The 57,671-nt window shown below is 32.5% G+C and carries 52 protein-coding genes (1 of these 52 running past the window's edge); 27 read left to right on the top strand and 25 right to left on the bottom strand.

The genetic code is table 11. From position 1 onward, the window contains the following. The 3 genes from NLJ00_RS15525 to nadC form a co-directional block, all read right to left on the bottom strand. On the bottom strand, positions 1–37 hold the 5' end (the start) of the coding sequence (locus NLJ00_RS15525) for a DUF2147 domain-containing protein (RefSeq protein WP_256634465.1). 392 nt of this gene lie to the left of the window's left edge; the window shows 37 of its 429 coding nt (coding positions 1–37); the start codon lies at positions 35–37; its stop codon lies off the left edge, out of view. A gap of 1 nt (position 38) precedes the next feature. Further along, positions 39–962, bottom strand: coding sequence for a YihY/virulence factor BrkB family protein (locus NLJ00_RS15520; RefSeq protein ID WP_053473465.1), 924 nt, complete (start codon positions 960–962; stop codon positions 39–41). Between the two features lie 81 nt (positions 963–1,043). Next, a complete protein-coding gene (nadC, locus tag NLJ00_RS15515) occupies positions 1,044–1,901 on the bottom strand; it encodes a carboxylating nicotinate-nucleotide diphosphorylase (RefSeq protein WP_256634464.1) in 858 nt (285 codons plus the stop codon). A 239-nt stretch (positions 1,902–2,140) separates the two neighbouring features. On the opposite strand from nadC, the gene NLJ00_RS15510 reads away from it, so the two are divergent. The 7 genes from NLJ00_RS15510 (at position 2,141) to rlmH (ending at position 8,087) form a co-directional block, all read left to right on the top strand. After that, entirely contained in the window at positions 2,141–3,241 is a 1,101-nt protein-coding gene (locus tag NLJ00_RS15510) for a DNA alkylation repair protein (RefSeq protein ID WP_256634463.1), read from the top strand. A gap of 304 nt (positions 3,242–3,545) precedes the next feature. Then, a complete protein-coding gene (locus tag NLJ00_RS15505; RefSeq protein ID WP_053473468.1) occupies positions 3,546–4,427 on the top strand; it encodes a pirin family protein in 882 nt (293 codons plus the stop codon). A gap of 3 nt (positions 4,428–4,430) precedes the next feature. Continuing rightward, a complete protein-coding gene (locus NLJ00_RS15500; RefSeq protein WP_053473469.1) occupies positions 4,431–4,826 on the top strand; it encodes an OsmC family protein in 396 nt (131 codons plus the stop codon). A 2-nt stretch (positions 4,827–4,828) separates the two neighbouring features. Continuing rightward, positions 4,829–5,110, top strand: a complete 282-nt coding sequence (locus tag NLJ00_RS15495) for a GNAT family N-acetyltransferase (protein WP_180857679.1) — start codon at positions 4,829–4,831, stop codon at positions 5,108–5,110. 479 nt (positions 5,111–5,589) lie between these two features. After that, on the top strand, positions 5,590–7,005 hold the full coding sequence (locus tag NLJ00_RS15490; RefSeq protein WP_256634462.1) for an amidohydrolase family protein: 1,416 nt from the start codon (positions 5,590–5,592) through the stop codon (positions 7,003–7,005). A gap of 176 nt (positions 7,006–7,181) precedes the next feature. After that, entirely contained in the window at positions 7,182–7,484 is a 303-nt protein-coding gene (locus NLJ00_RS15485) for an antibiotic biosynthesis monooxygenase family protein (protein WP_256634461.1), read from the top strand. Positions 7,485–7,613: 129 nt separating this feature from the next. After that, positions 7,614–8,087: a 23S rRNA (pseudouridine(1915)-N(3))-methyltransferase RlmH gene (rlmH, locus tag NLJ00_RS15480; protein ID WP_053473473.1), complete on the top strand. Its 474-nt coding sequence runs from the start codon at positions 7,614–7,616 to the stop codon at positions 8,085–8,087. Positions 8,088–8,126: 39 nt separating this feature from the next. Here rlmH and NLJ00_RS15475 read toward each other — a convergent pair whose 3' ends face one another. Both NLJ00_RS15475 and folP read right to left on the bottom strand, forming a co-directional pair. Continuing rightward, complete coding sequence (locus NLJ00_RS15475; RefSeq protein WP_256634460.1) at positions 8,127–8,759, bottom strand: hypothetical protein; 633 nt, start codon at positions 8,757–8,759, stop codon at positions 8,127–8,129. Positions 8,760–8,906: 147 nt separating this feature from the next. Further along, a complete protein-coding gene (gene folP / locus NLJ00_RS15470; protein WP_256634459.1) occupies positions 8,907–9,740 on the bottom strand; it encodes a dihydropteroate synthase in 834 nt (277 codons plus the stop codon). A 227-nt stretch (positions 9,741–9,967) separates the two neighbouring features. On the opposite strand from folP, the gene NLJ00_RS15465 reads away from it, so the two are divergent. From NLJ00_RS15465 to NLJ00_RS15370, 20 genes are all read left to right on the top strand, one after another. Further along, positions 9,968–10,510 (top strand): DUF1599 domain-containing protein, encoded by a 543-nt coding sequence (locus tag NLJ00_RS15465; protein WP_056205972.1) that lies wholly within the window; start codon positions 9,968–9,970, stop codon positions 10,508–10,510. 93 nt (positions 10,511–10,603) lie between these two features. Then, positions 10,604–11,725 carry a BT_3928 family protein gene (locus NLJ00_RS15460; RefSeq protein WP_256634458.1) on the top strand — a complete coding sequence of 374 codons (1,122 nt, stop codon included), beginning with the start codon at positions 10,604–10,606 and terminating at the stop codon, positions 11,723–11,725. Between the two features lie 110 nt (positions 11,726–11,835). Next, complete coding sequence (locus NLJ00_RS15455; protein WP_256634457.1) at positions 11,836–12,852, top strand: hypothetical protein; 1,017 nt, start codon at positions 11,836–11,838, stop codon at positions 12,850–12,852. A 49-nt stretch (positions 12,853–12,901) separates the two neighbouring features. Beyond that, positions 12,902–13,363 (top strand): hypothetical protein, encoded by a 462-nt coding sequence (locus tag NLJ00_RS15450; protein WP_180857672.1) that lies wholly within the window; start codon positions 12,902–12,904, stop codon positions 13,361–13,363. 3 nt (positions 13,364–13,366) lie between these two features. Beyond that, the gene (locus NLJ00_RS15445; protein ID WP_256634456.1) at positions 13,367–14,020 is read left to right on the top strand and encodes an alpha/beta hydrolase; all 654 of its coding nucleotides are present in this window, start codon (positions 13,367–13,369) and stop codon (positions 14,018–14,020) included. Between the two features lie 306 nt (positions 14,021–14,326). Beyond that, a complete protein-coding gene (locus tag NLJ00_RS15440) occupies positions 14,327–14,827 on the top strand; it encodes a TlpA family protein disulfide reductase (RefSeq protein WP_256634455.1) in 501 nt (166 codons plus the stop codon). A gap of 57 nt (positions 14,828–14,884) precedes the next feature. Next, entirely contained in the window at positions 14,885–15,637 is a 753-nt protein-coding gene (gene tpiA, locus NLJ00_RS15435; RefSeq protein WP_256634454.1) for a triose-phosphate isomerase, read from the top strand. A gap of 271 nt (positions 15,638–15,908) precedes the next feature. Beyond that, on the top strand, positions 15,909–16,742 hold the full coding sequence (gene prmA, locus NLJ00_RS15430) for a 50S ribosomal protein L11 methyltransferase (RefSeq protein ID WP_256634453.1): 834 nt from the start codon (positions 15,909–15,911) through the stop codon (positions 16,740–16,742). 38 nt (positions 16,743–16,780) lie between these two features. After that, entirely contained in the window at positions 16,781–17,056 is a 276-nt protein-coding gene (locus tag NLJ00_RS15425; protein WP_053473484.1) for an ATP-dependent Clp protease adaptor ClpS, read from the top strand. Between the two features lie 65 nt (positions 17,057–17,121). Continuing rightward, positions 17,122–18,402, top strand: a complete 1,281-nt coding sequence (locus NLJ00_RS15420) for a sterol desaturase family protein (RefSeq protein WP_256634452.1) — start codon at positions 17,122–17,124, stop codon at positions 18,400–18,402. Next, the gene (locus NLJ00_RS15415; RefSeq protein ID WP_256634451.1) at positions 18,402–19,079 is read left to right on the top strand and encodes a lysoplasmalogenase; all 678 of its coding nucleotides are present in this window, start codon (positions 18,402–18,404) and stop codon (positions 19,077–19,079) included. Before NLJ00_RS15420 ends, NLJ00_RS15415 begins: the two co-directional genes overlap by 1 nt. Positions 19,080–19,200: 121 nt before the next feature. After that, entirely contained in the window at positions 19,201–19,653 is a 453-nt protein-coding gene (locus NLJ00_RS15410; RefSeq protein WP_053473487.1) for a hypothetical protein, read from the top strand. Between the two features lie 80 nt (positions 19,654–19,733). Continuing rightward, on the top strand, positions 19,734–19,883 hold the full coding sequence (locus tag NLJ00_RS15405) for a hypothetical protein (protein WP_256634450.1): 150 nt from the start codon (positions 19,734–19,736) through the stop codon (positions 19,881–19,883). Next, complete coding sequence (locus NLJ00_RS15400; RefSeq protein ID WP_256634449.1) at positions 19,867–20,361, top strand: DUF6169 family protein; 495 nt, start codon at positions 19,867–19,869, stop codon at positions 20,359–20,361. The genes NLJ00_RS15405 and NLJ00_RS15400 overlap by 17 nt, the downstream gene beginning before the upstream one ends. 163 nt (positions 20,362–20,524) lie before the next feature. After that, positions 20,525–21,313: an arylamine N-acetyltransferase family protein gene (locus tag NLJ00_RS15395; protein WP_256634448.1), complete on the top strand. Its 789-nt coding sequence runs from the start codon at positions 20,525–20,527 to the stop codon at positions 21,311–21,313. Positions 21,314–21,468: 155 nt separating this feature from the next. After that, positions 21,469–22,287 (top strand): 3-deoxy-8-phosphooctulonate synthase, encoded by an 819-nt coding sequence (gene kdsA / locus NLJ00_RS15390; RefSeq protein ID WP_053473490.1) that lies wholly within the window; start codon positions 21,469–21,471, stop codon positions 22,285–22,287. 19 nt (positions 22,288–22,306) lie between these two features. Further along, positions 22,307–23,215: a hypothetical protein gene (locus NLJ00_RS15385; protein ID WP_053473757.1), complete on the top strand. Its 909-nt coding sequence runs from the start codon at positions 22,307–22,309 to the stop codon at positions 23,213–23,215. 108 nt (positions 23,216–23,323) lie between these two features. Then, positions 23,324–24,004, top strand: a complete 681-nt coding sequence (locus tag NLJ00_RS15380) for a YiiX family permuted papain-like enzyme (protein ID WP_256634447.1) — start codon at positions 23,324–23,326, stop codon at positions 24,002–24,004. Positions 24,005–24,092: 88 nt separating this feature from the next. Then, positions 24,093–24,545, top strand: a complete 453-nt coding sequence (locus NLJ00_RS15375; protein ID WP_256634446.1) for a ubiquinone biosynthesis protein COQ4 — start codon at positions 24,093–24,095, stop codon at positions 24,543–24,545. A gap of 5 nt (positions 24,546–24,550) precedes the next feature. Then, positions 24,551–24,856, top strand: a complete 306-nt coding sequence (locus tag NLJ00_RS15370) for a hypothetical protein (RefSeq protein WP_256634445.1) — start codon at positions 24,551–24,553, stop codon at positions 24,854–24,856. Between the two features lie 75 nt (positions 24,857–24,931). Here the strand turns inward: NLJ00_RS15370 and NLJ00_RS15365 are convergent, their stop codons facing one another. From NLJ00_RS15365 to NLJ00_RS15270, 20 genes are all read right to left on the bottom strand, one after another. Continuing rightward, on the bottom strand, positions 24,932–26,326 hold the full coding sequence (locus NLJ00_RS15365; RefSeq protein ID WP_256634444.1) for a M20/M25/M40 family metallo-hydrolase: 1,395 nt from the start codon (positions 26,324–26,326) through the stop codon (positions 24,932–24,934). 169 nt (positions 26,327–26,495) lie between these two features. Continuing rightward, positions 26,496–28,406, bottom strand: a complete 1,911-nt coding sequence (locus NLJ00_RS15360) for a discoidin domain-containing protein (protein WP_256634443.1) — start codon at positions 28,404–28,406, stop codon at positions 26,496–26,498. A 58-nt stretch (positions 28,407–28,464) separates the two neighbouring features. After that, entirely contained in the window at positions 28,465–29,250 is a 786-nt protein-coding gene (locus NLJ00_RS15355) for a glycerophosphodiester phosphodiesterase family protein (protein WP_256634442.1), read from the bottom strand. 89 nt (positions 29,251–29,339) lie between these two features. Beyond that, positions 29,340–31,640 carry a beta-glucosidase BglX gene (gene bglX, locus NLJ00_RS15350; protein ID WP_256634441.1) on the bottom strand — a complete coding sequence of 767 codons (2,301 nt, stop codon included), beginning with the start codon at positions 31,638–31,640 and terminating at the stop codon, positions 29,340–29,342. Between the two features lie 10 nt (positions 31,641–31,650). Then, positions 31,651–32,364 (bottom strand): carboxylesterase family protein, encoded by a 714-nt coding sequence (locus tag NLJ00_RS15345; RefSeq protein ID WP_256634440.1) that lies wholly within the window; start codon positions 32,362–32,364, stop codon positions 31,651–31,653. A 13-nt stretch (positions 32,365–32,377) separates the two neighbouring features. Then, positions 32,378–33,751 carry a glucoamylase family protein gene (locus NLJ00_RS15340; RefSeq protein WP_256634439.1) on the bottom strand — a complete coding sequence of 458 codons (1,374 nt, stop codon included), beginning with the start codon at positions 33,749–33,751 and terminating at the stop codon, positions 32,378–32,380. Positions 33,752–33,819: 68 nt separating this feature from the next. Continuing rightward, complete coding sequence (locus tag NLJ00_RS15335; RefSeq protein ID WP_256634438.1) at positions 33,820–35,280, bottom strand: RagB/SusD family nutrient uptake outer membrane protein; 1,461 nt, start codon at positions 35,278–35,280, stop codon at positions 33,820–33,822. Between the two features lie 4 nt (positions 35,281–35,284). Next, entirely contained in the window at positions 35,285–38,293 is a 3,009-nt protein-coding gene (locus NLJ00_RS15330) for a SusC/RagA family TonB-linked outer membrane protein (RefSeq protein WP_256634437.1), read from the bottom strand. Between the two features lie 244 nt (positions 38,294–38,537). After that, complete coding sequence (locus NLJ00_RS15325; RefSeq protein ID WP_256634436.1) at positions 38,538–41,282, bottom strand: helix-turn-helix and ligand-binding sensor domain-containing protein; 2,745 nt, start codon at positions 41,280–41,282, stop codon at positions 38,538–38,540. A 101-nt stretch (positions 41,283–41,383) separates the two neighbouring features. Further along, positions 41,384–42,568, bottom strand: a complete 1,185-nt coding sequence (locus NLJ00_RS15320) for an acetate/propionate family kinase (RefSeq protein WP_256634435.1) — start codon at positions 42,566–42,568, stop codon at positions 41,384–41,386. A gap of 403 nt (positions 42,569–42,971) precedes the next feature. Next, positions 42,972–45,065 (bottom strand): phosphate acetyltransferase, encoded by a 2,094-nt coding sequence (gene pta / locus NLJ00_RS15315; protein WP_053473504.1) that lies wholly within the window; start codon positions 45,063–45,065, stop codon positions 42,972–42,974. A gap of 66 nt (positions 45,066–45,131) precedes the next feature. Next, entirely contained in the window at positions 45,132–46,205 is a 1,074-nt protein-coding gene (gene corA / locus NLJ00_RS15310; protein ID WP_053473505.1) for a magnesium/cobalt transporter CorA, read from the bottom strand. Positions 46,206–46,379: 174 nt separating this feature from the next. Further along, positions 46,380–46,943, bottom strand: a complete 564-nt coding sequence (locus tag NLJ00_RS15305) for a DUF6252 family protein (protein ID WP_053473506.1) — start codon at positions 46,941–46,943, stop codon at positions 46,380–46,382. A gap of 351 nt (positions 46,944–47,294) precedes the next feature. Next, entirely contained in the window at positions 47,295–48,308 is a 1,014-nt protein-coding gene (locus NLJ00_RS15300; RefSeq protein ID WP_256634434.1) for a 5'-methylthioadenosine/S-adenosylhomocysteine nucleosidase family protein, read from the bottom strand. Beyond that, positions 48,308–50,848, bottom strand: a complete 2,541-nt coding sequence (locus tag NLJ00_RS15295; protein WP_256634433.1) for a GAP1-N1 domain-containing protein — start codon at positions 50,846–50,848, stop codon at positions 48,308–48,310. The genes NLJ00_RS15300 and NLJ00_RS15295 overlap by 1 nt, the downstream gene beginning before the upstream one ends. Next, a complete protein-coding gene (locus NLJ00_RS15290) occupies positions 50,829–51,677 on the bottom strand; it encodes a TRAFAC clade GTPase domain-containing protein (protein ID WP_256634432.1) in 849 nt (282 codons plus the stop codon). Before NLJ00_RS15290 ends, NLJ00_RS15295 begins: the two co-directional genes overlap by 20 nt. A gap of 2 nt (positions 51,678–51,679) precedes the next feature. Next, complete coding sequence (locus NLJ00_RS15285; RefSeq protein WP_256634431.1) at positions 51,680–52,645, bottom strand: TRAFAC clade GTPase domain-containing protein; 966 nt, start codon at positions 52,643–52,645, stop codon at positions 51,680–51,682. A 1-nt stretch (position 52,646) separates the two neighbouring features. Next, a complete protein-coding gene (locus tag NLJ00_RS15280; protein ID WP_256634430.1) occupies positions 52,647–53,909 on the bottom strand; it encodes a GTPase-associated system all-helical protein GASH in 1,263 nt (420 codons plus the stop codon). A gap of 19 nt (positions 53,910–53,928) precedes the next feature. Continuing rightward, positions 53,929–56,289, bottom strand: coding sequence for a S8 family peptidase (locus tag NLJ00_RS15275; protein ID WP_256634429.1), 2,361 nt, complete (start codon positions 56,287–56,289; stop codon positions 53,929–53,931). 1 nt (position 56,290) lies between these two features. Then, positions 56,291–57,379, bottom strand: a complete 1,089-nt coding sequence (locus tag NLJ00_RS15270) for an AAA family ATPase (RefSeq protein ID WP_256634428.1) — start codon at positions 57,377–57,379, stop codon at positions 56,291–56,293. Between the last annotated feature and the right edge of the window lie 292 nt (positions 57,380–57,671).

The raw sequence follows: 57,671 nt of genomic DNA, 5'->3' as shown, positions 1-57,671 counted from the left end.
AGAAAAACACACCAATCGTTAACATCCAATTTTTCATATTATTTATTTTTTTTTTGTTTTAATTTTCTGATAGAAGCATTCAATTCGAACCCTAAAAGCAGAATCATACAGTTTATCCAAATATAAAACATTAGAATTAATAATGTTCCAATAGAACCATAAAGTTCGTTGTATTTTGAAAATTTTATAACCCAAATCCCAAAAAAGAACGAAGATATAACAATTAGTATCGTTGTAAAAACAGATCCAATGCTTATAAAAGGCACTTTATTGTACTGTTTTGTACCATAACGCAATAATATTGAAGATGTTATCAAAATCATTAAAACAACGAATAAATATCGTCCTAAAATAATCAGCGGAATACGATCACTCAATACATCCTGAATGATTGTTTTTTGAATAAAAACCTCAAAAACGACAATTGTAGCCACTGTTACAAACAATATAATGGTCATAACAAGCGAAATTGCCAATGCCACTAGATACTGACTAAAAAATCCGCGTTTGTCAAACACGTGTTTAGAAGATTCAAAACCGCTTAAAATTCCGTTAATACCGTTTGCCATCAAGAAAATAGAAAGCAAAAATCCCGAAGATAATAAGCCCGAATGACTATTATTTAAGATATCGCTGATAATTTTACTAATTGCATCATAGGTATTTGGAGGAACGCCTTGCTGCACAAACTGCAGAAAGTCATTTTGAAAATTATCTATAGGAATAAACGGAATTAAGTTTAGAATAAATAACGTAAAAGGAAACAAAGCCATAAAAAAGCTAAAAGAAACCGCGCTTGCATGATACGAAAAAGCTCCTTCAAGAATTCCTAAAGTGTACATTTCGAGTAAATCATACAAAGAAAATCCCTCTAACCAAGGGAGTTTTATTCTTTTAAAAAGTCGGGCCACATTGCGTATTATGGGCAATTTTTCAATCCGATCTTCTATCTCTTTCGACATATATTTGATTTTAGATTTTAGAGTTTTAATTTTAGATTTAAAACCAAACTCATAACTTATAACTCAAAACTCATAATTCGATTAAAAAGCTTTTAAGCTCAAATCCATATTGTAAACAGAATGCGTTAAAGCGCCAGATGAAATATAATTTACACCGCATAAAGCATATTCTCTAACTGTTTTTTCGCTGATATTTCCAGATGATTCTGTCTGGCATTTTGTACCAATCAAATTTACTGCCGTTTTTGTATCTTCATAATTAAAGTTATCAATCAGGATTCTGTGAACGCCGTCGCTCAGCAAAATTTCTCTAATTTCATCTAAATTACGGGCTTCAACAATGATTTTCAAATCCAGATTATTCTCTTTTAAATACTCTTTCGTTTTTGAAATAGCGCGTGTTATTCCGCCTGCAAAATCAATATGATTGTCTTTCAGCATAATCATATCATAAAGGGCAAAACGGTGATTTTCACCTCCGCCTATTTTTACAGCCCATTTTTCGGCAACTCTAAAATTTGGCGTTGTTTTACGTGTATCTAATATTTTAGCGTTTGTTCCTTCTAAAAGCTTCATTAAGTGTTTTGTTTTTGTCGCAATGGCAGACATACGCTGCATGGTATTCAAAACCACTCTTTCTGCCTTTAAAATAGACTGTGAGCTTCCTGAAACTTCAAAAACAACTTCTCCATATTCTACATGCGTTCCGTCTTCAATAAAAGTTTTTACTTTTAGTTTTGGATCAACATGTTCAAATATCATTTTAGCAAGTTCAACACCGGCAATTATTCCCTGATCTTTTACCAATAATTTTGCCTGTCCGTGTGCAGTATCCGGAATACAGGCAAGTGAACTGTAATCGCCCGGACCAACATCTTCTCTAATGGCATTGCTTATCAAAAGTTGCAATTCTGCTTGAAATTGAGCTTCGCTTATCATTTTTCTAATTTTAATAATATGCTAAATTAGGACTTATTTTATGGATTTAAAAGTTTCCTTTCTGCTAAAAGTTTCTTATTAACTTAAATTTATATTTAGCCACAGATTAAAAGGATTAAAATGATTTCAAAAAAATCTGTGCTAATCTGTCTAATCTGTGGCTAATAATTTTTCCAATCAAAATGTACGTCAACAATTAAAAACATTAAATATCTTTGAGGTTCAATCAATCAAAATTTATGGGATTAATTAAAGATATTTACTCGGTTTCTTTTTACGAAAAATTCAGTCAGGCTGTCGCCGAAGTACATCCGGCATTCAACAAACAAAAATTTATTGAGACAATTTACGAAGGTGATTTTGCTCAAAAAGAATGGAAAGAAAGAATGAAACATACCACAGTTGTGTTTCACCAATTTATGCCTCAAAATTTCCCTGAAGCCGTTTCCTTAATTGATAAAATTATTAAAAACCTAAAGAAAAATAATTTTGCAGACAGCAATCTGGCTTTCATTTTCTTCGCCGATTATATCGAAATGTACGGTTTAGACGATTTTAAAACTTCGGCGAAAGCCTTTGTTTCTATAACGCAGTTTATAAGCTGTGAGTTTGCCGTTCGTCCTTTTATCTTAAAATACAAAGAACAAATGATTGAAGAGATGACAAAATGGTCTTTGCACGAAAATCACCATGTTAGAAGATTAGCCAGCGAAGGTTCCCGCCCAAGATTACCATGGGCAATGGCGATTCCGTTTTTGAAAAAAGATCCTACTTCTATTCTTCCGATTTTAGAAAATCTAAAAAACGATCCTTCAGAATATGTGCGTAGAAGTGTTGCCAATAACTTAAATGATATTGCTAAAGATAATCCGCAGATTGTGTTAGATATCGCCAATAAATGGAAAGGACACAGCAAAGAAACCGACGGAATTATTAAGCATGGCTGCCGAACTTTATTGAAGCAAGGTCATCCGGAAATTTTAGGTCATTATGGTTTAGAAAGTACGAATATTGAGCTTTCTTCTTTTGAAATTAAAACGCCTATTGTAAAAATTGGGGATTATCTTCAGTTTCAATTTCACTTAAACAATAAAAACGAAGAACCAAAAACGATTCGTTTAGAATATGCCGTTCATTATAAAAAAGCAAAAGGACATTTGGCGAAAAAAGTCTTTAAAATCAGTGAGAAAATTTATCAGCCCAATCAATTAACCAAAATCGAAAGAAATCAGTCTTTTAAACTGATTACAACGAGAGTTTTTCATACTGGAGCGCATCAGTTGTCGATTATTATTAATGGAACTGAGAGTGAGGTTTTGGAATTTGAGTTGATTGATTAAAAAACAAATTTCATAAATCATCAGGGTTTTAAGCGTCCTGTTTGTCATTTCGACGAAGGAGAAATCTCCGCGAGTAGCTCCTCAACGAACACCCAATCTTTTTAGAGTTTCTTGCGCAGATTTCTCCTTCGTCGAAATGACAAAAAACCGAAATATCATAAAAAATGAATTTGAACAACTAGCTATTTTGCTTACTTTTATAATTCAGAAAAATCCATAAACAACTTTTCTTAATCTAAATTAAGTTACAGATTTCTATCACAACTGTAATTTTGTTTTCAAATCAAATCAAATCAAATACCACATGTCAAATATCAGTTTAATTATCGAAGAACGTGCTGCCAATATTGGCAACTTTATGGTGGGCAGATTATTGCCTTTCCGTGAAAAAAGAGCCGTTGGACCATTTGTATTTATCGATCATATGGGACCTGCACATTTAAGTGATCATGAAAATATGGATGTTCCTCCACATCCGCATATCGGACTTTCAACGCTTACTTTCTTGTTTGAAGGAAGTATCATGCACCGCGATAGTTTAGGAACAGAATTAGAAATAAAACCAGGCGCAGTAAACTGGATGACAGCCGGAAAAGGAATTGTTCATTCTGAAAGAACACCAGAATATTTAAGACATTCAGATAAAATGCTTCACGGGTTACAGATTTGGGTTGCACTTCCTAAAGAATTAGAACAAATGGATCCGAATTTTGCACATGTTGAAGCTGATGATATTCCAGCTTGGGAAGAAGACGGAGTTTCATATAAACTAATTGCTGGTGAAGCTTTTGGTAAAAAATCTCCAGTTCCTGTTTATAGTCCGCTTTATTTTATAGAAATCAAAAGTACTGAGGCTAAAAAAATAAACATTGGTAAGGATTTATTCGGCGAAAGCGGTTTATACATTTTAGAAGGAAGTATTAAAAGCGGAGAACACGTTTATGATCCAAAACAAATTCTAATTACAACAGACAGCACGCTTTGCGAGTTTGAAATTGCCGAAAATTCTACGGTTTATATTTTTGGTGGACAACCATTTCCTGAAGAACATTTCATTTTTTGGAATTTTGTTTCTTCAGATAAAAACCTCATCGAAAAAGCTAAAAAAGACTGGACAGAACAGACTTTCCCTAAAGTTCCGGGCGAAACTGAATTTGTTCCATTACCTGAACCAAGAATCAAATAAATTATGGATACAATCTCAGCAAAAATAGATACTCGTTTGTATCGAACGGAAATTACATCAGCAAGCGACAATGTTTTAATTTCTGATGAACCACAAGAATTGGGCGGGAAAAATTTAGGATTAAATCCAACGGAACTTTTGGCAGCATCTTTGGCTTCCTGTACTGTAATTACGTTACGAATGTATATTAATCGTAAACAATGGGACGTTTCAGAAATTAATGTAAAAATTGATTTTGAAAGAGATTCTGAACGAAGTGTATCCGTATTTACAAGAAAAATTGAAGTAATTGGTGAAGTCGACGAAACACAAAGACAACGTTTAGAAACGATTGCTAACAGCTGCCCAATTCACAAAACACTTACACATTCAATAGAAATTAAAACCACATTAATATAATCATGGAAATTCAACAAATTAACGATACAAAAAAAGGATATTTTGAAGCCATCGAAGATGGAAAAGAAGCCGGAAAAATGACATATACCTGGGCTGGAGATTCAAAATTTATTATTGATCATACCGAAGTTAGTCCAGATTTTAACGGAAAAGGTGTCGGTAAAAAATTAGTTATGGCTGCTGTAGAATATGCCAGAGCTAACGATGTAAAAATTATTCCGCTTTGTCCTTTTGCAAAAAGCGTTTTTGATAAGGTTGAGGAAATACGTGATGTACTTTCTTAAAAGAGATACTAAGGTTCTGAGTTTTTTTTAACCGTAAAGCACACAAAGAATTACGCAAAGTTCGCAAAGTTTTTTTCGTAGAGACGCACAGCAGTGCGTCTTTCGCATTTTATAGACATCCAGTTTGTCATTTCGACGTGAGAAATCGCACTCGGGAATCCACAAAGATTGACGATTCTCTTTGTCGAGTTTCTAGTGCGATTTCTCCTTACGTCGAAATGATATAAATTATCGATTCTGCATTCGTAGAATGGGTTAAAATCCATCCCTACAATATTTAACGTTACTTCGGAACTCTTTTTAAATTCTTTATACAACCAGCTTAGCGAACTTCAAAAACCTTTAACCACTTTCCAAAAAAACTTAGCGAACTTTGCGAAAAATCTCAGCGCTCTTTGCGTTAAAAACCCACCACACAAAATTCAATTTTTTAGTCTGCTCCAAAACTCTTACATTTGCATGTAATTTAAACTTAGAGTATGACAAGGATAATTACGCTTTTCTGTATTTTTATAGCACAAATCGGCTTTTCTCAAACTGCTGAAAGTTATTTAGAAAAAATCAGAAATAATGAAGCTCTCTTAACAGCTTTTTTTCAACAAATGCCAAAAGGAGGCGATTTACACCACCATTTTTCAGGATCAGTTTATGCAGAACCGCTTTTAGAAAGAGCCATTGCAGAAGATTTTTATTTGAATTTAGAAACCATGGCAGTTTCGAAAACCAAACCTGAAAAAGGAAACTGGCAGACTTTTTCTTCTCTAAAAAATGATGGCAAATTAGATTATTACCAACAGCAAGTAATGCAGACTTGGTCGGTTAAAGATTATAACGGCTCTGTTCCTTCTGATGATCAGTTTTTTGATTCTTTTATGAAATTTGAACCTACTATTGCAGGTCATTTTGCTGAAGGAATGCTCGAATTAAAAAAACGTGCCATTGCAGAAAATGTAAGCTATATCGAAACGCAATTATCAACGATTCCGTGCGATATGAATGTTTCAGATTTAACTGCTTTCAATACAAAATTGCGTCAGGCAGCTAATCAAAAAGACGAAAAAGCGGTTACAAAACTTTTAGACGAATTGTATAAATCGATTCAGAAAAAAGACGCAAAAAAATATGCTGATGATTTCAACAATAATTTCATAGCAAAACTTCACAAAGATTTAAAAATGGATGATGAGCGTTTTACAATGCGTTATCAAAACTTTGTGCTGCGTTTTATGGAACCTGTAGATTTATTCAAAAATTTAATTATCGCTTTTATTTCTTCAAGTGAAAGTAAACTTACTGCGGGTGTAAATATCGTTTCTCCAGAACATGGCGAAAATTCCATGAAAGATTATTGGTTACACATGGAGATGTTTAAATACTGCCACTCTAAATTTCCAGATGTAAAATATACGCTTCACGCGGGCGAGTTGACTTTAGGTTTAGTGCAGCCGGAAGATTTAACATGGCATATTAACGATGCAATTTACATTGCCGGCGCCAATAGAATTGGTCACGGAGTTGATATCGCTTACGAAGCAAACTCATACGATTTATTGAAATATATGTCTAAAAACAATATTCCGATTGAGATCAATTTAGTGAGTAATGAATTCATTTTGAAGGTAAAAGAAAACAGACATCCGTTTACGCTCTACAAAGAATTTAATGTGCCAATTGTAATCAGTACAGACGATGCAGGAATTCTAAGAAGCAATATGACAGAACAGTATGTTTTATTGGCAAAAAGATATCCTGATGTTAATTACGAAACAATAAAAAAATACGTTTATAATAGCATTAATTATAGTTTTATTCAAGATGAATCGGTTAAAAAACAATTGATTAAAGATCTTGATAATAGATTTAAGGTTTTTGAAGCTAAGTTTTCTAAAAACTAAAACTGTCAAGTCTTTGCGAAATTGCACGCAGATTTTAAACAGATTCAAGCTGATGAACGCAGATTTTTTTTATGCCAAAATATTGAAAAATAAAATCTGCTGAATCTCCTAAATCTGCGAGAGTATAATTTTCTCCCGCAGATTTAGCAGATCTGGCAGATAAATTGAATTTAATTATGATTCTAGAAGCCGCATATCTTTTTGTAAAACCTGAATTAGCAAATCAATTTGAAGTTGATTTTGCAAAAGCAAGCCAATATATTTCCTCTATTGAAGGTTATTTAGGACATCGTTTAGAGAAATGTCTGGAAGTTGAAAACAAATATCTTTTGTTAGTCGATTGGAATACGCTTGAAGATCATACAATAGGTTTTAGAACTTCTGAGGCTTATCTGGAATGGAAAAAGATTTTACATCATTATTATGAACCGTTTCCTATTGTAGAACATTTCGAAACGGTTTTTGAAAATAAAAAATAAAGCCCGCAGATTTTACAGATTCAACGGATTTACACAGAATTAATTTAAAAAAATCTTTTTAATCCTTTTAATCTGTGGCAAAAAATAATTCGTGATAATTCGTGCAATTCGTGGCAAAATAAAAGAACAATGAATATCAAACTCATCGCCATTGGCAAAACAGATAATAAATCGCTTCAAACTTTGATTGACGATTATACCAAACGTTTGTCGTTTTACATCAAATTTGATTTAGAGATTATTCCCGATATCAAAAACGTAAAAAACTTATCTGAAAGTCAGCAGAAAGAAAAAGAAGGCGAATTGATTCTGTCGAAACTTTCGCCAACGGATCAATTGATTTTATTGGATGAAAATGGGAAAAACTTCTCAAGCGTTGGTTTTTCAGAAGAATTACAAAAGAAAATGAATTCGGGAATCAAAACTTTGGTTTTCGTAATTGGCGGCCCTTACGGATTCTCTGATACGGTTTACAGCAAAGCGCAGGGAAAAGTTTCGCTTTCGCTGATGACGTTCTCACATCAAATGGTTCGTTTATTTTTTATCGAACAATTGTATCGCGGATTTACGATTTTACGTAATGAACCTTATCATCATCAGTAAGTTTTTGTTTCAGGTTTTCTTTGTTTCAGGTTTCAAGTTTTAGTTTATGAATTCTACCGGGAGTTTATCAAGATTGTAAGTCACATGTTTTTGCAGTAGAATTTTATATTGTATATATTCTTCATAACTCATGTTCTTATCGAAGAAAAACACCAAATCTGGCACTCTTTCAAATTTTATAGTGTAGAAACGTTGTAGTATTTCTGAAACTTTTATTTCCTTATTTGCCATGAAAACCTGTTTTTTCCCTTTTCTAAAATAAACAACAAGATTTTCTCTACTTGGTTTTTCCGTTTTATAAAACACTTTCGTGAAAGGCACAAAGGCTAAATTCTTCCCGATAGAATCTGCATAAGAATAATAATTTTCAGCATTTTCATTTTTGTGGGCGCTGTCGGCTCGCTTTTTTTCCTGTAATTTCATTACTTCCGGAATTACTACTTTTAGAGGTAGACGTTTGTCAATATTGAAAATCCAATTGGTTGAAATTATTGCGCTTTTTCGATTTACATCAGCAATTGTATCTTTTCCATCGGTTTCAAAAAAGATATAAATTGGTGAAAGATCTTGTACGTCTTTTACAATTGTTATGTTTGATTTTGGAAGTAAAACGTCTTGTTTTTTTCCGCAGGAAAATAATAAACAGATTATGATCAAAGAGAAGTATTTCATATTATTTAATTTTTATCTAATGATTTTACTCAAAGTTTGTCATTCCGAGGAACGAGGAATCGCACTAGTATTTCCTCAAAGAATGTCGCCAATCTGTGTCGAGTTTCGAGTGCGATTCCTCGTTCCTCGGAATGACAAATCTGTCGTTTAAATAGTATTCAAATTCAATTTACTGTATAAAGCCACACATTCCATCGCCTCTCTTACATCATGAACACGAAGGATTTTCGCACCTTTTGTCAACGCAATTGTATTTAAAAATGTTGTTCCGTTTAAAGCTTCTTGCGGAGTTATATTAAGCGTTTTATAAATCATTGATTTTCTTGAAATTCCGGCTAAAACAGGCAATTCTAAAAGATTAAAAAGCTCCATTTTTTGCATGACTTCATAATTCTGATCGGTTGTTTTAGCGAAGCCAAAACCTGGATCGAGAATCAAATCGTTGATTCCTAAAGCTCTTGCCTTTTTTAATTTTTCAGAAAAATAGAAAAGCATTTCTTTTACAATATCTTCATATTCTGTCAAACTCTGCATCGTCTGCGGATTACCACGCATGTGCATCATAATGTAGGGAACGTTGTATTTTGCAATAACATCGAACATTTTATCGTCTAACTCTCCCGCTGCAATATCGTTTATAATCGCTGCGCCGCTTTCTATACTCGCTTTTGCAACTTCGGCTCTAAAAGTATCAATTGATAATAAAGCTTTCGGAAAATGCTTTAAAATCAATTCTATAACAGGAATAATGCGGTCGATTTCTTCTTGTTCTGAAACAAATTCGGCACTCGGTTTACTTGAATAGGCGCCAATATCAATAAATGCTGCACCTTCAGAAAGCATTTTATCTACCTGAGAAATGATTTCGTCTTCATTTTTATATTTTCCTCCATCAAAGAAAGAATTCGGCGTAACATTCAAAATTCCCATAACCTTAGGAATCGATAAATCTATAAGTTCGCCTTTGCAGTTAATCGTCATCTGTTTTGTTATTTTTGTTTCAGGTTTCAAGTTTCAGGTTGATGCAGATTGCGTAACTTCTAGAACTTGAAACATCAAACCTGAAACTTGAAACATTATTTTTAGTTTCAAGTTATTCCCGTTAACACTTTGTTTAGAAAAAACTTAGAACAAAGGAAACCTTAAACTTGAAACTCTTTAATTTAATCCTTATTTTTGGAGAAATTTTAGCAAATATACAGCAATAAATGAAGAATACTTCCCTTGAATTTGATAATGTAATTACGGTTTGCCGAACCTTATTTATCAATAAAATGAAAGATTACGGCAGTGCATGGAGAATTTTAAGGCTTCCGTCATTGACCGATCAAATTTTCATAAAAGCACAACGAATCAGAAGTTTACAGGAAAATGATGTACGTAAAGTTGATGAGGATGAAAAAGGAGAATTTATCGGAATCATCAATTATTCTATTATGGCTTTAATTCAGTTAGAATTGGGTGTTGTTGATCAGCCTGATTTGGATGTTGAAAAAGCAACCGAATTATATGATGCCAAAGTAAAATTAACCAAAGAATTAATGGAAGCTAAAAATCACGATTACGGTGAAGCGTGGCGTGATATGCGTGTGAGTTCTTTAACTGATTTAATTTTGCAGAAGTTACTTCGCGTAAAACAGATTGAAGATAATAAAGGCCTGACTTTAGTTTCTGAAGGAATTGATGCTAATTATCAGGATATGATTAATTATTCTGTTTTTGCCTTGATTTTAAATCCTATAAACAAATAAATTCCAAAAAATAAATTCCAAATTCCAATTTTTCAACAAGATTTTGGAATTTGGAATTTCAAATATTGGAATTTCAAATTTAATATTTACCCTATGAAAAACATCATTACTCAATTCTCCCGATTATTTGTCGGTGTATTATTTATCATTTCCGGATTAATCAAACTAAATGACCCGGTTGGTTTCTCTTATAAATTGGCAGAATATTTTAGCGAGCCTGTTTTCAATATGCCATTTTTAGAGCCATTGGCTTTAGGTTTAGCTATTTTTCTGGTAATTTTAGAAGTAGTTTTGGGTGTAATGTTATTGGTTGGATATAAAGCTAAAACAACAATTTGGGCATTATTGCTTTTAATCGTTTTCTTTACGTTCCTTACCTTCTACTCTGCTTATTTTGATGTGGTAAAAGATTGCGGATGTTTTGGCGACGCTTTGCATTTAACACCTTGGCAGTCATTCACAAAAGATGTTGTTTTATTATTCTTTATTTTGATTTTATTCATCAATCAAAAATTAGTAAAACCTTTATTTTCAAATACAGTTACAAATGCAATTACTATAATAAGCGTTACTTTAAGTGCAATTATGGCGTATTGGGTTTTAAATCATAATCCAATAAAAGATTTTCGTCCTTACAAAGTTGGAACTAACATCGAAAAAGGAATGGAAATTCCGGAAGGCGCTCCAAAATCTGTCGTTGAAATGGTGTTTATTTATAAAGTAAACGGAGTTGATAAAGAATTTACAGAGAAAGATTTAATGAAAATCCCGGAAGGTGCTACTTTTGTGGACAGAAAAGATAAAGTAATTACAGAAGGTTATGTGCCGCCAATTCACGATTTTACAATGACAAAAGACGATTCTGACTACAAAGCAGAATTATTAAAAGAACCTAAACTTTTGATTTTTGTAACCTATGATCTGGCTTTATCAAATCCTGACGGAATGAAAAAACTAGCAAAAGTTACTGCAGATGCAAAAGCAAAAGGATATAAAGTAATTGCAATGACAGCTTCTGGAGCTGAGGAAATTGCAAAAGCAAAAAAACAATACAATTTAGACGTTGATTTTTATTTTTGCGATGCAACAGCTTTAAAAACTGTTGAAAGAGCCAATCCAAGTATCGTAGTTTTACACAAAGGAACAGTAGTTCAAAAAGTACACTACAACGATGTTGATGATTTAAAACTATCTGATGTTGCTTATGGCATTTAACAATATTTGATAACAATTAAAGACGCCAATATTCTATTTTTTAGATATATTGGCGTTTTTTTTTAGCACAAAACCAACAACCAAATCTTAAATAAAACCAATTTATAACTATGATGACAAAATTACTAAGACTGTTTTTTTCAAATCCTTTTCTGTTTTTATTTATATTATTTTTAATTATTTATGCAGCTTATGATTTTTATATTCACAAATCTTCTGGTACACATTTAGTTTCTCTTCAGATTTTGGCATTAATTACAGGAGTAATTTTTGAAAGCAGGAGAATTTCAAATAAATGGACAACATCTGTTTTTATAGGAATTCTTTCTTTTATTTTTATATTTTTCCTCGGTTCTTTTTTATGCAGTATAATTGATGAATCAAATTGTAGTCTTGAATTCATTTTGAATAGAAGCCTTGTATTTTGGCCTTTTATATTCTTTGTCTTTTATGTTATTTATTCCCGAATATTTAACGAACGAAATATTACTCCAAAACTAACAGAAGGCATCACATTATTTCTCTCGATTGCCATGATATATTGGGTAGTTGATAACGGTTTGATCAACTTTGACAACATAATTTCCCAAACCTTAATAGTTATTGGTATTTCATTTTCGTTATTTTCTTTTTTTCATGCTTTTACAAAAACTCATTTATCAGACAGAAACAAATTTATCTTAAGTATTTGGAGTTCAATAATCATGATGTTTTTTGCTGTAGATAATCTAAATTCAATTTATGAAAATCACAATACTGCAAACTCAGATGATATCCTACAGGGAATATACGTTGCCATTCAATATTTTCTTTTAGGGGTTTCAAGCATTTATATGATTCAGAATTTCATGATGCTTATTGGTTTCCTGCCAAGATGGAAAAGATTTTTCAATTCAAGATATTTTGAAGAATTCAGAGAACTCAAAGACGAACATATTAATAGGTATTCAGATCAGCAGGTGCCGCTAATTCATTCCCTGATTTGTATTGTCATTATTGGTACAGTCTTCTTTTTAAACTATTATTATCAAACTGTTCCCAAACAATTTGCAATTTGGATTACCTTTATAATTTTCCCTTTTATCATTAGTATTTACAATTATCTTTTAGTAAGAAAAAGATTTTAAATATAATAATAATCCTATATTTGACTCAATCAAAAACAAAATCAAACCTATGAAGAGATTAATTAAATTATCACTTATTTTATTAATAATCACTAGTTTTGGCTGCACAAGCGATCCTTATAACTGTACTACATCACCACCTTCTGTTACTTTTGAATTTGTAGATAAAACTTCTGGAGAGAATTTATTTAAAAATGGCACATTTGATGCAAAAAAGGCGGTAACCATAACTGATTTAAACGAAAACAAAATAATACAATATGCTTACCTGAAAGAAGATAATCTTTATCGTCTTGGCTTCAATGCTATGGGATGGGATGCAGGAACATTTAAATATGCTGTAAAGATAGAAGACAAAAGTATTTTTGAGTTTCAGGTTTCTACTGAAAAAAGAAAAAGTGAGCATTGTAGTTCTACTGTAATAACATCCCTGGAAATCAAAAATGTAGAATTTCAGGAAGATAAAACCACTGGAGTTTATAAGATTTTAATTGATACTCAAAACCAATAATCGATGCCAAATACAATTAAGTTTTTTATTTTATCACTTATAATACTTTGCAATAGTACAGTTTTCAGCCAGACTGCAGATCAGCGGTATATTTTCTTTTTCCACAATAAATTCGTAGAGGAAAATGATTTAAATACTCCGCATCCTGAATATGGCAAAGCCGAATACAATGAAATTTTAGAATCATTTAGGAAAGATAATTTTATTGTTTTTAGCGAAAAAAGAAAGAAAAACACAAATGCTTCTGATTACGCAGAAAAGATTGTAAAACAAATCAAAACACTTCTAAAAAAAGGAGTTTCGCCAAATAAAATAACCATAATTGGAACTTCAAAAGGCGGTTATATTGCACAATATGTTTCAACCTATTTAGCAAATCCTGATGTAAATTTTGTTTTTATTGGATGTTTTAGAGATGTAGATATCGAAGAAATTCCGGATATTAATTTCTGTGGAAACATTTTAACCATTTATGAAAAATCAGATATTTACGGCGTTTCGGCAATTAAAAGAAAAGAAACTTCAAAACTCAAAATAAATCATTTCAAACAAATTGAACTGAACACTAATTTAAAACATGGTTTTTTATACAAAGCTTTAGATGAATGGATTATTCCATGCAAAAAATGGGCAAATGGAAATTATGATTTGAATTAAAAATCTTAAAAGAAAACATACCAAAGCCTTTAATAATTTAAATTTATTAAAGGCTTTTTTGATTCAAACCTGACGTTTTTTTGCTTCCAAAATCATTCATTAAACTAAAAATTCAATCATTTTTTTGTCTTGAAAAAAACAATGTTTAAAAAATCCTGAATTCTATCATCAACTATTACGATTTCATTCCTGTTTTTTTAACCGAAAAATAACTTTTTGTTACAAAATAAACGACTCTTCAAATTTTGTTAATCTGTATTTGGCTTTCCAATTGTTTGTTTAACTTTGTTAAAAATCATTTATCACATGAAACAAACGGCACTACTTATTATCGCATTTATAACTTTCTCATGCTCACAAGCTCAGAAAACAAGTTTTTCTAAAGAAGCTTTGTCTGAAAAATTATTAACTCTTGAAGGAGGTCAGACTTCTTTCAAAAGCATTTTAAAAAAATATAAAGGAAAAACTTTAGTCATTGAAGTGTGGGCTTCATGGTGCGGCGACTGCGTAAAAGCAATGCCAAAAGTAAAAGAATTACAAGCTAATAATCCTGATGTCTCGTATTTATTCCTTTCTGCTGATAAAACGGCTGACAAATGGAAAATTGGAATTGAAAAACACGAATTAAAAGGCGATCATTTTATGATGAACGACGGTATGAAAGGTGTTTTTGGAAAAGCGATCGATTTAGACTGGATTCCAAGATACATTATCATTGACAAAACAGGAAAAATTGTTCTTTATCGTGCTATCGAAACTGATTTTGACAAAATCAATGAAACTTTAAAAAGCTTAAAACAAGCTTAAACAGCACACAAATCACAACAAAAAACAAAAAATTAAAAAATAACAAAAACTACCAAAATGAGAAAAAAGATTGTTGCAGGAAACTGGAAAATGCATAAAAACGCAGCACAAACTGAAGAATTGTTAAGCGAATTAATCACTAAAATACCAGCACAAACTACTGCACAAGTAATCGTTGCTCCAACATTTGTAAACTTACAAGCTGCTGTAGCAAAAGTAAAAAACACAACTATTGGTGTTGCTGCTCAAAACGTTCACCAGGCTGAAGGCGGCGCTTTTACAGGAGAAATTTCTGCAGATATGTTAACAAGTATTGGTGTTAATACAGTAATTTTAGGTCACTCTGAGCGTAGAGCTATTTTCCACGAAACTGATGCATTAATCGCAAATAAAGTAGATACGGCTTTAAAACATGATTTAACTGTAATTTTCTGTTTTGGAGAAGAATTAAAAGATCGTCAGTCAGGAAATCATTTCAATATTGTTGAAAACCAATTACGTGACGGAATTTTCCACATTGCAAAAGAATCCTGGTCAAAAGTTGTTTTAGCTTATGAGCCGGTTTGGGCAATTGGAACCGGAGAAACTGCTTCACCAGAACAAGCACAGGAAATGCACGAATTTATCAGAGAAACGATCCGTAAAGCTTTTGGAGCTGAAATCGCTGATGAAGTTTCTATTTTATACGGTGGTTCTGTAAAACCAGACAACGCTAAAGAAATTTTCTCTAAACCAGACGTTGACGGTGGTTTAATTGGAGGTGCTGCTTTAAAAGCAGATGATTTCTTAGCAATTGTAACGGCAATCTAAATTTATTAGCCACAGATTAAAAAGATTTACACAGATTTTATTTTCTGTGACTTTTCGCCACGAATTCACGAATTCAAATTAAAAAAATTAGTGAATTCGCGGCAGAAAAAAAATCCATTTAATACTTTTAATCTGTGGCAGAAAAAAAATATAAGCGATACTTAAATAGTATCGCTTTTTTTATGTTTTAAATAATTCTTAAATTAATAATGTTCACTAGATTTTTAAACAACTTCTGCTTTGGATTCTTACCTTTGCAAAAAAATTATATATGTCGAATATTTACTTAGGATATCATTTTACAATTGAGCCAAAAGAACTTGGATCAGAAATTTTAGTGGCTGAATTAGGCGAAAAAGCGTTTGAAAGTTTTACAGAAACAGAAAACGGAATTTCGGCTTTTGTGAAGAAAGATTTATGGGATGAGAATATTCTGGATGATATTTATATTTTACAATCAGAAGAGTTTAAAATTGAATATACAATTGAAGAAATCGATCAGGTAAACTGGAACGAAGAATGGGAAAAGAATTTTGAACCTATTGATGTTGACGGAAAATGCCATGTTCGCGCTCCTTTTCATCCAAAAACGGATGCTGAATTTGATATCGTAATCGAACCTAAAATGAGTTTTGGAACCGGACATCATGAAACTACACACATGATGATTCAGCATTTATTAGAAATGGATGTTAAAGGTCTTAAAACTTTAGACATGGGCTGCGGAACTGCTATTTTAGCTATTTTGGCAGAAATGAAAGGCGCTGAACCAATCGACGCTATTGATATTGACAATTGGTGTTATTTAAATTCTATAGAAAATGCCGAACGCAATAATTGCAAACATATTTCCGTTTACGAAGGCGATGCTGCTTTATTAGCCGGAAAAAAATACGATTTAATTATTGCTAATATCAACAGAAATATTTTGTTGAACGATATGCAGAGTTATGTAGATTGTTTAAACAAAAACGGAATTATTTTATTTAGCGGTTTTTATGAAGAAGACATTCCGTTTATCGATGCATCATGCACTGAAAAAGGATTGACTTATGTTAAAAAACTTCAAAGAAACAACTGGGTTTCATTAAAATACGTAAATTAGTTAGTAGTAATTACAGCAGTACAAAAAACTAAAAAGAAATGAGTACTAAAGAAAAAGTAAGAGAAAGAGTTCGCGAAAAAGAAGCGACCGGATTCAATAACGAAATCATTGTGTATAATGACGATGTAAACACTTTTGACCACGTAATTGATACCTTAATGCGCGTGTGTGACCACACACCAGAACAAGCAGAACAATGTTCCTTAATTGTACATTACAACGGAAAATGCACTGTAAAAACAGGGCCAATGGATAAATTAAAACCTCAATGTACACAACTTTTGGAAGCCGGACTTAGCGCCGAAATTGTTTAATTTACCAATAATTAAAAAAACATTCTATTTTATTTTATATTTGAAATAAAATAGAATGTTTTTTTATGGAAGAATATGGAAAAATATTAATTATCGCAATGCCGATTTTCCTGGTTTTAATTGTAATTGAAAAACTATACGGCATTTACAAAAAGAACGATACTGCTCCATTAATCGACAGCGTTTCCAGTATCAGCTCCGGAATTACTAATTCTGTAAAAGACGTTTTAGGTCTCAGTGTTACTTTTCTTTCCTATGAATGGATGGTTTCTAAAATTGCTGTTTTTCATCAGGAAGCCAATATTCTCTCCTATTTTATTGCCTTTTTTGTTATCGATTTTTATGGTTACTGGAGCCACCGACTGGCTCATCAAATTAATTTTCTTTGGAACAAACACGCTATTCATCACAGCAGCGAAGAGTTTAATCTCGCCTGTGCGCTTCGTCAGCCCATTGCGAGTTTAGTTAATTTGTTTACTTTTTTGTTGATTCCTGCAGCGTTATTAGGCGTTCCAGCTTCTGTAATTGCTATTACACTTCCACTCCACTTGTTTTTACAATTTTGGTATCATACCAAACACATTAAAAAAATGGGATTTGTTGAGCATATATTAGTTACGCCTTCACATCATCGTGTTCATCACGCTATAAATCCTGAATATTTAGATAAAAACCATTCGCAGATATTTATTTTCTGGGACAAACTTTTTGGCACTTTTCAGGAAGAATTAGATGATGTTCCGCCTGTTTACGGAATCACAAGGCCAGCCAATACCTGGAATCCCATAAAAATAAATTTTCAGCATTTAACGTTATTAATAAAAGATGCCTGGCGTGCCGAAAGCTGGAAAGACAAACTTACCATCTGGTTTAAGCCAACCGGATGGCGGCCTGAAAATTTTGAACAAAAATATCCTGTAAACAAAATTGAAGATGTTTTTAATTTTAATAAATACGGAACTCAGAATTCGCAAAAACTGATTTATTGGTCGGTTACACAAATTCTAATTACGCTTTTGTTTGTCAGTTTTCTTTTTGATAATATTGCCAAAATTGGCCTGCCCAATATCTTTGTTTACGGATTTTTTATCCTCGTTACCATTTACAGCAATTCTGAATTAATGGACAAAAGCAGGTTTGCCATTTTTTGGGAAGGTTTCAGGTTGTCGATCGCCATTATAATTATAGCATTTTACGGCGATTGGTTTGGTTTAAATTCAGTTTTCTCCTTTAGTAGTTATATCATTCTGGGCTATTTAAGTGTCTCGTTTTTAACCACGATTTACTTTGTAACCGTCGATTTTAAAACTAACCAAAACCAAACCATAAACCCACAAACCACATAATGAAAAACGCTGTATTCTTTAAAATTTATATTGCTTTCAGCTTTATTTATTTACTGCTTTTATATCTGGGATATGAAAGTTTAGACTGTTACTTAAAACCGGCTTTAATTCCGTTATTAATTGTTGGAGTGTATTTCTCCAAAAAATTCCCAACGCAAAAAATCCTTTTATCGGCATTGGTATTTTCCTGGATTGGTGACGTAATTCTACTTTTTGCAGATATTGCCGAAATCTATTTTATCTTGGGATTAGTTTCTTTTCTAATCTCTCACATCATTTATTGCGTACTTTTTAACAGACAGATTAAAGAGAAAATGAAAAGAGATACTATAATTTTTATTTTCGGAAGCCTTGTTATCGCCTGTTATTTAATCGGAATGTTATCGGTTTTACTACCCGCTTTAGGCGATTTAAAAATTCCGGTTATCGTTTATGCCAGCGTAATTTCTGTCATGCTTTTGTTTGCTTACAACGGACTTTTAATCTGGAAAAAACCAGCGAATCAATATGTCTTTTTTGGTGCATTATTTTTTGTTATTTCTGATAGCATTTTGGCAATCAATAAATTTCATTTCCCAATTCAGAAAAGTTCGTTTATTATTATGCTTACTTATCTTGTGGCACAATATCTGATTGTAAAAGGTATATTAAAACTGAATTCAAAGAAGGAAGTATAATAGCTCGCTGATAACATAAGTTAAACGAATTATCACGGAGTTTTTTATTCTATTTCTTTTTGAATTTATAATCTGTGACAAAAAACCTTTTACATTTGTGTGACCAAAATAAACCTCAACCATGAAAAAAATTAGTCTTTTTATTGTTCTATTAATTTCAGTAACTTCTTGTATTAGTACAAAATCTACTTTAAAAAATGTAGATGATAATGCTCCTGATTTAATTTTAAATAAGAATAATACGTTTGTTATTACACAATTTAGCAAAGACAAAAAATACGGTTATGATCCTGATTATCCGGTAAATCTATTTTTTAGAAATACACAGGATGAAGCTACAAATGAGGTTCGTTTTTTGAATGCTTTAGCCGGACCAAACGGCGAAAAAATCACTTATAAACGCTTAGAAACCTGCTGTCCTTTTCCAACTAAAAGAAGCAGTATGGGAGCTGGATTTTTAAATGTATACGAACTGACTTGGGAAGGACAAAAAAAACCTATTACGCTGTATTTAAATATATATGAAAAGGGAATTTTAATGGTTCCGATGGGATTGAGTTTGAAGAAGGAGTAAAAACTTATTGGCATTATACTCTTAAGGATATCTTCTTTTATTAAATTTTATAATTTAAAATATTTTCATAAATTTGCAGTATGAAAAAGATTACAGCAGATAAACAAAAAGCCTTAGAATCAGTAATTAAAATGGTTGCTGATAAAAATGCTGTACAATCATTTTTGAAGGGTAAAACTCCTATTGAAACTTTAAACAAAAAAGGAATTACTCTTGCCAACCCCCTATAGATATTTCTTAAACGAAAATCCTCAGTTCTATTATTTCATAACTAAAAATCAAATAGAATATCGTATTGCATTTATTGTTGATGAGACTTTTAGTGCTATATCTGGGTTAGAAATCGATAATATTTTTCAAATAATAATTGAAAAAGTTAGTGATGAAATTGAAAAATTAGATCCTGGTGTTTCTGCTACAATTCAATCCATTATTATTGCTTTTTTTAAAAACTCACAAAATTCCATGTTGTATGTTTGTGATGATAAAGATAATAAGAGCATCAAAAGATTTAATCTCTTTAATAGGTGGTATTTAAGAAGTGGGCTTCATAATACAATTCTAAAAAAAGACAACTTAATTAACTGCAGATCAAAAAATCAGCATACAATTATTTATTCTTCTCTCCTTTATCATAAAGAGAATAAAAACAAGGAAACAATAATTGAAATATATAATACTTTGCAAGAGGTTTTAGATGAAAAATAATTACCTCAATCTCTTAAAAATACGAGTAGGAAACTTGTGCTAACGACAGAAAAAAATCAGAAAAATCAAATTCAAAACCCGCTGAATTTGTAACTTTACAAGTAAGCATTTCTAATGCTTCTAACACTATTGTTTCTTATCGAAACAAATAAAATTTACTCAAATGGAACAATCAAAAAAATATAAAATTGAAGCTCCAAGTTTCGATTTACAGCAATATTTAAACAGAATCAATTTTTCAGAAGAAATAAAATTAGACTTAGCTGGTATAAAAAAATTGATGCAAAGTCAGATATTTAGCGTGCCTTTTGAAAATCTTGATGTACAGGCCGGTAAAACAATCTCACTTGTTGGAGATGATATTGTAAGCCACATCGTAGCTAAAAATCGCGGCGGCTATTGCTATCAAGTTAACGGAATCTTTTCTTTATTACTTCAGGAAATTGGTCTTCCGCATTATTATATTGCGGTACGCCCGTTGGTTAATCCTATTCCAAATGCTAAAACACATTTAGCAATAATAGCGACAATTGAAAATGAAGAATATCTGATTGATTTAGGATTTGGAGGCAACAGCATTAGAGAACCTTTAAAACTGAGTGAAATTGGAACTGAAATTCAGCAGGATTTTGATACTTTTACTTTGGTAAAAACAGAAGATGATGACTATTTACTGCAAATAAAAATTGGAAAAGAATGGTCTGATTTATATTCGTTTGATTTAACTCCTCAACGATGGATCGATTTTAAACCTGCCAATCATTACAATTACTCGCATCCTGATTCTTTTTTTACACAAAACTTAATTGTGGTTTTACAGAACCCGTTAGGCAAAAAAATACTATTTAAAAATTCGATAAAATCAGTAACAAACGGAGTTACTGAGCTTATTCCTTTTGAAGATGATCAATTAGATAATATTTTAAAAACCGAATTTAATTTGACGGTATAATAACTCTTGTATACAAACTCTTACTAAAAATAAAGAAACCGATTGCGTACAGAAAAGTATTACATATTTAACAATTATTGCTCTTAAAATAATCTTAAATCTTCATCTGCTATTCATAAATCATAACTACCTTTGCAGGGCAAAAAAATAATTTTATGAACTTACAACATATTCCACAAATTAAGCATACTGACAGCGGGAATTTCTTTTTATTGGCGGGACCTTGCGCTATTGAAGGAGAGGAAATGGCTCTTAGAATTGCTGAGAAATTAGTTGGTATTACCGACAATCTTAAGATTCCTTATGTTTTTAAAGGATCATTTAAAAAAGCAAACCGTTCCAGAATTGACAGTTTTTCTGGAATTGGGGACGAAAAAGCTTTAAAAATTTTAAGAAAAGTTTCTGAAACTTTTCACATTCCAACAGTTACAGATATTCATACTAACGAGGATGCTGACATGGCAGCACAATACGTTGATGTTTTACAAATTCCTGCATTTTTAGTTCGCCAGACTGATTTAGTTGTGGCAGCTGCAAATACGGGAAAAGTGGTAAACTTGAAAAAAGGACAATTTATGAGTCCTGAAAGTATGAAACATGCTGTACAAAAAGTATTAGACTGTAATAACGAAAATGTTGTCGTTACAGATCGCGGTACTATGTTTGGTTACCAGGACATGATTGTTGACTTTAGAGGAATTCCTACTATGCAGCAATATGCAACAACGGTATTAGATGTTACGCATTCTTTACAACAACCAAACCAAACTGCCGGAGTTACGGGCGGAAGACCTGATATGATCGAAACTGTTGCTAAAGCTGGTATTGCAGTTGGTGTTGACGGAATTTTTATCGAAACACATTTTGACCCTGCAAACGCAAAAAGTGATGGCGCTAACATGCTTCATTTAGACTATTTTGAAGGTTTAATGAATAAGCTTGTTGCTATCAGAAAAACAGTTAACTCATTTTAAATTTAATACATTACGTTCATTGAAAACAAATATTTTAGTTTTCTTCTTATTGTGTTTTTCATTAAACACTTTTGCTCAGGAAGAAATACCTGTACAAAAATATACTGCTCACAACAAAGGTAAATTCTTTGTAATGTGGGGTGGTAACAGAGAAAGTTACTCAAAATCTGATGTAACTTTTACTGGAAAAGATTATAAGTTTAGAGTAGAAGATATGTCTGCTCATGATAAACCAAAAGGATGGCACGTTGATTATATCAACCCTGCTAATATGACAATTCCTCAAACGAATTTAAGATTGGGTTATTTCTTTAGTGATCACTATAGTGTTACAATTGGTGTAGATCATATGAAATATGTAATGGCTCAGAATCAAACAGCAAAAGTTAATGGTTATATTAATTTACCTGCGAATGATCCTGCTGCTGCTCTTTACAATGGAGATTACGTTAATAGACCTGTAGATATGTCTTTAAATGGTGCTATAGAAGGTGGTTATGACATGGGGGTTACTAATCCAAATGGACCTGCTTTTTTAATGTACGAGCATACAGATGGTTTGAATTACATTAATACAGAGGTTTCAAGATTTGATGATATTTCGAAATTGTTCAGTCTTCCAAATATTGACAAAGTACAGATTAACTTGACTGAAGGATTAGGAGCCGGTATTTTATATCCTAAAACCAATACTACTCTTTTAGGAAAAGAACGACATGATGATTTTCATGTTTCTGGTTACGGTATTTCTGCAAAAGCGGGTCTAAATATTACTTTCTTCAAACATTTTTACCTTCAGGGAGAACTAAAAGGCGGTTATATCGATATGCACGATATTAAAACTACTGTAAGTAACGATGATAAGGCTTCACAGCACTTTTATTACTTTCAAAGAATTATTGCTGTTGGAGGAATCTTTAGAATCTAATATTTCTTCAAAAATATATTTTAAAAATAGTTATCATTTATTTGGTAACTATTTTTTTTATTATTTACTTTGTAACTCAAAGTACTTTATTTACTATTTGAACACATCATGAAAAAACAAAAATATATTTTCCTTATCATCACATTCGCACTAAGTTTTGGCTTAGCGCTATTTGTGGCTATGAAAGTTTTTCCAAATAATCCGTTTTCAAAAACAAAGACGGAAACGAAAACTGAATCGAGTAAAATTCAGGATGGAGATATTATATTTCAAACTTCACAATCTCCTCAATGCGAAGCAGTACGAATTGCAACTAATTCTAAATTTTCTCATTGCGGAATTATTTACAATGTAAACGGAAATTGGTTTGTTTTTGAAGCCGTTCAACCTGTAAAACTTACGCCTTTTGATGAATGGATTCAGCACGGAAAAAACAATAAATATGTGGTAAAACGATTAAAAAATGCTGATAAAGTTTTAACTCCGGCTGTTCTTGAAAAAATGAAAGAGTACAGCCAGCAGTTTGATGGAAAAGAATATGACGCTTATTTTGAATGGACAGATACTAGAATTTATTGTTCTGAATTGGTTTGGAAGATATATAAAAACGCCGCCGGAATCGAGCTTTCAAAACTAAGAGAATTGAAGAGTTTTAATTTAGAAGACCCAAGAGTTCAAAAAATATTAAAAGAAAGATATGGCAATGAAATTCCGTTAGAAGAAAAAGTGGTTGCCCCTTCTGACCTTGACGATTCAAATTTGCTTAAAACTATAATTGATAATTATTAAAATTAGATAAAAGCTAATTTTAAAACCAATTAGCTTTTTTATTTCATTATTTACTTTGAAATTCAAAGAACTTTTAACTAACCAAAACATGAGAGATTATTTAATTGAAAGATTATACGAAACCACTAAAAAGCCATATCAAAAGTATTTTAAAAAGAATGAACCTTGGGAAATCAATAAAAACGAATTAATGAATTTCCCTAAAGATAGTTTAGGCTATGGTTTAGGAAATTTTCTCTTCAAAAATCATTTTGACATTCAGGAAAAACTGGAAGATCATGATATTATTCATGTTTTAACGAATACTGGAATTTCTGTTTATGAGGAAATCGGGATGCAGTATTATCTTCTTGGTAACGGAAAAAGAAGCTTGTATTTGTTTATGGTTATTTTAACTGGAACGATATTTTATCCGAAGAAAATAAAATATTTCACACACCAATTTAAAAGAGGAAAACAAGCACATTCGTTCTATTATCTGGATTTTTCAAAAATGCTTTTGATGCCTATCGAATCTATTCAACAAACATTTAAAATTTAAAACTTATGAAAACAATCAACCATAAAACATTTGAAGAAAAACAATCTACTGAGTTAGCAATTGGAACTTTCATTATCATTACAATACTATTTATACTTTATATTGTCACAAATCAAAGTCCAAATATCCTTGTAATTGCCTGGCCATTTGCTTTTTCGGCAATAATAGTAAATGCGATAATGTTCATTCATTTAACTGACCGATTCATTCATCTTCCCGAACAAAGAAGAGATATTGCAGTTAAAATTTTAATTCTGCTTTCTAATATTCCAATTACGTTTTTCTATTATTTATTAGTTATGAAAAATTAAATTTAGAATTTCATCAAATAAAAAAGCTGCGAGTATAAACTCGCAGCTTTTAAATATTTTTCGATTTTAAAAATCTTAGTTTGCAGAAGGAAGAACAATTCCTGTTTGATCAATTAAATAAAGTAACGAAGTCATTGTTGCTGCTCCAAGTTCTAATTCTCTTTTGTTGATGGCATCAAATTTATCGTTTGCTGCATGGTGATAATCAAAATAACGCTGAGAATCTGGTTTTAATCCTGCTTTAACAATTGCTTTAGACGTTAAATGATTAATATCTGAACCCGCATGCCCTATTGTAAAACTATGTACTAAATAAGGCTCAAAAAAGTCTTTAAACCCTTGTATTTTTTTCAAATTTGCATCATCAGCTTCAATAGAAAATCCTCTTGGAGAAAATCCACCTGAATCACTTTCTAATGCAAAAATATGGTTTTCATTGTTTTGTTTTGAAAGCTCTTCATACTTAGCACCACCTTTTCCACCATTTTCTTCGTTCATAAATAATACTACACGAATTGTATTTTTTGGTTTGTAATTTAAGTTTCTAAGAATACGGATAGCTTCCATACTTTGTACTACTCCTGCTCCATCATCATGAGAACCATCGGCTAAATCCCAAGAATCTAAGTGTCCGCCCACAACCATAATGTTTGATGGGTTTACAGATCCTGTTAATTCTCCAACTACGTTATGAGATAATACATCTGGCAATGTTTCGCAAGATTGTTTGAAATAAAATTTTACAGCTGGATTTACTTTTAAAGTTTTACTTAATAATTCAGCTCCATTTGTACTAATTGCTGCGGTTGGAATATATTGCTCTTTTGGCAAATCACCATAACTCTGCGCTCCTGTATGAGGGAAATCGTCTAAACGTAAATTCATTGAACGAACAATTGTTCCCACAGCTCCTAGTTTCGCAGCTTCTTTTGCACCGGCATATCTTTGGTCTACACACGCACCATATGAGGTAAAAGTTTCGATATTTTCAGGATTCATTGGTCTGTTATAAAAAACAATTTTTCCTTTTACTTTATCAGCACCTAATTCGTTCAATTCTTTAATTCCTTGTACTTCAATTATTTCTGCTGTAAGTCCAGTTTTTGGAGTAGCAACAGATCCGCCTAATGCACAAATTGGCACAGCAGTTTTTACTTTTCCATCTACGATAAAAGCAGTTTCTTTTTCACCGCGAACCCAGTGAGGAACCATAACTTCCTGCAGATAAACTTTATCAAGTCCAAGAGTTTCTAATTGTCTTTTTGTATACTCAACAGCTTCTGCAGCACCTTTTGATCCAGATAAACGGCTTCCGATATCATTTGAAAGATATTCTAACCAAGAATAACATTTAGCTTCGGTTAAAGCTTTTTTATAAAATAATTTAATGTTTTTTTCATCATTTGACTGAGCAAAAGATGCGGTCAATCCATTTAAAACTAATGCAGTTAAAAGAATCGTTTTTTTCATAATTTTAATAACATTTTGGGGTTATGTTGCTTTTTTGGCTTCTCTTACAAAGAAACAAAATTCTGTAGAACTGTCAGAGTTTTTTCGCAGCCTTTTCTCAAAAAAAAACTCTAATTATAAACCTTTTTTGTTCATAATTAGAGTTTTTCTTATTTTCTTTAAAATAATGTTACTTTACTTCGATAATCTTATTTTTTGTACCGATTCCGTTTTCATTAAAAGGCTCAATTGTAAAATAATACTTTGTTCCTTTGTCTAAACCTCTAAAATCGTACGTGTTATCTCCATAAACCATAATACTGTTGTATAATTTATCCGGAGTAATTCCGTAATAAATATTATATCCTACAGCATCATTTTGTTTTTTCCACGAAATCATAGCGTTTCTTGAATCTGCTTTATTTCTGTCTACTTTAAAAGATGAAATTGCTTTTGGTTTTTCTGATAATCCATTTCCAAAAACCCTGAAATCAGAAATGGCAAACAAGCCAGATGCATTGTGAATGTTAACCATTTTGATGTAACGCGCTTTAAATGATTTTGTTAATTCAACATAATCATGCGGAGCATCTTTATCGTTTTTAGATTTATCAACCACCAAAGTCCAGTTTTGCGCATCATCAGACATAAAAATTTTATACTGGTAATAAATATCCATTGCCTTATTATACTGAGTTGCTTTATGGTCAGCATAATTAATTTGCAAAGCCTTAATTTCCATTTGACGGCCTAAATCCATTTGAAGCCATTCATCTGGATTGCCTGTTTTTGCAGACCAATATGTTTGGATATTTTCATCGGTTAAATTTTCAGGACCATAACAAAATTTCTCGTAGACTTTTTTTCCGCCGTTATCCATTCTGTGTGTTTCAACTTCCAAACATTCTTCAGAAGAAGAAACGGTTACAGGCTTTTTATAAGAAAGCAGCATCCATCCAGATGAAGCTCCTTTTGTCTGATCACGATTACCTGTTGGAAGAACGATTGGAAAATCTCCATAAGACGTTATCGAATACATGACATCATCTTTATCAAAGCCTGCCGGAAACATATCGATACGACGCTCAAAACGATCTTTTATAGATATTTTACATGTTCCTGTGTTCCAATAATTTCCGTAATTATCTGCAAAAGTATTTCCGTGTCCTGCACCAATTACAAATCCGCCGGGTTTATATGACATTGGATTGTGTTTTTGATAGGTAAATGGCCCAAGCGGATTATCGCCAACATGAACTCCGTTTGCATAACCTTTAAATTCGGTTGCAGGCGCGCCATATTGCATATAATATTTTCCGTTGTGTTTAGTCATCCACGCCCCTTCAATGAAATTTCCCCAAGGTGCAGGTTCCATATCATTATTTGGACCAAAACGTTCCCAGCCGTGCGCTGCAGGATCTAAAATAGCAACTTCTTTGATCTGCCCATACGGACGCTGAATATCTTCTACTTCTGTTGCTTTGTATAATTGTGCATAATCGGCCTGATTTCCTTTTGGAAGCCATGTATTATAATCAACCTCTGTACCTACAAGCGGCAATTTTCCGCTTGAACCGTAATACATATATACTTTTTTATCATCATCCTGAAAGATCGCTGGATCCCAAGTTGGCAGCATAGCTTTGTCTACGTGACGTGTCCATCTTCCTGATTTTGGATCGGCAGTTTTCCAAATTGGGTGATCTCTATTCCATGTTGAACCCACATAAAATAAAGTATCATTTACAACCCATGCCGCAGGAGCGCATTGGTCGTCGTCGCCGGGTTTTCTTTGAAAACTTCCGTAAACGAAATTCCAGTCTGACATGTCTTTACTCCAAAAGAAACCTGCCTGATTCGTCGCAAATAAATAGTATTCTCCTTTATACGTAATAATTACCGGATCGGCGCTTGAACGACGTGATTCAGGGATTCCGTTATGATTGTGAGTAGTAAAATTGTATCCAATATTGATTGGGTTACAATATGTCGTTGCGGGTTTATTTGGGTCAAACCAATCTGTTTTTCCGGGAATATTTGCTTTTTGCGACCAAATACTTGTTGTACAGGCAACCAAAAGCAATACGAATATCTTTTTCATTTGTATTCTTTTTAAGTTTATATAGAATTCAATCTCTTAGTAAAATGATAATGAAAATCTATTTCTTCTCTTTTAATTTTTCGCTTAAAAGTTCAGGTTCGTTTGTGGTAATGTAATTGAATTTGTTGGCTATAATCCAATCCATATCATCGGCTTCGTTAACTGTCCATGCATTTAGAATTATATTATTCTCTTTTGCTTCTTTAATCCATTCCGGATGTTTTTTAAACACTGAATAATGATAATCAACACCGTTAATATTATCTGCTTTTACTTCTTTTGGAGATTTATTTCCTTCTAAATACTGTAAAACGGTTTTCTGGTCAACTTGTCTAATTTGTTTTAGAATTTCATAGTCGAAACTTATATAGCAGGTGTTTTTATCTGCTTTTAGCTTTTTAATGATTTCAACAGACATTAACGCCGTTTTTTGTCCTCTTTCTTTACTAATTTCCGAAGGTTTTATTTCGCAGACTAAAAGAGTTTGTTTGTTATTCTTTTTTCCTTCTGAAATATATTCATGTAATGTTGGAAGTTTTTCTCCGTTAGAAAGTTTAAATTTTATTAAGTCAGCATAATTGGTTTCTTCAATAAGCAATTTGTTATAATGCGCATCGTGATTGATTACAAGCGAATCATCAGCGGTTCTCCAAACGTCAAATTCTGATCCGGGTAATTTTAAATCAATAGCATGTCTTAGAGATGCGATCGAATTTTCAGGAAGGTTATTTTTTTTCCATGCGCCGCGATGTGCCACTATTGCATTCTCCTTTACACAGCATGATTGAAAAACAATTATTACTGCTAAAAAAAGTAGTATTCTGAGTGCTTTAATAGTCTTCATTATTTTAAAATTATGTTTTATAAAAATGTTGTTTTATAAAAAAAGCCCTCCGTCAACCAAACGGAGGGCCTTACTAATCAATAAACCAACTATTTAGTTAACTCAAAACTAACTTTCTTGTCGGCAGTTGAATTTCCTCCAACGAAAATATCAAACTGTCCAGGTTCTGCTGCGAATTGCAAATCAGAATTATAAAATTTTAAATCCTCAACAGTAATGTCAAAACTTACTGTTTGTTTTTCACCTTTTTTAAGTGCAATTTTTTGGAAACCTTTCAATTCTCTAACTGGTCTTGTTACTGAACCAACTAAATCTCTAATGTATAATTGAACTGTTTCTTTTCCGTCAAAATTTCCAGTATTTGCTACGTCAACTGTTACTTTTAATTTTCCGCTGAAATTCATTTTATCAGAAGAAATTTTAAGGTTTGAATAATCAAAAGTCGTATAACTTAAACCAAATCCGAATGGGAATAAAGGTTCGTTTCTTTCGTCAATATAGTTTGATCTGAATTTTTCGAATTTTCCTTCTGTGTTAGAAAGCGGTCTTCCTGTATTTTTGTGTGCGTAGTAAATTGGTAACTGACCAACGCTTCTTGGGAAAGTTGTTGTCAATTTTCCAGAAGGATTTACATCTCCAAATAAAACGTCAGCAATGGCATAACCCGCTTCTGTACCAGCAAACCAAGCATTTAAAATGGCAGGAACTGTTTTTTCTTCGTCAGTAATCACTAACGGACGTCCGTCAAATAAAACTACAACAACTGGTTTTCCAGTTTTTAATAAGGCGTTTAATAAATCTTTTTGTGCTTGTGGAATTTCTAAATTCGTACGGCTGCTTGATTCTCCGCTCATTTCTGCAGATTCTCCTATTGCAGCAATAATAACATCAGATTGTTGTGCTACTTTTAAAGCTTCTGCTAATAATTCTTCTTTTGAACGTGCATCACGGTGTAATGTTTTCCCAAACATTGTTGCTTTAGTTTCAAATTCTTCGTCGTAATCTAAATTACTTCCTTTAGCATATAAAACTTTTGTTGATGGTCCTGCAACTTCTTTAATTCCTGCCAATAATGAAACGGCATTTTCCATTCTTGTAGCAACACTCCATGTTCCCGGCATGTTTTCTTTAGCATCTGCCAAAGGCCCGATTAAACCAATTGTTCCTGATTTTTTAAGAGGTAATAATTGATTTTGGTTTTTTAACAATACCAATGATTGTGCAGCGATTTGACGTGCTTCTTTTCTGCTGTCTGTTGTAAAAATCTCCGTTTTAGCTCTTTTTTCGTCGCAATATTTATATGGATCCTGGAATAATCCTAAGTCATATTTTGCTTCTAAAATAAGTCTAACCGCATTGTCAATTGTTTCGATAGAAACTCTTTTCTCATCTAATGATTTTTTCAAAGTTCCTAAGAAACCTTCTCCAACCATATCCATTTCAACTCCAGCGTTTAATGCTAAAGCAGAAACGTCCTGAAGGTTACCCATTCCGTGCTCGATCATTTCAGGAATTCCTGTAAAATCTGTTACTACGAAACCTTTAAAACCCCATTGTTTTCTTAAAACATCTGTCATCAACCATTTGTTTCCTGTTGCAGGAATTCCGTCAATTTCATTGAAAGAAGCCATAACCGATCCTACTCCAGCGTCAACAGCTGCTTTGTAAGGTGGAAAATAGTCATTAAACATTCTGATATGACTCATATCAACTGTGTTATAGTCACGTCCACCTTCTGGTGCTCCGTACAATGCGAAGTGTTTTACACAGGCTAAAATTGAGCTATTTTTTGAAAGATCGTGCTGTTGGTATCCGTTAACCATTGCTTTAGCAATCTGGCTTCCTAAGTATGGATCTTCTCCTGAACCTTCAGAAACTCTTCCCCAGCGCGGGTCACGAGAGATATCTACCATTGGCGAAAATGTCCAGTTGATTCCGTCTGCACTTGCTTCTTTTGCAGCAATCTGCGCACTTCTTTCTATTAAAGCCATATCCCAGGTACAAGATAATCCTAACGGAATTGGGAATGTTGTTTCGTAACCGTGAATAACGTCCATACCAAAAAGTAATGGAATTTTTAAACGGCTTTGTTCGACAGCGATTTTTTGTACTTCTTTAATTTTTTGTACTGATTTTATATTGAACAAACCGCCCACTTTTCCTTCTGCGATATTTTTTGCAACGTTTGAGCTGTTTGCTTGTCCTGTTGTAATATCACCAGATGTTGGTAAATTTAACTGTCCTAATTTTTCTTCTAACGTCATTTTTGACATTAATTCTGCTACAAACTCTGACTTAGGTTTAATTTTCACTGTACTTTTTGTGCTCTTTTTTTGAGCGTAACCCAAAACAGCACATCCTAAAAAAAGTAAGACTAATTTGTTTTTCATTCTATAATATTTATTTGTTCGTATTCGATTTTTTCTGTTTCAACATCCAGTCATAAATTTCGGGATTGTCGTAAACTCGTGTCCAGCTGTCGTGTCCAGCATCATCAAAAATAGTTAACTCAACATCTTTTGCATTACATTTTTTTAATTCTTTGTAAACGCTTATGGCATAATCTACTTTTACCACATCATCTAATAATCCGTGGAAAATTCTGGTTGGAATATTGGCTATTTCACAAGTTTTTTCTAACTGAATTAAATCTACAAAGCCAGCGACAGGTACGTTTGCGGCAAATAGATCCGGATGTGCAAAAGCCAAATTCCACGAAGCCCAGCCTCCTGAGCTCAAACCAGTAACATATATTCGTTCTGAATCAATTTTATTCTCTTTCTGAATTTTTAAAATCAGTTCGTAAATTGATTCTGTATCCCAATTCTCCTCTTCTTTGCATTGCGGAGCTAAAACATAAGCATCTAACTGATGCGTTTTTAGATATTTAAAAGGTCCATGAATTTTTACTTTTTCAATATCTGTCCCTTTTTCTCCATCTCCTGAAATAAAAACTATTAATGGCTTTTTATCTTTTGTATTGGCTGGTTTGTGTAATATGTAGCCTAATTCACTATTCGTTACAATAACTGTTTTTATTTTTCCAGTGGTTTCACTTTGTGCAAAACCTAATGCAGAAATAAACAGCAATAATAGACCTAGTTTGTATTTCATAATAGATTATTTCTTAAATACCGTATTTTCCTGATGTAAAGCCAAGTTTTTTTAGACCTTGTTTTACTTCTGGTGCATTCATAAATAACTTCCACAATAAACCAGTTCTGTAGTTTTCTATCATTACTACTTCAGGTCCTTGATCAATAGCTAAATAACGTTTTGCAACCCAATTGTTTCCTAAACTTAGAGCGTCATAAAAACCAGCTTCTCCCCAAGTTTCTTTTTTATGATTGTCATATAAGTTTCGGATTACTGCCATTGATTCTTTTGGTGTGTATACTATAGAACTTATTGCTGCAGTTGGTGAAATAACTTCCTGATCATTACTTGGCATGTGGGCATTATAACCAATAGATTCATCAGGATTTCTTGAATAAGATGCTGTTAATCCCCAATAATCTGCTCCGTAACCTTTTACTTTCTTTGGGTTTTCTATTGCGTATTGGTAATTTATTTTGGTTTGATTTACGTTCAAATCCCAATAATTCGCGTATTTATCTTTCAATTGATTTGGATCTAAACCAACATAAGAATAATGTGCCCAAAATAAAGGACCTCCAAATTCTTCTGCTCCATTGTGTTTTAAAACTAACGGAATGTTATATTTTGTTTTAGAAGAAACAATTCCACCGCTTCTCGCCCATCCTTCGTGATATGCTTTTGCATCTATTGTATGCGTTGGAGATGAAGCTGCCATAACGTAGGTAATCAAACATTCATTATATCCTTGTAGTGGAAAATTCATTTCCCAGGCATAACTTGGCGACCAGTGCCAGTATAAAACATTTTTATTGTTTGTATACCACTGCCAGTCAACGCCTTTCCAAAGTACATCGTATTTTTGCGCTACAGCTTTTTCTTTTTCAGAGCCATCTTTAAGATATTCACGAACTGTAATCATCCCTGCAACCAAGAATGAAGTTTCGACTAAATCGCCGCCATTATCCTTGGTTCCAAAAGGTTTTACTTTTCCTGTATTTCCATCGATCCAATGTGACCATGCGCCATGAAAACGATCTGCTTTGCCTAAAAAATCTGCAATTTTGTTAAGTCTTTCTACCCCTTGTTCTTTTGTGATATAACCTTGAGACATTCCTGAAACCAAGGCCATTAATCCAAAACCTGAACCTCCTGTTGTAACGATATTTGAATCGTTTTCAGGATAAACTCCGTCTGGATGAAAACGTTCTCTGGCTAATCCGGAATTTGGTTCTGCATAATCCCAGAAGTATTTAAAAGTTTGTTTTTGAACAGCATCAAGAAGCTGTTCATCTGTTAATGCAACACCAGAAGTATTTTCTTCTGCATTTCCTTTTGATTTCTCAGCATTGGATCCACAACTAAAAAAAGTAAAAGCTAAAAATAAAACTGAAATTCTAATCATTATAAAAATTTAAATATTGAATAAATAATCACTTCCTTCAAAAGTTTGAAGGAAGTGATTTTAAGATTTTAGTAACCGCCTGGGTTTTGAGATGAATATCCTACTGCTTGTTGAAGGAAACTAGATGGGATTGGATATAATTCGTGTTTTCCAACCACAAATGTTTTACCGTCTGCTGCCATAGCTGCCTCTGCCTGACCAGTTCTAATAATATCAAACCATCTGTCGTGTTCAAAAGCAAGTTCTACTCTTCTTTCTTTGTAGATTGCTTTTCTTACATCTGTTTGAGATACTGCAGGAGTATCACCTAAATTAGCTCTGTGTCTTACCTGATTTAATAAAGGGATAGCAGCTGCTGTCTGTCCTAATTCATTTAAAGCTTCGGCTTTCATTAATAAAACCTCAGCATATCTCAAATATCTAAGATTTGTATCTGTAAATTCCTGATTGTAAAAAGCTGATGAATATGCTTTATAATTATATCTAGGATTGCTAACTGTTGAAGCTACTTCTCTTCCATCATACAAAGTTGTTCCTCTAAAGATAATTGTTGCATTTTTTCTAACGTCACCTGGCTCATACGCATTTGCTAAACCTTCTGTTGGTGTATTGAAGCCCCAGCCCCAGCCTCCAGCTCCTCGAGGTGCTTGAGATACTGAATAATTTCCAATTCCAAATCCTGGAGAAGAAGTTCCTCCAATTCCATTAATTTCAAAAATTGATTCTGAACCAAATTCTCCTTCCTTTTTAAACTGTAAAGAATAATCTGAAACTAAAGTATATCCAGTCACTTTATCACAATTATCAACTACTTTCTGCCAGTTTTTTTGATATAAATTTACTTTAGCCAATAATGCATAAGCAGATCCTTTTGAAACTCTTGCAACATCTTTACCAGTATAAGTAGATTTTAATGGTAATGTTTCAATCGCTCTGTTTAGATCACTTTCAATAAAAGCATAAACTTCTGCCGGAGTTTTACGGGTCAATTGCATAATTTTATCATCTCCGTTTCCTGGAATTGGTAAATGATCTACAATAGGCACTCCTCCAAATCCTTTTACCAAAGTAAAATACATAAATGCTCTTAAAAATTTAGATTCACCTTCTAATCTGTTTTTTAAGGAGGGAGTTACTTTATCTAATTTTGGTAAAATTGCAAGTGCTTGATTAGCTCTATTGATACCTGCATAATTATAATCCCAAATACTTTTAAATGAAGGTGTTGAGGCATTATAAGTTAAATTGTCTAAAACATCTTTATCTGTTCCTGTATCTCCCGGATCTGAACCTTTATCTGCATCGTCTGAAATAATGCTCGTAGCTCCATTCCATGCAAATGACGACATATCCCAAGATAAAAACACATTATAAATTCCGTTTATCATTGTTGTTGCGTCCTGATCATTATTAATTAACTCCGGATCAGCAGGTTTATTTTCGGTTGGACTTACATCTAAAAAATCATCTGAACATCCAGATAAAAGCAGAGATGTTAGCACAAAAAGTGATATATATATCTTTTTCATAATATTAAAATTTTAAATTAGCCCCAATTACAAATGTTTTTAATGCCGGGTATGCATCCAACTCAATTCCTTGAGTTCCTTTAATCACTTCACCATCTCCAACAACTTCAGGAGAAAATCCTGAGAATTTTTGACTAATAAATGGGTTCATAGCATTTACATAAATTCTGCAATAGTTAATAAATCCATCTTCATTAAGAGGCAGTTTATATCCTAACGTGATATTATTGATTCTAAAATAATCCGCAGATTCTAAATAATAAGTAGATGCAACTGGAACTTGGTTAAATGGCGCAGGGTTTGATGCATTAGTATTTGTTGGAGTCCAATAATCATTAAGAAGAGATGTTTCTACATTTTCTCCATAAAAACGCTGCGATTTTTTACCATTGTAAACTTTAGCTCCTGCTGTACCATAACCGTCTACAGAGAAATCAATTCTTTTATAATTTACACCTAATGTGATTCCATAGTTAGAACTTGGTAAAACTGTACCTACATATTTTCTATCACGGTTTTGGTCTAAAGCTCCTTGAGCAACTTTATCTCCATTAGCATTATAGTACAACATCTGTCCATTTGCTGGATCTACACCTGCGTATTCATAAATGTAGAAGCTTCCGAGTGGTCTACCTACTGAAGTATTATCTAATACTTTTGTAACCTGACCATTTCCTAATGAACCTCCATTAGTTTGTGCAATTTGAACATCTTTTAAGCTAGATAGTTCATTTTTATTATGAGAATAGTTTCCTCCTATCCAATAACTTAAATTATCATTTATTTTGTCATCCCAACGTAATGAAACCTCAATACCTTTATTAGATACTTCTCCCACATGAGTTGGAGACTCTTTTGTAATTCCTGAAGGTGAATATGGCAAAACATTTAAGATTGCATTAGTTGTATTTTTATCATAAACATCAAAAGTTCCTTTTAATCTATTTTGGAAAAGTTCAATATCAAATCCTAAAGATGATTCTTCTACAATTTCCCATCCTAAGTTTGGATCAATTTGTGAAGTATTAGTAATACCTGTTTCATTATTATAGTCAACTCCGGAAGTGAATGACTGAATGTTCAACGGCACATCCTGATTTCCTAATTTACCCCAAGAGCCTCTTAATTTTAATAAATCCAATCCTTTAATATCAGACAAGAAACTTTCTTTGGTTACAATCCATCCTAAACCAACTGATGGAAATGTACCCCAACGATTAGCTTCTGAAAATTGTGAAGATCCATCACGTCTCAAAGTACCAGTTAGTAAATATCTATCCATTAATTTATATTGGAAACGTCCAAAATAAGAAGCTAATCTTCTTTGATTGATAGCCTCATCTTTATACCCTGTTACATTAGTTCCATATGGTACACCGCCTAATGACCAATAATTAGAATTTGCATCTACATTTTTTCTATCAATTGATAATTTTTCTCTTGTACCTATTACGTTGGCTTCAATACCCGCAGTAACTTCGATATCATGAATTTCACCAAATACTTTGTTATAAGTTAAATAGTTTGATAAATTCCAATTGAAATATTGATCTCTATTTCTTGTCAATGTATTTTTATTCAAAGTGTTTGAATCATAAGCTGATTCAACTCTTGTAGGATCAGCTGCCAGCCACAAAGCTAAATTATCAACATAATTATACTGTTTGTAAGTATAATATTCTCCATTAAACTGTGATGTAAACTTTAACGATTTAAGAATATCCCAATCTAATTTTAATCCACCCTGTAAAATCACAGTTTGTTGTTGCTCATTATTATAATCTAAAGCAACTACTGGATTTCCAACTGAATTAAATGAATCACCACTTTCAGATATAACTCCGTTATTTTCAAACGGAACACCATATTTTCCACTTGGGAAACGTACAGGCACAAGTGGAGATTGTCTGTAAGCAGAAGTAAAAGCACTTAAAGGCTTAGGTGTATTTTTTATAGAACTTACACTAAAGTTTTGCGTTAATCTAAGTTTTTCTGAAATTTTGAACTCATTATTACTTCTAAATGTAGTACGCCCATAATCAGTTCCATTCAAAATACCTTTTTCTTCGTAATTACCAGCACTTAAAAAATATTTGATATTTTCTGAAGATCCAGAAAGTGAGATATTATTTTGAGAATAAGTACCTGTTCTTGTTATCTCATCAAACCAATTCGTATTATATGGCTGATTTGTAGAAAATCTTCCGCTTGGATATTGAGCAGAAAAAGCGGCATTACTATATTGAATGTATTGATCACTATTGGCCATTTTTACCTTTTTTAAAGGCGTTCTAAAACCTGTATAGCTGTCAACATCAACAACAAGCTTTCCTTTACCCGCTTTAGTTGTGATCATGATTACTCCATTTGCCCCTCTTGTTCCATAAATTGCAAGGGCAGAAGCATCTTTCAAAATCTCATAAGAAGTAATATCATTAGTATTGATATTGTTGATGTTATCAGTAGGCATACCGTCAACAACGTATAAAGGATTTCTTCCTCCTAATGCTGTACCTACACCTCTAATAATAACAGAAGGTTTACTTCCTGGAGCATCCGAAGTTGCTACTTGTACCCCCGCAGCTTTACCCTGAATAGCTTGCGAAGCATTAAGAACCTTCATTTTAGTAATTTCCTCAGATTTGATTGAACTTACTGCTGAAGTATTATCAATCTTTTTTCTAGTACCGTATCCAATTACAACAACTTCTTTTAAAGCAGTGTCAGCTGATTCTTTTAAAGTAATTGTCATTGGTGCGGTAGTTGCCGGTACAGAAACTGGATCAAAACCTAACATAGAGACTTTTAAAATGTCTCCAGGTTTAGCATTGATGGTAAAGTTTCCGTCGAAATCTGCATCAGCAGTTGCTCTGGCATCAGATGAAGCGATAACCGCTCCGGGAATTCCCATTCCGCTGCTGTCAACTACTTTCCCTTTAATTGCTTGTGCTTGTCCAGACATATAGGCTGGCAATAATAAGAGCACAAATAAGCTAAAAATAAAATTTTTCATACAGTTTGTATTCGTTTAAGTTAGTAGAGCCAAATTAAGCAATTACAACGTTGTAGTACATCAAATACCACTACAGCATAGCTACATCATTGTGTTAAAACACAAGCGTATCCTAATGATTATCAGTATCATAAATGTTAAATTAATTTCATTAACATAACCTTATGATGTAGTAATGATGTATTGGAATTATGTAAATTTTGATGTAGAAAAATATAAATTCTGTAAAAAACAAACTCAAATCTTACAGAGTTAATAAAAACTTGGATAGGTTTTCCTCCTGAGTCAGATTTAATTTCTTTCTGAGGCGATATCTGTGCAATTCTACGCCTCTAAAAGAGATGTTCATCATAGGTGCAATTTCCTTCGAAGAAAGGTTCATTTTAAGGTAAACACACAGTTTTATATCCTTTGGAGTTAAGTGAGGATATTTTTTAGAAAGGTTTATAATAAACTCATTATGGATTTGATTTAAATTAGTCTCAAATATTTCCCATTCGTGTTTATTTACTTCATTTATCTTGATTGCTTTTTTAATTTCGCTTTTAAGTTTATTGAAATCTTTTTCTGAATCTAAAATGCTTTGGATATTTTCAATCATTTCGCTTTGCTTAGCAATTGACAACGATTTTCCGGCAACCTCAGAAGATTTTGTCTGCAGTTCCAGTTCTAAAATATGTTTTTCGTATTCCTGAATATTTAATTCGTTTTCTTTTTTTAATTCCATTTCAAGAATTTCACGCTGGTGTTTTAATTCTTCGGCTTGTAATTTTAATTTTTGGGTATAACGAAGTTTATTCCATTTATAATAGAAAAACAATACTGCCCCTATTAATAACAGATAAAGAAGAATCATCCAAAAAGAGAAATACCACGGCTGTGCAACTTTAAAATCAAAACTGGAAACTTTATCATAATTGGCTCCGTCATGTTTAAAAATTACAACGGAATGCGAACCACTGCTTAAATTATTTAAAACTATTGCCCCATTTGAAATTGGGATATAATTTTTGCCTTTATTTATCTGATAAAATAAATTGGGTTTGCTTGCACCGTAAATTCCGGAAATAACATTTATTCGAAGTTCTGTATTGTGTTTTATTTTCCCTTCGTTTTTCAGCAGTTCGTTATCATTGTAAGCTTCAACTTTAACGCCTTTGTTTTGTTCATTTTGATATCCTAACTGAAGTGAAATAAAACCGTCATCAAGATTGAGTAAATAATGATTCTGACTTCTAAAAATTCTCAGGTTTTCGTTAATCAATTTTCCTTTATAATATTTCTCCTGAATAATATTCCAGATAAATTTATTTTCGTGCGAATAAATGTGATATAGAATTCCGTCCTGAAGCACCATAAAATGATCCTTATCGATTGCTACAACGTCAGAGATGTTTTTGAAATTGGTATTGAACAATTCATTTTCTTCTAATTTATTCGAAATAGAATTAAACGTATACCAAACGTTATTGATTAGAAAAAGTATTTCGTTTCTAAATTCAAAAATCTTAACTCCAAAATCGTTTTTGATTTTACTTTGCTGCGTGATATTTTCAACTTTTACAGTTTTGAAATTATCATCCAGAAAAACCCGATATAATCCGCGATAATTATCGGCTGCCCAAATTTCATTTTTTTTATTTTGGGCTACATACTTAATGGGTTTCGAAAGATCATTTATCCTTATATTCTGAGATAGTTTTGACGCATCATCATAAACTAAAACTCCGCTGTAAGTAGACTGAAAATAAGTATCATTAATAGTACTTTTTGATAAATTCCATCCTCCGCTCACATTATTTATTTTTGCTAAAGCTCCGTTTTCATAGCAAAAAGTTCCGTCATTATGACCTATAACATATTTACTGCCAATTTTGGTAATATTCCAACCCTGTCCTTGCGTGTTTGGGAGCATTTTAAAATTACCCGAATCAAATTCAAAAATTCCATGATTTGAAGCAATTAGATATCCCTTATCAATAGTTGCTACTGAATATACTGATCCCAGAATTCCGGAATTATCATAAAAGAATGAAATAGGAGATTTAACCTCAACATGTGCAAGTCCGTTATCCAGACCCAGCCACAAATCTTCTTCTTTATCAAAACCAATACTTAAAACCGAATTATTCATTAGAACATTATTTCGGTCGATATTTTTAAAAGTATTGTTGCTGAAATCGTATATAAAAACGCCTTTGTTTCCTGTGCCGATAACTAGTTTATTGTTTTTAATAAACTTGGCTACATTAATTCCGTTAGATTTTAAAGTCTCATTTAATGGATTATTCCAGGGTTTTAAACCTCCATTTTCAACAATGAAAATTCCTTTTTTTTGTGTAAAAATATAAGTTTTGTTTTTATCTTTTTCTATGGCATGAACAACCGTGTTTTTTAAAATGTCCCAGCCTTTCGGGTTTGCAATTTTGGAACCTTTCATTTTAAAAAGACCTTTATCTACCGAAGCAACATACAGATCTTTATCAACAACAAAACAGTAAGAAATTAAAAAAGGAAATTTAATTTTTTTAATGTGTTTTCCATCGTAAATAAAAACATCATTGAAAGACTGAAAATACAACGAACCATTAAACCTGAAAATTTTCCAGATTTCTTCATTGTCTTTTTCAGCAAATAAGCGAAGATTTTTGGTAATAGAAACGTAACGCATTTTACCATTTTCTCTGTACCAATAGCCAAATTCCTTGTATGAACCAGAGTAAATTCGGTCTCCTTCAATTAAAATTGAGCGAATAATAGTTTTGTTTGGCAGAGCATATTTTTCCCAAATAACGCCGTCATAACGCAATAAATAATGGTTATTGGCAAAATACATGGCTTTATCTTTACCCTGAGCAACATTCCAGATTTGATTGTCGCCCTGATAGTCTGATTTATTATAATTTTCTACGAAAGGAAGAAGTTCTTGTGCTTGAATTTGAAAAGCAGCGAAAAACAAGAAAATTGATTTTAAAAGTATCGATTTCAAGATATTCGGTTTTAAATTCAAAGATACTGACAAATATTGATTTTTTGGATCAAAAAAAGCTTCTCGATCGAGAAGCTTTCTTTATATTTAAATTTATTTTTCTAATTTTCTAATAACTGATAAACCTGATTTGCGATTTCGTATTCTTCATCAGTTGGAACAACTAAAACTTTAGTTTTTGAATTTGCTGTACTAATTTCTCTTATTTCTTTTGAACGAATTTGATTTTTTTCGGGATCAATTTCAATTCCAAAATAATCCATATCAGTACAAATCAATTTACGCATGTACGAAGAGTTTTCTCCAATTCCTGCCGTAAAAATGATCGCGTCTAATCCGTTTAAAGCTGCTGTATATGAACCTATAGTTTTTCTGATTCTGTAGGCATTCATTAATAAAGCCAATTGACAGTCTTTATTTCCTTCTTCGGCTTTAGATTCGATATCACGAAGGTCGCTGTAACCTGTTAAACCAAGCATTCCGCTTTGTTTCAGTAAAATAGAATTTACTTCATCTGGTGTGTAACCTAAATTTTTAACCATATAAAAAATAACCGATTGATCAATATTGCCGGCACGCGTTCCCATAACCAAACCATTTGCCGGGGAAAATCCCATGGTTGTATCGATACTTTTTCCATCTTTTACAGCTGTCATACTGCAGCCGTTTCCTAAATGGATTGTAATTATTTTCGACCCCTTTTCTAAATAGCCAATGGCCTTTTCTGAAACATATTTATGGCTTGTTCCATGAAAACCATATACACGAACTTTATGTTCTGTTAAAAGGAAATTTGGAATGGCGTATTTATAAGCTTCAACCGGAATTGTCTGATGGAAAGCAGTATCAAAAACGGCTACTTGTTTTGCTCCTGAAAAAATTTCTTCGGCAACATTAATTCCCACTAAATGAGCAGGATTATGAAGCGGAGCCAGCTCTGAAAGCTCTTTTATTTTGTCTTTAACTTCTTCGGTAATTATGGTTGTATTGGAGAAATAACTTCCGCCATGCACTACTCTGTGTCCCACTGCCGTAATTTCTGAAGTTGTTTTTATAACTCCTTTTTCAGGATCAAGAAGCATATCGGCAACCTTTTGCAAACCAATTTTATGGGTTTGAACAGGCAGTATTTCTTCATATGAATTTGAAGCTGTTTTAAACGTAATATTTGATGTTTCTAAACCAATTCTATCGATCATTCCGGTACAAATTACTTCGTTTTCCGGCATAACCATTAATTGGTATTTTATGGATGAACTTCCTGAGTTAATTATAAGTATTTTCATTTTTTATGTTTTTGCCACAAAGGCGCTAAGTCACTAAGTTTATTTTAATTCTGAAGACAGAAATTTTACTTTTTTATTGTTGAGATTAGCACGCGGATAACGCGGATTTACTTCGTAAAGACGCGGATTGAAAAGGATTTTTTATTCGATCAAAAATAAAATCCGTGTAAATCTGCGTTTTCGCGGTAGCGAATCAGTCTCATCCGCGTTCTATTTTTTAATTTTTTATTTCTTGTTGTTGAGATTAGCACGCGGATGACGCGGATTTACTTCGTAAAGACACGGATTAAAACGGATTTTTATTCTATCAAAAATAAAATCTGTGTAAATCTGCGTTTTCGCGATAGCGAATCAGTCTCATTCGCGTTCTATTTTTTTATTTTAATTCCAAATTTTTAATTGATTATAATCCCTGCGCTTGTATTGCTGTAATTACAACTGTATTGATAATATCATCGACTGTACAGCCTCGGCTTAAATCATTTACAGGTTTGTTTAAACCTTGTAACATTGGTCCAATTGCTAAAGCACCTGTTTCTCTTTGTACGGCTTTATAAGTATTATTTCCGGTATTTAAATCAGGGAAAATAAGTACGCTCGCCTGTCCTGCTACTTCAGAATCCGGCATTTTGCTTTTTCCAACCGCGCGATCGACTGCAGCATCGTATTGAATTGGCCCTTCAATTTTTAAATCAGGACGTTTTTGTTTTACGATTTCGGTTGCGGTTCTCACTTTATCTACTTCATCCCCTTTTCCTGAAGCTCCTGAAGAATACGAAAGCATAGCTATTTTTGGTTCAATTCCGAAAGCGGAACTTGATTCTGCTGATGAAATGGCAATTTCTGCCAATTGTTCTGCCGTTGGGTTTGGATTAATGGCACAATCTCCAAAAACAGAAACCCTGTCTTCTAAACACATAAAAAATACGGATGAAACGACAGAAGAATTTGGTTTTGTTTTGATGAACTGAAGCGCCGGTAAAATAGTATGCTGCGTTGTATGTGCCGCTCCCGAAACCATTCCGTCGGCGTGGCCTTTGTACACCATCATCGTTCCGAAATACGAAACATCTTCCATTAAATCCCTGGCCATTGTAATACTTACGTTTTTAGCTTTTCTAAGCTCATAATACGTATTGGCGTAATCTTCGTAAAGTTCAGATTCTTTAGGATTTATAATATTTACTTTTGAAAAATCAAGGGTGATTCCTAATTCAGTAACTTTATTTTCAATTTGCTTTTTATCTCCAATAATCGAAATATCAACTACATCCATTGCCAAAAGCCTTGAAGCTGCAATAATAATCCTGTCATCATTTCCTTCCGGAAGAACGATGTGCTTGCGATGCTGTCTGGCTCTTTTAACCATATTGTATTGAAACATTTTTGGCGTCATGCCTTCTGCTTCAAAAGTGATTAATCTTTCTGATAAAGCGTCGTTATCAACGTATTTCTCAAATGTAGTTATTGAGGTTTCGATCTTGTGCGTATTGTTAGCGTAGATTTCAGATTTAATAGATCCTATTTTGTTTGTAATGTGATACGTTCCGCCATCAACAGCAATAATTGGAACAATGGCCGAAAGTCCTTCTATAAGCTTTAAAATACTTTCTTCCGGAACAATATTTCCGGTTAGAATGATTCCTGAAATAGTTGGGTAATTTGCAGATTCATTTGCCTGTAAAGCTCCCAGAATAATATCAGATCGATCTCCTGGCGTAATTACGAGCGCGTTATTATTTAAATGAACCAAATAGTTATGCAATTGCATAGCTCCCACACTAAAATGGCCAATTTCATTATTCAGGTAATTTTCTCCAAATAACACTTTTGCGTTAAGTTCATTTACAATTTCCTGCATGGTAGGATTGTTTAAACTTGAAACCAGCGGAATTGTATTTACTAAAACATTTGGAGGAAGGCTTTTTTGCAGGCTTTTGGTAACTAATTCAATATTTTCGGGCTGTACTTTATTGGCAAAAACAGATAAAACTTCAACCTCTTTTACTTTAAAAGAATCGTAAACCAGATACAAACTATCAACCAGTTCTTCTAAAGTTTTACCAATTCCTGAACCAATAATTATGGTTGGAATTCCGAGGTTTTTTGCAATTAAAACATTCAAATCTAATTCAATAGAAGTTCCTTCACCGGTAAAACTCGTTCCTTCAACCAAAACAAAATCAAATCGTTCTTCCAGTTTTTTATATTTCTCGATAATCAAATCCAGAACCTCTCCTATTTTACCTTTATTTTTCTTTTTAATCAGTTTGCTTTTTGTGATAGCATACGCATCTTCAAAATGAATATCAAGGTTAAAATAAGACAAAACTGTTTCGATATGATTATCTACTTCACCATCCACAAAATCTTCGATTATAGGCCTGAAATAACCTACTTTAGCCGTTTTACCAATCAAAATACTCATTAAGCCAAGTGTAATTATCGACTTCCCGCTGTTTTGATCGCTTGTGGCTATATATATAGCTTTACTCATAATTATTTATATTATTCTAAATATTAAATCCACACAAAATCATTTTTTTCTAAATTGAAATAAACATTAAAACCAACGTCTTTTCTTGAAATAAATGATTAATCCCAACACTAACAAAAACATAATGCCCATTACTACAAAATAGCCGTTTTCTGTTTTCAGTTCCGGCATATTTTCGAAATTCATTCCATACACTCCAACAATAAAAGTCAGCGGAATAAATATGGCTGAGATTATAGTTAAAGTTTTCATGATTTCATTCATTTTCCGGCTTTGTTCCGAAAAATAAAAATTAGAGGCACTTTCGAGCGCGCTCATATCTGATTCTATTTGTTCCAAAAGTTCTAAACTTTTTTGATGAAGTCTGATAAAGAAATTAAACGTTTCTTTCTGAATCAGACCGTTATTTTCATCGTCATCTTTAATTGTTTTTAGATAATATAAAGAATCCCGAAGCGGAACTATTGAACGTTTTAGAAAATTAAAATTATCCCTGTGATTCTCAATTTTTTCTAAAATTACAGGATCAGCTCCTTTTTTAGTCAAATTGATTAATTCTTCGATCTTCTCTTCTTCATCTTCAATTGTAATGTAGAAGTTTTCCATAACGGCATCTAAAAGTAAATACAGCAAATAATCTACTTTTTTAGTCCTTACAATTCCTGCATGTGTACGAAGGCGCTCGCGAATGTGGGTAAAGAAATCACTTCGTTTTTCCTGAAATGAGATTAAAATTCCGTCTTTTAAAATAAAACTAATTTGTTCTACGCTGATACTATCTGAATATTCAGAAGGCAAAAGTGATTTTATATTAAAGAATAAAACATTTTGCTGTTCCTCTAGCTTGGTTCTTTTGGTAGTATTTAAAATATCGGCAAGTAAAAAATCATCCAGCTTAAAATGTGCACCAATTGTTTTAATAAGATTGATGTCATTTAGACCATGAATATTCAGCCAGTTATTTTTAGAATAATCAAAACAGGAATTTAAAGCAAGAACTGTAAACTTTTCATATTCAACAACATCGGCATCATCATAAACAAAAAGCTGCATTTCGGCTTCATGTTCTTTATGCGAGCCTGTATATTCTAAAGTAATGTGTTGGAGCTTTCTTCCTTTTTTGTATTTAATCTTTCTCATTCAAAAAAATTTACAATAGTAATATTACGAAAAAGAATCTGAATGGGAAATGACAATTGTCATTTTGTAAAAAACCTTATAAATAGATGCACTGCAGTGCATCTCTACGTTAAATAACAGGCATAAAAAAACCGAGTCATTTCTAACTCGGTTTGATATCATTTTCGATGTAATTTATTGTTTGTAAACCGTATATGATAAATTAGTAAACACTCCATTTTTTACTTCAAAAACTTCTGGAGTTACAATTTTAGTTTGCAACACGCCTCCTTTTACAGCTTTAAAACTAAATGTTCCCGAAACCGTCTTTTTATTTGGATCCATTGCGGTTATTGTTATTTTTCCAGAAACAGGAATGTGTTCTGTATAAGTATTTCCATCGATTAAATAAGAATTAATAAATAATGCATCACTAACCTGTAATTTTTTATCTTCTTCATCTATCTCTTCGTAAAAATTATATTCTTTTAATGGCATTGCATCTTCAGCAGTAGTAGCGTTTTCACATGCAAGCATAAGCATTTTAGAATCATCTTGAATGTTTATATCAAAACGCTGGTTCATTCCTGGTACTTTAATTAAAGTCACACTATTGATTTTTGTAGGTTTCCAGTCTGCTCCATTTATAACAGCAGAAACTGAGTTTTCATTGTCAACAGCATTATCATCGTTATCACTGCTGCATCCCGTAAATAGAATAGTCAGGAAGATAAACCCGAGGCTTAAGATTTTTTTCATGGTATTTTTTGTTTTAGGTTATTTTTCCCAAAACTAAGCTAAAACCTGATAATTAAATTGAGGGAAACCTCATTTTGCGAAGTTTTTTTCAATTAAATCAATCTTAATTTTCATATAACTGAAACACAACAATTTAATATATAGACACAAAAAAACCGAGTCATTTCTGACTCGGTTTTTATATTCAATTGTAGAGACGCACCGCAGTGCGTCTTTACGTAGTAAATTATTTTACTTCTTCAAAAGTAACAACATCTATATATCAAGACTTTACAAACAAATGGTACAAATAAGGTACAAAATAAATTAACCTTCATAATATTATTTGATATCTAAAGCTTTAATACCGAATTAAAAAAGATCATTTATTAACTGAGGAAAGTCAGCTTTAACTTCATTTATTAAAGTGGCAATTGTAATATTTTTACCACCCCCACCGTGGGATAGCTTTTCAATAGCGTTATACCATTGTGATCTTCGACTCGAGCTATTAATCAAAATAGAAACGTCCCCTCCCGAACGTTTCCAAATATCATCCTGCTCTGGACCTTGCGGATACAACTTCACCAGTTCGTCGACTAATTTCTTTTTAAACTTTTCTGAACTTATATCTTCCTCCAGTTTGTTGTTTATTTTCAATGCGTCGATCATTTCAAATGTAAACGCTGAAGCATTGGCAGCTGCAGTAGGTTGTGAACCACTAGCATCAGATTCTTCCTTATTTTCAATTAAATCTGAGATCCCTCGTATTTCAATGCCGTGAGCGTGATATGGTCTGACAGCCAGTAGATATCCATTCCCTTCCATATCTACAGCTGCAGCGTCACTACAGTAACGTTTAATATAATCAAACGTTGTTGCACGGGTTGAAGAAACAACTTTTTCTCCAGCAGCAATTGGCAAAACAAAAGAATTCGGTCTTTTATCTCCAACCAGTTTTTCAAGCCATTTACCTTCCCTTTGTACATGTTTTGCAAGCTGTTCTAAAATATAAGATGATTGAACCGTATCAAATCTAGGCTTAAACTCCTTATCGTCTTTGCCAACTTCAAAACCTATAACTTTAGATGATGCGACAACATCACCTAATGCCACATCTTTTATTCCGCCCGCAATACCAACAAAAAAGGTATAATCAGGTTTAAAATAATCTATCGCCCTTCCTGTTTCATCCGCTGCACGTACATTACCTGCACCCGTTGCAACTAACAAAACCGAAAAAACATCATTTCCAGAAATATATTTCCCTGAATTGTAAATAGAACCTGTTGAAGGGTGAACTTCAACATTTATTTCACTCAAATATTTTTTAACCGCATCAAATTCAAGCCCTAAAGCTGTCATTATAAGTATTTTGTTTTTCATTATTTTATATGTTTTTGCAATTCTTTTAATTCATTATTATGAGGATAGTCATCAATCATTATTTTTAATAATGATCCTACAGATATATGTGCTCCTCCACCACCGTTTCGTAAAAGTAAAATACCTAGTTTCCAGTTTTCTTCACGAGTTCCTTGATTGACAAATTTACTTACATCACCACCTGCTCTTTTCCACACATCACTATGTTCTGGACCTTGAGGATATAGAGCAATAGCCTTACTCAAAACCTCTGAAAAAATTGCATCAATAGAAACCTGTCTCCCTAACAAATTTGCATACATAAGACTTTCATAAAAACTAAAATTTATAAGAGACTTACAATTGTTTAAAGCGATTCTATATTGTGAATTCGTCTTTGCCTTTTCAAAAATTTGCCTAGCAGATAAAACAAATCCATTCTCTAATACAATATCTCCTAATTTTGATGAATCCATTTCACTTAATTGGACACTATAATAATATATAAAGTTTGAAAGATATAAATCTTTTAAGTTAGGTATTATTGAAAAGGCAATCAAAACTGCACTTATATTTGTTCTATTAGCCTGTAGAAAGGCACTCGTATTATCATCACTACTTAGAATGCTCATAATTTCTGGCTCGACGTCGTCAATCATTAGGGTTCCTTCAATAAGTTTATCCATACATCCCACAGCGGTCGCTTTCTTAAACTTTTGCAAATAAACCTGCGGAAGATTTAGCCATATGTCTCGTCGATTTTGAAATTGTGACAAATCCGAAAATTCACTATCTGAAAAAAAATGCAAAATCAACTCCGGAATTTTTATTCCTCCCTTGATTAAAACGACAACCTTTTCCCAAATACCAGCCAAGTTTTCTATACCATATGACAGATCTTTTGTTAAATTTAAACTTTCAGACCAAATTTTTAACCATATAGATTGATCAACATCCAATAATCTTAATAAAGATGATTTTGTAGGTATTCTCCGTGCATATTCTTTAACTAAGAAATCATCTTCTGTTTCGAGAGTTAAATCCAATAATTCAATATCATTTAATTTTTTTAATAGTAAATGAGAACCTTCAAAAGAAACAGAGGAAGCACTTCTTTCAAATTCGATTTGTAAAACGACTGCTTCTTTGGCAGATAAATATTGCAACAAAATATGAGAATGTAAAACAAACCAATTTCTGGAGCGAATATTGACTGCTATTCTTTCTGCTGTCATACTATCAATAAACTTGGGCATTGATTTAATAAATTTAATCTCAGTATCAAAATCTGCATTATTAAATAACAACAACTTAACCATCCCAATTTCTGATTTAAGAAAAATTTTCCAAATATTGTAAGATACTATATCCGTAATATTACTCATTACTTTAGAAAAACCTTTCATTACTGCTTTATGCCACCATTCAGTTCGAGTACCATCATTAAGCCTAAGAAGTTCAATCATTGCGTCAGATTGAAAGTGCTCTTCACTATTAAATGTTTTAAAAATAAATTCTTCGATTGCGCTAGCAACAATAATTTCCCCATCTGCAATGCCATTCAAGACAAGATTACTTAAGCTTTTAATATTACTGTTTTGTTCTGAAGAAATTGCATCCGAAAACTTTTGGATAATTTTACTTTTTACAAATATGCCAAAAGATGGATCTGGCGAAATTTTAGAGATATTTCTTACCAACAATCTAATTTCATCTTGACTTATATTTTTTTCTAATTTTTGGAACAATTGAAATGCCTTAACTGCCAGTGTAACTTTTGACCAGTCGGACAGTTGAATATTTAAATTAGTAATAAACTCCTCAAAAATATTATTTGCATTTTTGCAAAGCACAAATTTTTCAATTTCAGATTCTATCTGAACATTTTGTAATTCTACATCTTCTACATAAACTGAGTTTTTAAGAATCGATTTTAAGTCTTCCTGAAAATAAATTATTGTTTTTTCATAGTCTAACGACGATAAGGAAAAACCTGCAGTGTAGGAGAAATTCTTTTTTAAACCTATAGGTAAACCTGGCCATATCGTACATAAAGCCTCTTCAAAGGACGTTAGTTTCCCGCAAAATAGCACTGGTGATTTTTCTGTAATGATATTTTGCAAAATCTGCTGAATATAAAGCGGAAATTCTTGTGTCTCGTTTTTTTTAGGCACTGTAGGACTAAATGAAATAATATCTAACTCAGCATTAATTGGAATCTGACTAACAAAATATGATAATACGTCCGTCAAATTCGCAATGTAAGCCAAATCATTCAGTTCCAAAATGAGTACATGCGTAAAAACCATCCCGCCACGTTCTGCGTTAAGATCAGGAAATGTTTTTGTAAAAACGTATTTTCTATCAAAACGTATTCCTGACAAATAAGGTTCCATAATTACACCCGCAGGTATAGCCCCTGGTCTATCTGTAAATGCAGTTAGAAACGAATTTAAATCACTATCACTAAAAGTTGATGCAATGCAGCCGTGTGATTTTCCGACATCGCCGTAAAAGGCCTGTTCTATTTTAACGTGATACTTATCCAATGAATGTTCCAATTGAAAGTGTTAAATCTGATTCTTTCTTCCCTTCAGATGTTATTATATATCCAAATTTTTCTGGACCCTTTTTCACAAAATCTCGATCTGCTTTTTTTATATCCAAGCTTTTTTCTGTCGCAGATAAGCCAATTACATCCAAATGCTCAGCTTTCCAAGTCTGTACAAGATAATTCCAAAATAAAGGCAATTTTTCGCGAAGTAACTCATAGGGCAATCGATTTTCAGACTCTGCCTCCAAGAGGTCCCAACAAGACAAAACTATAGTTAATTTAGGATTGGAAATCTTACCTAATGTAGCTGTTCTTTTTGCATACAATAACATTTGCAGCAATTCTGTAAAAAATGCTGAATCTGAGAGTTTGAGGGCTGAAGCTTCTTTATTTCGTTTAGATAGTACATCCATTTCAGGAATTCCACGATTAATGATATCTTCAAGAGGAATGATTTCATCTAAACGTATGAAAAGCATCCAGGAATCGCTTTTTTCAATTTGGTCCTTCCATATTTTGGAAATACGCCTATCATTAAAAATCGCCTTCACTTGCTCTCCACCATAGTCTGGAAAGTTAAATGTTATATTTTTCCCATCTGCATCAACAATTTGCAATTCAAGTGTTTCATTTGAATTAACATTAGTATGATCAGCTGCTTTACCATCATTAAGACATTCTAGAACCTCTTTAAAAATATTCAGATTTTCTGGCGGTGAAACAATTTTATAAAAGCTTTCACGAGTTTGTAGCCTACCATAAAGTTGGCCTCCAAAATGTGTCTTTCCAACATTTGGCCCTCCGATTATCAGTATGTTATTTTTATTTTGTGACATAGTTATCGTTTTGAAAGGAACATATCATCAGTACGATGCTGATCAACGTCCGGTAATTTGTTCACTTGTTTTGATATTGTTTCTAATGTCCATGAAACAACATTAAGAATATTCTTATAAAAAATACCGTCTTTACCCTCATGTACACTTGTTTTAAATTCTGAATAATTAATTATATCAGAATTTGTGACATAGCCTGACACTTGTTCTACAATTTCTGCATCAAGTTCAATATCAGATTTGGACCAGATTAGTCCAAAAGGTCGGCTTCCCAGTCCTACCTTTATCCTATCTGATACTTGTCTTATTTGCCTACGAGCTTTGCCAAGACTTTCTCCAGCCAGCATTTCACAATCTGAAAACAAAAGGAATGCATCCGCATTTTGATGAATCCATTTGGCACCGTCTGCATTTGGGTCATTTTGATTAATTGTCCAACTATCAAACCATTCACCAGGTGCATCTGTAAAAACAAGCTCTTTTTTTTCACCTGAACTATTTCTCAAAGAAATATGCAATAGACCCGGAACTCTACCAGAATTACCACTAGTATGGGGAGGAAACTGAATGTTGTTATTTTGTTTCCAACTTAGATACCATGCAATATTTTCCCATCCATTTAAAGTCAATGAACCCGAAAATTGATAATCACCAACTTTATGTCCGTTGCGCAGCAAACAATATAAAGTTGCCAGAAATGTAGTTTTTCCTGCACTTGCAACACCGGTAATACCGATTAACAACACTTTCGAGGTAGAAGTAAGAAAATTCAGATCCTGTAATCCAAATGTATTTCCAGTCCAAGGAATACGCAAAAAGTACTCAGAATCAATTTTTTCATTGATTTCTATTGTTTCCGCTGCAGAAGTTTTTTTATAATGTGGACATTCATTTAAAACTTCACAGCCTTCATAATTACATCCTGTTTCTTCAGGATAGCAATCTTCTTTGCAACAATTTCCTGCCATTTTAAAATGTTGTTAAATGTTCAGCCATAAAATCATGCAGAACCATGACCCCAATATCATTCAGCGAAACCATTTCTGAATCATCAATTCCAGTATATTGCTTAAAAGTGTCCACAGTGGTTTTACCTTGAAAAACTAAACCAAAATAATCCGAAATAGAAATTCTTCTAACCGAACTTTCAATTTCTTCAAAATAACTCTTTAACATCGATTTATGTTCCAAAGTATCAATGGACTTTAGAAGCTCTGAAAATGATATTTTTTCATCGGCAGAATCTTCCAATATTAACAATGTATCTCTTAATAAAAAATCGACACTAACTGGAACTATAGATGGCAACTGTTGAAACAAGTCATTTGCCATAATAAAAGGCTTAGTAAATTTATCCACAGTTCTATAGCTGTTTTCTAAAGAAGTAGAATATAAAGTTTCCTTCCACCAAAGCAATTTGCTTCTTCGTTCAACTGCCTGTATAGAACTAAATGATGCTTTTAATGTTTGATCCAGTGATGCTTTGAATTCCGTAAAAAATTTATTTATTGGAGTTTCGATCGAAGTTGGCGACAAGCCATCTGAAAACGATTTGAATGTCTCCGTTAAAATATTTTCAATTCCCGTTGTTGCATTTGTGGAAAAGTGAGTTGACCATTGATCAGCATGGTGGTACGGCTGATACCCCTCAGGAGAAGTATTTGCTGCTGTTTTTAATTTTGCTTTCAGATCTTTACTATCAATTTTTACTTCACTGAATTTTAAACCACTAACTTTCAGAGTAGAAATTTTCAATTCAGGTTGGGTTGTTGTCAAAGACCATTCTTGAACTGCATTTTCCTCTGCAATATTACCAAGGTCATGTAACATCTTTTCAATAATAGCTTTTTCTTTCCCTAATTTAGCATAAGAATAAAAATTTGTAGCTGTCAGGTATATAACTCTTGCAATAGATGCGTTTTCGGTACCAAGGTCATATAATGCATTTAGAATAACCGCTCGTAATAAAGGAATCGGTCTTTCAGTAAATTTTGAACGCAAAGCTTTCCAATTAGCTGAAACTATTGCTTCGGTATCTATTAAAACACTTTCTGTATCTGATATAGAAGGATCCAAAGCAACTAAAGTATAATTAATAAGCAAACCTTTGTTTGCTGCTAATTTAACACGAAGGTCTTCTATTGATTTTGTAATATGTACAAGTCTTTCATCACTATCTCCTATATCCAACAGACCAGCCTGGAGAAATGGCTGCAATAACTTACTTTCCATGTTTTATTATTATTTTTAATTAAAAATCTAAATTATTATTAGTTTCAATCCTAACTTCTTCCCTGATTTTAATATTGGAATGTACAAAATTCCTATCGGCTAATAGTCTTGAAACCTCATTATAAACCTGTTTTTCAGATTTCGTATCTCGAATTGTTACTATAAGTGTAAAATCTTGATTTAATTCTTCTCCATCCTGTATCGCTAAAGTTTCAGCAAAGTCCCTGTACGTTCCCTTAATTTTAGCATACCACTTTCTATTAGCAGCTAAACTATCACGCTGTCTTGCATCCTTCATTTCAGTTAGATTAACTGAATATTTTTTAACGGGTTGATATTTTTTACCGTAATTAAGCAATACTCGTTCACGTGCATATTCGCTTTGAGTATCCTTAATATGTGCACTTTTATAATTGGAATCAAGTAAAACATTTTGCGTATCGTCAGGACCAATTTCATTGAGAATATTTGCCTTAGTAGTGTCTCGCTCCTTTATATTTTCATAAGTTCCAAACATTAAATCTAAATTTGATTGGCAGTATTCAGCACCTTGTTTTTCTCTAAGTACAGGCTGGCCAACTAATGTGATTTTAATTTCCCCGTAAAAAAAGCCGTCAGGATCAATTAAACTTTCCGGAAAAGGGAATTCTAATATTTCTATAAATTCGCCACGAGTTATATTTTCCTGAAGGATAAGTGTTATTTCATGAGGATCATTATAGATAATCTCATCTGCCGAATCAGGAATACCGAATCCCATTTGATTAACTCTTTCACTAATAGGAAGACTGATTCCCGTTGGATATTTAGCAGAATGAATGGCTAAAGCTTTTAAAAGAGTAGGATTGAAAGCCTCATTAATTTTAAAACTTAATTCCGACAGTAATGATGTTACCCTTGGAGTAGCAAAACTAGTCCCAATAATTTTTACAGAACTTCCATTGTGAGCAATTGCATTTACTCCATTCTCTACTCTTCTTCCATCTTTCATGCCTGCATTGCCACCAAATGATACTATATCAGGTTTGATGCTATTAGCAGGGCCAGGCCCTATTCTTGTAAATGGCGAAGGATGATTGATTTCCGAAATATCATTATTGCCCTTTGAATGGGCAACTGAACCGACCACCAAGGAACGGACTGAATCGCCTGATCTTGCCACTCTGCTTTTAGGATGCCCTTTTTCAAAATTCCTACAATTTCCTGTCGATTTGCAAATAATTACATCATTTGCTAATTGAATATCATCTAAAGCTTTACCGAAATCCGAAAAGTCATTCATATCCGATTCAGCAGCTGTACCTAATGATAGATTCCAAATTTTAATATGATTATTTTCCTTTATTGCTTCTCTAATATTTTCTACTAATTCATCTTCATCTATTGATTCCTGCTTTTGATCAGGAAATACTGTGGCATCAAAAATTTTACAGCCCGTATTGCCAGTCCAATTTTTACCTTGTAATTGATCCCCATAAAGTATAATACTTGATACACATGAACCATGCATTGGATCAATTAATTCTTCAGGATATGAAGAGAATTTATCATCAAGTAACCAAGGTGCCAGATAAGAATTTCTAGAAACACCTGAATCCAAAACTCCAACTACTGGATATTCAACACCTTCTTTTGGTATCTTTATCTCAACAGTATCTTCTGACGCTACACTATCGGTCTCTACTCGATATTTAGGCATAAAAGTTATAGATTCTAATGCTTCAAAATCTGAAATGCTATCTAATGTTCCTGGTGAAGCATTTTTAATTTTAAATATTATTAATCCTGGAGAGTAGTTTACCTCTTTTACTTCAATATCAGATTCTGCGCAATACTTAATAAAAGCAATTTTGACTGCGTTATTGATTTCATAATTAAGAAAGTCAATTAATGAAACCTTAACCGTTTGATTATCTTCAATATCCACAATAAAAGGCTGAAACACCTCCATTGATTCAATTGCAGAGATACCTCGCGGATTTTTTATATAGTTTGTTATGTTATTTTTAATCTGTATTCCTTCTTCAATACTTTCCACTTTCACAATGGCACTATTAGAGTCAAGAAAACCAATAATATTATTTTTAGTTACTTTTCCGTTGAAAATTTTTTGAATGTCTTTCCTATGTGATTTAGCAATAGCACTATCATCAATATCAATTCTCAATATAGCTGGTATAAAACTTCTTGAATTACTACGTTTTTGAAATACAGCGATTAATTCATTAATAGGTTCAATAAAACTTTCTGCTCTTTGAGCAAGCAATTGACCAGATAATTCCCATTTTGGAACATTATCGCTGCCACCACCTTCAACTCTTCTTTCATCAATTTTTTGCCTTTTTTGAAAAAGCTTGATTGGTAAATTTTTCTTAGCCATCTTATTCTATATTTAAAGCGTTTCTAACTTGTCTTATTGAAATATCTAAATAACTTGCAATTTGTTTCTGTGGAATATGACTTTCGTTTAGAAACCTAATCATTTCCTCTGGCAGAAACCTGTTGTTGTTTTTATATTTAAAATATTCGGAAAAAATATCTTCATATTCAAAATCTGATTTTTTTATGATCGAATTATAATATGCACTATTAATAATTTTAATAATTTCAGAATGAGATAGGTTGCCCATATAATTTTTAACCATTTCAAATTTTTTATCATCGGTCGCTAAACTTGAACCAATTTTCTCAAAATAATTTGTAACTAGATTTTTTATTTCATCTGAATTAGGCTTATTTACATTTACTACTTTTTCAAATCTTCTCCAAATCGCACTATCTAATAGTTGCTCGTGATTGGTTGCCGCAATCAATATACCTGTTTCTAAAAATTCATCTATATTTTGCAAAAGGCTGTTAATAACCCTTTTTAATTCTCCAGTTTCTTGATTATCATCTCGTGCTTTGGCAATTGCATCGAACTCATCTAAGAACAAAATACAAGGTTTGCTTTTGGCATAATCAAATAATTTCCTAATATTCTTTGCAGTATTACCTAAAAGAGAGGAAATTAAAGAGTCAAAACGCGCTACTACAATTGGAACATCTAACTCTCTAGCAATATGCTTTGCTAATGTTGTCTTACCACAACCTGGAGGACCATAAAGCAAAAGAGACAGATTAATATCTAATCCCTTACTTTTTATTTCATTTTTAGAATTTACTAAAGAAATAAAATTATTTATTGGTTCCACAATACCTTCAGATACAATTATATCAAACTTTATATCCTGTGGCAATATAATATCTGCAATATTCAATCTTGTATCATTATCAACAGGCGCATCAAACAACTGATCTTTAAAAACCGGCATCCCTTTAGCGCCTTGAATTGTTTTTAAAATTTTATCAGCCAATTTACTATCTCCATCATCTCTTAATTTTTTCGCTAAATGATTTGAGTAACTAATTACCTTTTTATGGTCGTTATTCAGTCCACCTTCAATTATTTTTATTAATTCCGTATACATCGATGTAAATTATTTGGGTTTTTATGATACAAATATAACTAAAAACGTAATACAAAAACACAAAAATGTAATTTTATTTCATGTAACCGTAAAATTATTACTTAAAAACGTTTCATTTCAAGCAATTAACGTAATTAAAACTGTAGTTTTTAAGAAACTAAATAATTACTTCAAATAAATTATTAAAATTTGTCTTAAAAGAGAAAAGATAGATACTTCAGCATCCCAATTAAAAAAACTACTGGAAAACCATTAGTTATTGTAGGTACTTCATTTTACAATGGACTATCAT

Source organism: Flavobacterium panici, from assembly GCF_024499525.1.
GTDB classification, from domain to species: Bacteria; Bacteroidota; Bacteroidia; order Flavobacteriales; family Flavobacteriaceae; genus Flavobacterium; species Flavobacterium panici.
This window is presented reverse-complemented; position numbering and strand designations above follow the sequence as displayed.

Excerpts from the sequence above, each read along its gene's own strand:
- NLJ00_RS15520 (WP_053473465.1), bottom strand. The coding sequence starts at position 962 with ATGTCGAAAGAGATAGAAGATCGGATTGAAAAATTGCCCATAATACGC.
- nadC (WP_256634464.1), bottom strand. The coding sequence starts at position 1,901 with ATGATAAGCGAAGCTCAATTTCAAGCAGAATTGCAACTTTTGATAAGC.
- NLJ00_RS15510 (WP_256634463.1), top strand. The coding sequence starts at position 2,141 with ATGGGATTAATTAAAGATATTTACTCGGTTTCTTTTTACGAAAAATTC.
- NLJ00_RS15505 (WP_053473468.1), top strand. The coding sequence starts at position 3,546 with ATGTCAAATATCAGTTTAATTATCGAAGAACGTGCTGCCAATATTGGC.
- NLJ00_RS15500 (WP_053473469.1), top strand. The coding sequence starts at position 4,431 with ATGGATACAATCTCAGCAAAAATAGATACTCGTTTGTATCGAACGGAA.
- NLJ00_RS15495 (WP_180857679.1), top strand. The coding sequence starts at position 4,829 with ATGGAAATTCAACAAATTAACGATACAAAAAAAGGATATTTTGAAGCC.
- NLJ00_RS15490 (WP_256634462.1), top strand. The coding sequence starts at position 5,590 with ATGACAAGGATAATTACGCTTTTCTGTATTTTTATAGCACAAATCGGC.
- NLJ00_RS15485 (WP_256634461.1), top strand. The coding sequence starts at position 7,182 with ATGATTCTAGAAGCCGCATATCTTTTTGTAAAACCTGAATTAGCAAAT.
- rlmH (WP_053473473.1), top strand. The coding sequence starts at position 7,614 with ATGAATATCAAACTCATCGCCATTGGCAAAACAGATAATAAATCGCTT.
- NLJ00_RS15475 (WP_256634460.1), bottom strand. The coding sequence starts at position 8,759 with ATGAAATACTTCTCTTTGATCATAATCTGTTTATTATTTTCCTGCGGA.
- folP (WP_256634459.1), bottom strand. The coding sequence starts at position 9,740 with ATGACGATTAACTGCAAAGGCGAACTTATAGATTTATCGATTCCTAAG.
- NLJ00_RS15465 (WP_056205972.1), top strand. The coding sequence starts at position 9,968 with ATGAAGAATACTTCCCTTGAATTTGATAATGTAATTACGGTTTGCCGA.
- NLJ00_RS15460 (WP_256634458.1), top strand. The coding sequence starts at position 10,604 with ATGAAAAACATCATTACTCAATTCTCCCGATTATTTGTCGGTGTATTA.
- NLJ00_RS15455 (WP_256634457.1), top strand. The coding sequence starts at position 11,836 with ATGATGACAAAATTACTAAGACTGTTTTTTTCAAATCCTTTTCTGTTT.
- NLJ00_RS15450 (WP_180857672.1), top strand. The coding sequence starts at position 12,902 with ATGAAGAGATTAATTAAATTATCACTTATTTTATTAATAATCACTAGT.
- NLJ00_RS15445 (WP_256634456.1), top strand. The coding sequence starts at position 13,367 with ATGCCAAATACAATTAAGTTTTTTATTTTATCACTTATAATACTTTGC.
- NLJ00_RS15440 (WP_256634455.1), top strand. The coding sequence starts at position 14,327 with ATGAAACAAACGGCACTACTTATTATCGCATTTATAACTTTCTCATGC.
- tpiA (WP_256634454.1), top strand. The coding sequence starts at position 14,885 with ATGAGAAAAAAGATTGTTGCAGGAAACTGGAAAATGCATAAAAACGCA.
- prmA (WP_256634453.1), top strand. The coding sequence starts at position 15,909 with ATGTCGAATATTTACTTAGGATATCATTTTACAATTGAGCCAAAAGAA.
- NLJ00_RS15425 (WP_053473484.1), top strand. The coding sequence starts at position 16,781 with ATGAGTACTAAAGAAAAAGTAAGAGAAAGAGTTCGCGAAAAAGAAGCG.
- NLJ00_RS15420 (WP_256634452.1), top strand. The coding sequence starts at position 17,122 with ATGGAAGAATATGGAAAAATATTAATTATCGCAATGCCGATTTTCCTG.
- NLJ00_RS15415 (WP_256634451.1), top strand. The coding sequence starts at position 18,402 with ATGAAAAACGCTGTATTCTTTAAAATTTATATTGCTTTCAGCTTTATT.
- NLJ00_RS15410 (WP_053473487.1), top strand. The coding sequence starts at position 19,201 with ATGAAAAAAATTAGTCTTTTTATTGTTCTATTAATTTCAGTAACTTCT.
- NLJ00_RS15405 (WP_256634450.1), top strand. The coding sequence starts at position 19,734 with ATGAAAAAGATTACAGCAGATAAACAAAAAGCCTTAGAATCAGTAATT.
- NLJ00_RS15395 (WP_256634448.1), top strand. The coding sequence starts at position 20,525 with ATGGAACAATCAAAAAAATATAAAATTGAAGCTCCAAGTTTCGATTTA.
- kdsA (WP_053473490.1), top strand. The coding sequence starts at position 21,469 with ATGAACTTACAACATATTCCACAAATTAAGCATACTGACAGCGGGAAT.
- NLJ00_RS15380 (WP_256634447.1), top strand. The coding sequence starts at position 23,324 with ATGAAAAAACAAAAATATATTTTCCTTATCATCACATTCGCACTAAGT.
- NLJ00_RS15375 (WP_256634446.1), top strand. The coding sequence starts at position 24,093 with ATGAGAGATTATTTAATTGAAAGATTATACGAAACCACTAAAAAGCCA.
- NLJ00_RS15370 (WP_256634445.1), top strand. The coding sequence starts at position 24,551 with ATGAAAACAATCAACCATAAAACATTTGAAGAAAAACAATCTACTGAG.
- NLJ00_RS15365 (WP_256634444.1), bottom strand. The coding sequence starts at position 26,326 with ATGAAAAAAACGATTCTTTTAACTGCATTAGTTTTAAATGGATTGACC.
- NLJ00_RS15360 (WP_256634443.1), bottom strand. The coding sequence starts at position 28,406 with ATGAAAAAGATATTCGTATTGCTTTTGGTTGCCTGTACAACAAGTATT.
- NLJ00_RS15355 (WP_256634442.1), bottom strand. The coding sequence starts at position 29,250 with ATGAAGACTATTAAAGCACTCAGAATACTACTTTTTTTAGCAGTAATA.
- bglX (WP_256634441.1), bottom strand. The coding sequence starts at position 31,640 with ATGAAAAACAAATTAGTCTTACTTTTTTTAGGATGTGCTGTTTTGGGT.
- NLJ00_RS15345 (WP_256634440.1), bottom strand. The coding sequence starts at position 32,364 with ATGAAATACAAACTAGGTCTATTATTGCTGTTTATTTCTGCATTAGGT.
- NLJ00_RS15340 (WP_256634439.1), bottom strand. The coding sequence starts at position 33,751 with ATGATTAGAATTTCAGTTTTATTTTTAGCTTTTACTTTTTTTAGTTGT.
- NLJ00_RS15335 (WP_256634438.1), bottom strand. The coding sequence starts at position 35,280 with ATGAAAAAGATATATATATCACTTTTTGTGCTAACATCTCTGCTTTTA.
- NLJ00_RS15330 (WP_256634437.1), bottom strand. The coding sequence starts at position 38,293 with ATGAAAAATTTTATTTTTAGCTTATTTGTGCTCTTATTATTGCCAGCC.
- NLJ00_RS15320 (WP_256634435.1), bottom strand. The coding sequence starts at position 42,568 with ATGAAAATACTTATAATTAACTCAGGAAGTTCATCCATAAAATACCAA.
- pta (WP_053473504.1), bottom strand. The coding sequence starts at position 45,065 with ATGAGTAAAGCTATATATATAGCCACAAGCGATCAAAACAGCGGGAAG.
- corA (WP_053473505.1), bottom strand. The coding sequence starts at position 46,205 with ATGAGAAAGATTAAATACAAAAAAGGAAGAAAGCTCCAACACATTACT.
- NLJ00_RS15305 (WP_053473506.1), bottom strand. The coding sequence starts at position 46,943 with ATGAAAAAAATCTTAAGCCTCGGGTTTATCTTCCTGACTATTCTATTT.
- NLJ00_RS15300 (WP_256634434.1), bottom strand. The coding sequence starts at position 48,308 with ATGAAAAACAAAATACTTATAATGACAGCTTTAGGGCTTGAATTTGAT.
- NLJ00_RS15290 (WP_256634432.1), bottom strand. The coding sequence starts at position 51,677 with ATGTCACAAAATAAAAATAACATACTGATAATCGGAGGGCCAAATGTT.
- NLJ00_RS15285 (WP_256634431.1), bottom strand. The coding sequence starts at position 52,645 with ATGGCAGGAAATTGTTGCAAAGAAGATTGCTATCCTGAAGAAACAGGA.
- NLJ00_RS15280 (WP_256634430.1), bottom strand. The coding sequence starts at position 53,909 with ATGGAAAGTAAGTTATTGCAGCCATTTCTCCAGGCTGGTCTGTTGGAT.
- NLJ00_RS15275 (WP_256634429.1), bottom strand. The coding sequence starts at position 56,289 with ATGGCTAAGAAAAATTTACCAATCAAGCTTTTTCAAAAAAGGCAAAAA.
- NLJ00_RS15270 (WP_256634428.1), bottom strand. The coding sequence starts at position 57,379 with ATGTATACGGAATTAATAAAAATAATTGAAGGTGGACTGAATAACGAC.